This is a genomic window from Legionella massiliensis, assembly GCF_000756815.1.
Taxonomy (GTDB): domain Bacteria; phylum Pseudomonadota; class Gammaproteobacteria; order Legionellales; family Legionellaceae; genus Tatlockia; species Tatlockia massiliensis.
Genome location: NZ_CCVW01000001.1, coordinates 1 through 57,671 on the forward strand (window position 1 = coordinate 1; position 57,671 = coordinate 57,671).

The window sequence follows — 57,671 nt, forward strand, 5'->3', positions numbered from 1 at the left end:
TAAGCACTCCAATCTCTCAAAGCGCCCACACAGTTTGTCTTCTCTCTTCTTAATGAACCCGCCCCGAAGGCGTGATGCGTATTCTACTCATCCACGACTCCTTGTCAAACACTTTCTTCATTTTTTTTGAAATTATTTTTTGATCACTGTGTTTTTTGTAGGTGCACCTTGGCAATTCTGCGCTTCCCAACCTGGATTATATAAGTCTTATCAACCTGCAATGACTGAGCGACATTTTCAATTCGTTCACCATCAATTTTAACCCCACCTTGTTTCGCAAGTCTTATCGCTTCTGAAGTGCTTTTTGTCATATCGAGCTGTTTGAGCAGTTGGGCAATCTGTACTGGTTCATCAGCTGAAATGACCTGCTCAACTAAATCCTCAGGAATTGCCCCTTTTTGAAAGCGTTCTATAAATGCTTGATGGGCGGCCTCAGCTTGAGCCTGATCGTGGAAACGGGCGATTAGTTCTTTTGCCAAATCAATTTTAGCGTCACGCGGATTTGCTCCTTCATCAACTGCTTTCTTAATCGCAGCTATCTCACTACCTGATTTGAAACTTAGCAGATCAATATAACGCCACATTAGATCGTCCGAAATTGACATGACCTTACCGAACATTGACTCTGCAGATTCACTAATACCTATATAGTTATTAAGTGATTTTGACATTTTCTTGATCCCATCAAGCCCTTCAATCAATGGAGTCATCATTACAACCTGTGGTTCCTGACCAGAATGCTTTTGCAATTCCCGCCCCATCAGTAGATTGAATTTCTGATCAGTTCCGCCTAACTCTACATCTGCTTTTAACGCTACAGAGTCATAACCTTGCACAAGGGGATATAAAAACTCATGGATAGCAATGGGCTGGCCAGAACTATAACGCTTAGAGAAGTCATCTCTTTCCAACATTCTTGCTACGGTATGCGTTGCAGCTAGACGGATTAAATCGGCTGCCCCCATAGCCCCCATCCATTCGGAATTAAATGCTACCTTTGTTTTTTCTGGATCTAGGATCTTAAAAACCTGCTGTTGATAGGTCTTTGCATTTTCAACGACTTCTTCTCGGCTCAGCGGCATACGAGTCACATTTTTTCCTGTGGGATCGCCAATCATGGCAGTAAAGTCGCCAATTAAAAAAATGACCTTATGACCAAATTGCTGGAATTGTCGTAACTTATTAAGTAGTACTGTATGACCTAAGTGGAGATCAGGCGCAGTAGGATCAAAACCAGCCTTAATAATTAGTGGCTTCCCGTTGAGCAATTTTTTTTCTAATCCCTCTTCAGGAAGAATCTCTTCGCAACCTCGTTGCAACTCACCACAAACTGAATCTTCAATTATCATAACAACAAAACCTTACTTTTAATGATTGACCTAACTTCTTCCAGCGAGTATCTTAGCCCGGTTGTCTTGTTCTCGCTAGAGGATAGGCGATTTATTAGGATAGATTAGATTTCCTTATCCATAACTGACGTTACTAATAATGAGATCTATATAATAGAAGTGAATAACTTCTAAGTGGTAATGACTAGTCGTGGCTGTTTCATCAATCGATTGATTGGGTTGAAGTACCTTAACTTAGTGGTCAGAACCAGAAGATGATTGAAATTAATTGACTGTAATATTTTGAGGTTCGTTGTCGATTCGCTAGAATGTACGCCCAAACCTGAGTTTATGACGTTTTTGGGTAAGCAAATTGATAGCCTGCCAAGATAAACAGCATTCATCCAGGATGACAGCAGTAAAGGCGAAACATGGATCAACGACCCAATGTCTCATTAGAAAATTCATCTAAGCCATCCAAAGTAATGGCTCTAATCGCTTTGGTGATTGCTATCGCCCTGCCTTTTATTTTAGTCAAATCCTTTCCTAATAAGCAAAAGGCTAACTATGATGCCGAGCAGGCACAAGCAGCCGAGGAATTACAAGAAACTCTTCTACCAACACCAGAAGTTACTGAATCAGTTAAACAACGACCTGACACATCTATTAGTGAGCATTCGCTTGCTGCAGCTAAAACACGCCCTGCCGGGGAATCTAAAAAAGACAGAGTTGCAACCGCAACAACTGCATCCCCCAGAACTACAACGGCTAGTGCCGTCAAAGAAAAGATTCAAACAGAGTCTAAGCAAGCCAAAACCAAGGTAGTTGTAGAAAGAGATAGCGGGCCTAAAACTCTAGTAACCCGCAGAAGAGACTCTCTTGCAGCAGTCTTTAGTCGTATAGGCCTAAATCGCCAATTATTGCAGACAATTACTAAAGAAAACCCTCGTATCAAGTCATTAACCAGACTCAGGCCTAATGAGAAATTAGAATACCATATAAAGAATCGCACTCTTGAAAAAATGAACATCCCCTATTCCAATACACAATCTCTTGTGCTTTATCGGGATGGTCAACATTACAGAACCAAGATTAATCCCTATAAAATTACTAGCCAAAACCATCATGTGACAGCCACTGTCCGAGGCTCTTTATACACCACAGCCAAACGCTATAATATTTCATACAAATTAATCCAACAAATGACTGAAATTCTTGCCTGGGACATCAATTTTGCAAAAGATATCCGCGCCAATGATCAGTTTACTATTGTATATAGAACTACCATGGCTAATGACAGGGTAATAGGAACCGGCGAGATTGTTGCTGTTAGTTATCGCAATCGCGGTAAAACCTTTCAGGCCGTTTTGCATACTAGCCGTTCAGGACGCTCAGATTATTACAGCCCGAAGGGAAACAGTTTGAAAAATGCCTTCAATCGTTATCCTCTTCGCTTCACGCATATCAGTTCAACCTTCAGTGCGGCTCGAAATCACCCTATCTTGCGTTATAAAAGACCACATAAAGGAGTCGATCTGGCAGCACCCATAGGTACTCCAATCATGGCAACAGGTGATGGCCGGATTGAAATTATTGGGCGCCAAAGTGGCTATGGAAATATGATCAAAATAAAACATAATAATACTTACAATACTATTTATGGTCATATGCTGAGATTTCAGAAAGGCTTATCTAAAGGGACTTATGTGAAAAAGGGCCAAATCATCGGATACGTTGGTCAGAGCGGCTTGGCAACAGGACCTCATTGCCATTATGAGTTTCATATTAATCAGAACCCCAAGAACCCAACGACGGTTGATTTGCCCCGCGGAGACTCTGTCCCAGCGCGAGAAATGGCTAGTTTTAGAGCCAATTCCAACAAGTTACTCAGTCTGATTAAATCCCTTGAATCAGGGCATTTTGCCAAGGCAAACCGTAAAGGAACAAGAGTCGGTTAACCTTAGGCAAAAAGATAACGGCAGATCATGACACTGGCTATCACACCAGCAAAATCTGCGAGCAAACCAGCTGGTATTGCATGTCGGGTTCGTTTAATCCCAATCACACCAAAGTAAACAGCAATCACATAGAAGGTTGTTTCTGTGCTTCCCATCATGGTCGCTGCAGTCTTAGCGATTAGTGAATCACCACCATATTGATGAATTAACTCAGCCATAATCCCTGTTGAAGCACTTCCAGAAAAGGGTCGTATTAATGCTAAAGGCAATAATTCGGAGGGCATGCCTAGGGCGGAAAGTACTGGCGCCAAGACATCCTGTATCAACTCAAAAAAGCCAGAGGCTCGCAGCATCCCAATAGCTACCAGCATTGCAATTAAGTAGGGGACTATACTGATGCTGGTTTCAAAGCCCTGCTTGGCTCCACTAACAAAGGCATCAAAGACGTTGATTTTTTTCAAGGCACCATAAAAAGGGATTCCCACAATGAACGCAAGAAAAATTATATTTGAAAACTGATTGGCAAAACTACTCATTGACTCCTACCTCTCGAATTCGGTAAACAGGTAATTTGGCTAGTTGTTTCACAGCTACAATAGCTACTATCGATGATATAGAAGTCGCGACTAAAGAACTGAAAATTACTGAGCTTGGATGCAAACTGCCATTTGCTGCTAAAAAAGCAATTGCTGTCGCAGGTATTAGCTGCACACTGGAGGTATTGATTGCCAGAAAAGTACACATGTCATTACTTGCTTCCTGAGCATTGGTATTAAGGCGCTGAAGCTCTTTCATTGCCTGTAAACCAAAGGGCGTTGCTGCGTTTGCTAAACCTAACATATTAGCCGCAATATTCATTACCATCGCGCCCATAGCAGGATGATCGGCTGGAACCTCTGGAAATAACCAGCGCATTATCGGATGTAATACACGCGCGAGTCGCTTAATCAGGCCAGATTCGGAAGCAATCGCCATGATTCCTAGCCATAAAGCCATTACACCTGCCAGCCCTAAAGCGATTTCAAAACCGAATTTGGCAGAATCTGTCACTGCCTGCACAACTTGATCAAGGCGACCTTGGATTAGACCAACAACCAGGGAGGTAAAAATCATTCCTAGCCATATTGCATTAAGCATTCTATACCTCTGCAGGGAAATAGGTTAAAATATGTACTTGTTTTTAAAGACTGGAGAGTTTATGCGCCTAGTTTATCTTAGGAAAACAAGAAAGTGGATTGCTTTTACTACTTTTCTACTACTTTTATCACCCTCACTAGAGGCAGAAGTATCTCCCATACAGCAACAAACTGACGCAGTAATTACTAAGCTTTATCAAACCCTCGATAATAATCCCCCAACGAATATGCCAAACAGACTAGACGCTATTAGCAGCGAATTTATCGGTAAGGTATACCTGCTTGGCGCTTTAGGGGAGGGTCCTGATGCACTCTATGATCAAGAACCACGGTATCGTATGGATGCCTTTGACTGCGACACTTATGTCACCACAGTACTCGCTTTAGCTTTGGCTAAAAATCAGCAAGGTTTCAAACAATGTTTGTCTAAGGTGAGATATAAAGATGGCCAGGTTGATTTTATTAGCCGTAACCACTTTATGTCGTTAGATTGGAACCCTAATAATCAACAGCAGAATTTTATTCAGGATATTACAGAATCGATTAAAGATGGAAACCATCAAGCTGTCGCACAAATTGCTACAGCACTCATCGATAAGCCCTCCTGGTATGAGCATTTTTCAAACAAAAATATTCGACTAAACTCGGCTGATGAAAATGAGCATACTAAACGATTAGCTGAGTTAAAGGTGGCGGGATCAAAATTAGAGAAACAAAACGCATCAATTCCTTATTTACCGCTGACATCCCTTTTTGATTCACAGGGTCATCCCAATCTGTTTTTATTCGAGCAAATTCCTAATGGTGCAATTATCGAAATTGTTCGCCCCAACTGGAATTTACGCGAGCTTATTGGAACTAATCTAAATGTCTCACATTTAGGCTTCGCATTCTGGAAAAATGGCACACTTCTATTTAGGCAAGCCTCTTCACAGTATGGCAAGGTTGTTGAAGTTCCATTAATTGACTATCTACGTGAAACGATGAAAAGCCCGACGATCAAAGGGATCAATGTTGAAGTAGTCGTACCGCAATCGCCTTTGGATGAACAATGTATTAATCCTAAGATGATTTCAAAATCACCTTAGTTCTAAGAAGAATAGGTCAGCCCTATCACCCTAATGCAACGTCATCCAAAACGCAGCGAAGGATCTCCGGGATTAACACTGTGCCACATTCAGGAGATCCTTCGCTGCGCTCTGGATGACGTAGCGCTGAGACAAGGAGGGACTTGACCTATTACATGCAAGATTAACCAAATGTAGCTTTAAGATTCACATAAAAGCCATCAAGTGATGAAGAAAGATTTCTCACTACTGAATTGATATAGACCGGATTAGTTGCACCAGCTGGATCATTCGGTGCCATGGGGAACCTAGCTCCTGTGCAAAGATCAGTAAAGACATTATTATAGTTATCAGCTTGATAACCAAGTTCTAGTCCAACTGTTGATGTACTTTGGAATTGATACACATAATCGACGCCAATTTTTCCCCTTAGATTTACAACGCCATGATGGTCGATTCTATCGGCACCCTGAGGGAAGGGAAAAGGACTACTTGGCAAGGCATTGATATCCTGATAATCCATTTTACCCCTATAGTAAGCGACAGATCTTCCTGCAATAAAACCAAAGCCTCTGCCAAATTCATAGCGGGAATCGATACCTAACCTTGGGCTATATCCATTGTATTTACTGTGTTTCGTCAGGTTAAGGCCAGAAGACTGGTTACCCATAATGTTTGTGAACGTTGTTTTCGACCTTTATTTAAAATGCAGATAAAAGGCACCCGCCAAGAGACGGAGTGCGATATTAGTATTCACTTGCAGAATTTGGCTCAACATCAAATCGGCATTATCAAAATCAATATCAATCCTATTTTTTACATCCGTATTGCCAACAGGAAATGGAATATTGGATGGTGTAAGATCAACATCGCTATGCCTGCGGTTATGACTATCAGAAGCGCCCCAAAAGTGCAGGAGCAGGGCTAATTCGATCATTTCTGAGCGCTTTTAACGAAGAGTACTTTGATTTATCGAAGAGTTTAAACAACTCTTAGCCCGAAGTGACGTTAAATCAAACAATAAGTCCCAATAGCGATCGTTCTGTTATAAGGCAATTGATAAAACTCAATATTTAAATTGGCAGAGTAATTACGCATTAAAAAGGCAAATAGCTTTTCTTGCCAATGAAACATGAGTGTTTTTTTCTTTTTAGAAGCGATTACATTAGGAATTTCAACCAGATAAGTTGCTGATTCCCATTCCAATTTAAAGGGAAGCAGCTTTTTCTCACAAGCCCTTGCCAAAGCTTTAGGTACTGAAATGTTATCCATAAAGCCATAATGCAGAGTTATTTCACAAACCCTTTTATCGATTTGGTGAATTTCAAAACGCTTGTCGCGATGAATATAGGGTTTGTTTTCAACCACATAACTAACAATCAAGATGTTCTCTGGCACAGCATAACTTAGTTTTAAAAAGTGCAGAAAACTTCCACCACTGCGATCATAGGTATCTGTCAGGAAGATCGCATTAACCCCGGGCAATTGATTGAGTGATTTGTAATTCAACTGCTTGATAATTTTAGAAATATCATCTTTTTGCATATAGAAATTTTCTTTCAAATACTGCAAACCTAAATTCCAGGTGTACATGATGTAACTCACTATCAATGCAAAACAAACCGGCACCCAGCCTCCTGTTAAAAATTTGTGCGCATTCGCCCCTAAAAAGACAAAATCCACAAAGAGAAAGGGAGTAAATACAACAACGATACGTAAAATAGACCAGCCCCAAACCTGACGCGCCGCATAAGTTACCATGGTCGTCACCAGTAACATGACTAAATTTACAGCAATGCCATAGGCATGCGTCATATTACTTGAGCTTTTAAAGGTAAATATAAGTAACAGTGTTCCAATCAGCAAAACAAAATTCATTTGTGGAATATAAATTTGCCCAATGTGCTCTTTAGACGTTTGAATAATAGGAATACGAGGGCAAAGCCCTAACAATATGGCCTGTTTAGTTAAAGAAAAAGTGGCAGTAATAACTGCCTGTGAAGCAATAACTGTGGCAATTGTGGAAATAATAAGTAAGGGAATGGAAAACCAATCTGGCGCTATCATATAAAAAGGGTTAGCAATTGCCTCAGGATGACTGATTAGATGAGCACCCTGTCCAAAATAATTAAGGACAAGACAAGGCAATGCGACTAAAAACCAACTATAGCGAATAGGATTTTTACCAAAATGGCCAATATCAGCGTAAAGAGCTTCTCCCCCAGTTACAACCAGAAAAACGCCACCTAGCAGTAAATAACCTTTCATACCATTGTCATATAAATATTTAAAGGCATAATAAGGATTTAGCGCTGGAAGCACCTCTCGATGTCGATTGATCTCCACAATCCCCAAGACAGCAATAGTAATAAACCAAATTAGTAATAGGGGTCCAAAGGTTGCACCAATTTTCTCGGTGCCGTGGGATTGCATAAAAAATAATAGAATTAGGATTCCACCTGATAGAGGAATAATAAGATCATCAAATCTAGGTGATATCGTTTTTAATCCCTCAATAGCACTAGTCACCGAAATTGCCGGTGTTAACATACCATCACCAAGCAATAAGCCCGCGCTAAAAATAGCTAATAAATAAAACAGATGCTCATGTTTTGTCGCTTTTTGCTTCAACAAGGCCAATAAGGCTAAGCCGCCCCCTTCCCCTTCGTTATCTGCCCTAAAGACAATAACGAGATATTTAAGTGAAATAATAAAGATTAATGACCAAAAAATTAGGGATAACACCCCTAAAATATCGACACGAGTAAGCGGTAAATCACCAAGAGTCTCTCTCAAAGCATAAAGTGGACTAGTTCCGATGTCCCCAAATACCACCCCCAGAGCACCGAGTGATAAAGCTAGAGGAAATTTTTTATTGGTATTATTCAACTAAGCATCCTTTCTAATAATGAATCAACAAAGCAGATTGTGTAGAGAGTATAAAACTATTTCATTTGCGACAAGTAATCCCTTGAATTTGTTTACATTAATCACAACCTGGCCTAATTTAACTCTTTAATGCCTTTGTCTATGCCCTTCGTGTCACGACTAGATTGCGAAATCACAGTGGATGCTTAATAATGGAAAAATTAATGAGTTATAGGAGTGGGAATGTCACACAAGAGCTCCCTCGGGCACTTGGCCTTTGTTAGTCTTTTATCTTTAGCTATAAGTGGCTGTTTCCATGCTCCCTATAATAATTTTAAACCCTATCACCGTGTTTATGAGACGACCAGTCCTGGTGCAGCAGTTGGGGCCGCAGCCACGATTGCAGCAGGCGGAGCCCCGGTTATTGCAGGCGCAGCCCTTGGTGCGGCTGTAGGTGCTACAGTTGGGCTTTATAAAGACTCTAAGCCCTCTGTCATCAGGGAGCTGCAAAAATTAGATATCCAATATGTGGAGTATGGCGATACGATCACCCTAATCGTTCCTACCGATCGTTATTTTATCTTTAATAGCGCTCGTTTTAATGAACTATGCTTTCCTGGTTTATCAGACCTCGTTAAACTCATCAAAATGTATCCAGTAGCTTGTCCTATTTATGTTGCTGGCTTTACTGATAATGTTGGTTCTCGCTACAGTAAAAACATGATGTCACAAGCAAGAGCTGAAAGAATGGTTTCATTCCTGTGGGCGAATGGAATTCCCGCTAGACGTTTAATTGCCGAGGGATATGGAGATAAAAATCCTGTTGGCGATAATCATATTATTCACGGCAGCGCGTATAATCGTCGCCTTGAAATTCAGATATTCAAATATTGCGCAGCACAAAAATCTGAAGCGCCTCCCTATCTAGGTCCTACTAAATAAAGTGAGGTTCAAGAGGCGCATTTGAATCTTAGTGAGAACGGTTCAACTACCGTGCATTGCTTATATAGGTGTATTAAATGAAATCCAGATTTATTGGCGGTATTCTTCTTATTGTTGGCACATCGATTGGCGGTGGCATGCTTGCCCTGCCCGTAGCCAACGCAGCAACAGGTTTTTGGCAATCATCTCTTTTTTTATTGCTTTGCTGGGCTGTGATGACCCTTGGCGCATTATTTATCCTCGAAGCCAATCTGTATTTACCACCTGGGAAACATATGGTTTCTATGGCCGCGTCAACTTTGGGCACCCCAGGTCTGCTTGCAGCATGGCTAAGTTATATTTTTTTACTTTACACCCTGCTTTCAGCCTATATTTCCGGTGGTGCAGACGTCTTTGGTAACCTCTTCCAGCACATTGGTGTACCTATTAATGAATGGCAAGCGAGTACCCTTTTTACTATTTTTTTTGGCCTTATCGTCTATAGCGGCATTCGACGCGTCGATTTGCTAAACCGCGGCCTGATGTTCGGCAAGCTCGGAGTCTATTTTATCCTCATCTTGCTCATTGCTCCCCATGTGCAAATTAAGCTGCTTGATGGTGGCAATTATCGTTACATCACCAGCACGGTTATGATTTTAATCACCTCCTTCGGCTTCGCGATTATTGTCCCCAATTTACGTGATTATTTTAATGATGACATTAAGGCACTAAGAAAGGTGGTATTAATTGGTTCTCTTATCCCTTTAGTCTGTTATTTAGCCTGGGATGCAGTAATCATTGGTAGCCTGCCCTCTACTGGCTCCAATGGTTTGGCCGCCTTAATGCACGATGAGCATACAACCTCCGCATTGGCAACCACGCTTTCAAATACTGTAAAGAATCATGTCATTAGTTCCTTGTTTAATTTTTTCACATCCATTTGCATGTTGACTGCCTTTCTTGGTGTCTCTCTTTGTCTCATTAGCTTTTTAGCGGATGGTTTAAAAATGGAACAACGTGGACGACAAGGACTAGTTTTATTTTTACTAACCTTCCTCCCTCCTCTGCTCGTTGTTATTTATTATCCTGGAGCGTACATCCATGCGCTGAGTTATGCTGGGATTTTTTGTGTAATTTTGCTATTACTATTGCCAGCGTTAATGACCGTATTTGGCAGGAAAAAATTTTCATCGCCCTATACAGTCCCTGGTGGTAAATTATCACAATGGTTTGTTATTGGTAGTTCGATTCTCTTGCTTGTTAATTCAATTTGGGAGTTAATCCCCAGTAAAGGCTAGGCTCACCAAGCATTCTCATTGACATGCCAGATGGTTTTAATTTATCATATTGTATTAATTTTGCTCAAATGGAAGGGATCGTGCCTAACTCAAAAATTATCGGCGGTATTTTATTAATTGTTGGCACCTCAATTGGCGGAGGAATGCTAGCCTTACCTGTTTCAACCGCTGAGGCAGGCTTTACCAATTCTATTTTCTTCTTAATTATGTGCTGGCTGGTAATGACTATCGGTGCTTTGCTCATTCTGGAGGTTAATCTTCGCTTACCCCCTGGCAGCTCTATGATCTCTATGGCTAAATCCACTCTGGGACTACCGGGACAAGTCATTGCTTGGGTTACTTATCTATTACTGTTTTATACCTTATTGGCAGCATACATTTCCGGCGGTTCTGACGTCCTCAATGGGATCTTGCAAAGAGCAAATCTGGATTTTCCTAGCTGGTTAACCTCGCTGTTCTTTACAATCATTTTCAGCCTGGTCGTTTACGGTGGTATTCGCTCTGTAGATTACGTCAATCGCGGCCTTATGTTTGGTAAGTTGGGGGTATATATACTGCTGGTTATTCTAATTAGCCCACATATTAATGTTTCTACCTTAAATGGCGGCTCCATGAAAGCAATTGGTGGTAGCCTAATGGTTCTAATCACCTCCTTTGGCTTTGCCTCTATAGTCCCCAGTTTGCGGGAGTATTTTCATGATGATGTGCATAGCCTACGTAAGGTAATTCTTTTTGGTTCATTGATTCCTTTAAGCTGCTATATCCTTTGGGACGCAGTGATTATGGGTGTTATACACCGCGAAGGTAGTAATGGCCTGATAGCTCTGACTACTAATGCCCATGCTACTAGTGGCTTAACCAATGCCTTATCTGCTGCTGTTGACTCTAATTGGGTCACAGGCTTTTTTAGCTTTTTTACCTCTATCTGCATGGTAACGGCTTTTCTTGGCGTTTCGATTGGATTATTTGATTTTCTGGCTGATGGCCTGACACTTAAAAAAACCGGACTTCAAGGCAGATCCACACTAGCCCTTACTTTTATCCCACCCTTGGCAGTGGTGCTTATTAATCCTGGGATTTACTTGCATGCTCTAAGTTATGCAGGTATCTGCTGTGTTGTCTTGCTACTTCTTTTACCTGCTCTAATGGCATGGAAAGGCAGAAGATTAGGACCTGAAGAAGAGACTTGGATTGTTCCAGGTGGAAATTTAGCGCTTGTCTTTGTTGGATTAACGGCAATATTTTTACTTTGTCTTGCAATTAAGTAATACGATTCCTTGTCATTCTCACCCAGCATTGTTGCGTGAGAATGACAAAACCACTCTACTATATCGTTAATGCCTTTTTGACATAATAATTAGCAATATTCATCAGATCTTTTCTGTTCATACCTACGGAAAAAACTTGTTCTGAAGCAAAAAGATCATCAGACCACATTGTGCGAAGGAATGAGAGGAATTTGTACCCTAACTCCAGATTGTTTTCTAACATAAACTCTACTGAATTCTTAAAAATTCTCTCTTGTCCTAAAGACTCCCTTCCAATTGGCTTTAGCTCTTCATTTTGCATTTTCGCAAACACCCGCTCAAAGCCCTCGCTCATCACTTTGCGTATTTGCATACTCCCATCTATTGCACGATGATCTGCACTAATGGACATAGCAAGCATATCTTGAGGTTCAAATTGCTCTGTTTGATGATTCCATACTGGTTTACGCTCAACCTCTAGCATAGTTAATTTTGAAGACTCATTGGGTCGTAGTGGTGACTTCGCTTGAGAAAAACCAAAGGAACTTAGATCTGACAAGGATACAAATGGGCTAGCTGGGAAATGACAGCCATAAAAATCATCAGCCATATCGTCAAGTGGCTCATCGGCTAATTTAATCAATTCAGGATTCTCTTGTTCTAATTGCTCGCATCTTTTATAGCAATAGGTCATCTTCTTCCTGATAGATCTCACTTTACGTGCTAAGTCTTGCAAGCTTAACTCATGACAATTTTTCAACACAATTGTGCCAAGCTGATCACCACAGTTAGGCAATTTCAATATTAGACCAACATAGGCATCCTGGGTTGTAAATAGTTTGCTTCGGTCTATAAAAATACGGAGGTAATCATTCTCATACATCCCTAAACTTGTTGCTTGCAGGATTAAAAGCATTAAAGTCTCATGGGTATATTGACCACTGAAATAATTAAATGCAGTTATGTTTACATTAAACTGACCAACCATTGTTGGATCGACTGGTACTCTCCACTGACTCATTAATAGCTTGCGTAGTGGAGTTTGCTCAACTTGATTAACTGATTGGTCATAAAGGACAAACCCTGAGAATAGCTTGGAAGAAAACTTCACGAAATACTGCCAGTTATCACTTGGAGATAGGTTAATTTTACCTAGTTGTTTACGGTGCTTTATATCCAGATTTTGCAAATATTCAATAATTGCCTGGTAACCAACTAAGGTTGAGAATGAAACAATATATCTGAATTGCATAAAAATATTGGCTGATAATTGGTTCTCCATAGATTCAATTTTTTCAGCAATAACCTTTTTATCTGGCAAACCAATAGAGCTATAAAGCTCAGCCTCGCTAACATGGCGATGCTCATCAGCAATAATCGTGTCGAACACTTTTGGTGCAATACCATGCCTTTGGAAAGCATAGAAAAACTCTTCAATCCAACTCTCGCTAATTAAATTTAACAAGACTACAGCAATCTTAGGGTCGCTTTCCTCACGAACATAATTACATAATAATTCTACTTTTTCGCTATAGGCTGGCGGCAGGGCGTAAGGCGAACAAAGCATATAAACAATTTTTGTAAAAACTAAACCATGGAAAATTTCATCCAAGAGTTGATTTCTCATTAGTCGTTTATGGACAGGATCTGTCATCTTCGATTCAAACTTTAGAGGGATCTGAATAGCAAGAACTTCTAACTGTGCTAATAGGGAGAATGTTTGGATATAGCTTGTTCTATCATGTTTCAACTCAAAGGGTAAACCATCTTTAAACATCTCAGCCATGCGGGAGTTGATTAACTCCTTTTCTCCTGCGGTAAGCTGATTCCAACCCTCTAATATCCACTGCTCAGCACCCCAAGAAGGTTTCAGCAAGGCATTCAGTTCATCCATCGTAACTCCGGCTGTTCAATAATAAGTTTTGCATCATACCCAGAGCCTTAAACGAACGTCAACATTTCACACCAGCATTTGCTTTTGCTACTCTGGCTATTTACTTAAGATTGGGAGATACTTCCACACAAATAACTATCCTCTTCACTATGATCAAAATAAGACCCTTTCTAAAATGGGCAGGAAACAAATACCGCTGCATTGAAACCATACTAAATTCCTTTCCAATTGCTGCAAGACTTGTCGAACCTTTTACTGGCTCAGGTGCAATTTTTGTTAACTCCACTTTTCAAAGTTATCTCTTAGCTGAAGAGAATAAAGATTTGGTCGTTCTTTTCAAATGCCTGCAAGAAGGGGGTAATGACTTTATAACTTATTGTTCTCAATTGTTTTGCAAAGACAATAATTGTGCTGATAAATACTATCAATTAAGAGAGCAATTTAATAAAAGCACAGACTTACAATTAAGATCAGCGCTTTTCCTGTATTTAAACAGGCATGGCTATAATGGCTTATGCCGTTATAATCAAAGCGGCATTTACAATGTACCCTTTGGTCTTTATAGCAACCCATACTTCCCACGTAAGGAAATGGACTATTTCCATCATAAGGCCCAGTTTGCCCATTTTATCCATAGCGATTTCAGAGACACTTTCGCTCTAGCAAAACCTGGTGATCTGATCTATTGCGATCCCCCTTATGTCCCCTTATCAAATAGCGCAAATTTTGCTTCTTATACGAATAAAAAATTCGGAGAGAAGGATCAACTCGATTTAGCCGCTTTAGCTAGAGAATGTGCAAATAAGGGCATCACTGTAATTATTTCTAATCATGATACTGAGTTTACACGTTATCACTATCGTCATAGTGAAATCATTTCCTTCCCTGTAGAGCGTAGTATTAGTTGTAACGCAAACAAACGAATTCCAGCGCAAGAGTTGGTCGCTATTTTCAGATAAATAAAAGGTAATAGGTCACGTCCCCCCACCTCTTATCTAAGGAAAACCTTGATTACGCTTTGCTATAGACTCCACGCTCAAGCCGCAGGAATTAGGGATAGGGGTAACCTGTTACCCATTTTTGTCCCATCTCGAGAGAACTATTACAATAAAAGGTAGACTGGATGCAGCGAAGCGGAATCCAGGCTACGGGTTCCGCTCCACATCCTGAGCTTAGTTGCCTATGGAGCGAAAATCCTTCATGAAAAAGGCCAGGATTGTTACAAATAAAAGAGAAATCGGTAATATCGAAAGCGCAAGCTGGTAATCAACAACTGTATAAATATGCTCACCTGCGACAATACCACTATCACCAAAAGTATCTAACAGCTTTCCTACTAAAGGCTGGAATACTACACCGCCTAAAGTAACTATCATGTTTACTGCCGCAAATACCGTGCCCGATAGCTTAGCGCCACTATTCTCTTTAGCCATGATAAAGACAATGATTTCAGTTGCACTAAATACACCATAAAGAAATAACAGGATATTTAACCAGGTATAAGATAAGCCTGGATAGTAGAGAACTATGCTTATACAGATAAAAGCCAATACTGCACCAACAACTAAGGGCAAGACGCGCCGCCCGCTGCTATCAGAGTAAAAACCCGCTATCGGCGCTCCAACAGCCCAGCCTAAAAACATGGCAGATACCGTTTTTGCCGCCTCGACTTTGGTCAGATGATGAGCTTGTTCCAAATAACTCTTACCCCATAACTCGCCAAAAACTGAAAGAGAAGTATATAAGCAAGCACCGACAAAACCGATTAACCAAACCTGTGGTGAGCTCAAGACAGACCAAACATTGGCAAAAAACTCAGGCAGAGGATGACTATGGGGCGCATAACCCTCTGGACCATCACGAACAATAAGGAAGATTAGAACTGTTAGTACAGCACCGATTGTGATCATCATCGTTAGCACATGTTGCCATCCCATGGTTACAGCTACATCGGTGATTTTAACCTCACCATAGACTAAGCCCAACATACCTAAAGTGGTAATTAAACCTGCGACCAGGGAAAAGTAACGACGCGGTAACCAGTGCAGGGCAAGTGATAAAACACCCACAAAGGCAAAGGATGAACCAAACCCGACTAAGAAACGTCCACTGCCGGCAATTAACATAGAAGTGGTATCAGCGAACATCCATGAGCCAAGTGCACAACAGAGACAGGCAAAGGTAAGCAGACGCCTAGGTCCAAAACGGTCCATTAGCATACCAACTGGTAATTGCATTGGTGAATAAGCGAAATAATAGAATGCTGACAACTGGCCAAAAGTTGTTGCAGAGATATGGCCAAAAGCTGCGCTTAGTTCACTTTGTAAAGCACCCGGAATAATTCTGAGTACAAATTCATAACAATAAAAGAAAGCACCAACAGCACATACCAAGCTACCAAATAGGGCTTGCCTTCGACTTATAGTTGTTCTAGTTATCTGCATTAGCATAAGTTTCTTTCAAAAAGAAGGTTAAAATAGCGGCAATAACAATACCTATAGGGATTATTGATAATGCGAACTGATAATCATCTGCAGTATATAACTGTTGTAATTTATCAACAGGAATAGATTGCAGAGGAACATCTCCCATGTGCGATGCCAGACTTACGTCCAACAACTTTCCTACCATAGGCTGTAAGAACATAGCCCCTAGCATAACGATCATATTCGTTGTAGCCATTGCAGTACCCGCAGCCTCGTTAGGACTAAGCTCACGACCCACAGCAAAAACGATACACTGAGCACTATAGAGAAGTCCAAGTAAGAACATTAAGGCCTGAATGTGCGATTCAGTTAGTCCCGGCATATAAAGCACGATCATCATGATCACAGCCGCACCGGTAGCACCAAATAACATAGGGAGTTTACGACGCTTTAATCTATCTGAGATATAGCCCATCAGAGGTGCGCCAATAGTAAATCCTAAAAAGAGTAGCGAGTTGGCAAAGTCAGCAGCAGGCTGCGATAAATCATGGGCGTGTTTCAAATAGGGAATTCCCCAAAGCTCAGCAAAAACTGTAGTTGGTAAATAAACTAAACAGCCAAACAAACCGTTTATCCAGATCTGCCTGTTACGAACAATAATACTGAGGTCAATCATGCTCTTTCGAAAATTCTCGACAGTACCACTACGACGTTGATGGCTTTTTTTATCGCGAATACCAAACCAAAGAACAATAGCTAGGCCAAGTCCGACATAAGCAGTTAAATTCATTGTCTCACGCCAACCAACTCTTATTACCAGGTCCCCCAAAAGGTTATCACCTATCATCGCACCAACAGTACCCAAGGCAGCTGCCAAACCTGAAACCATCGCTAATTTATTCTCTGGCAGCCAGATGGTAGCCAGCTTTAAAACGCCAACAAAGGCAAAAGCGGAACCAAATCCCACGAGGAAACGTCCGATTGCTGCGATCCAAAACACCGTTGTTCCGGCAAATACAAAGGTACCAAAAACACAGATAAGGCAAGCGATAGTAATTAATAACCTTGGACCGTAGCGATCAAGAAGAACCCCAACAGGAATCTGGAGAGGAACATAGGCATAATAATAAAATGCAGACAACAACCCAAATCCGGTTGCAGATAGTTGAAAGTGTTCACGTAATGCACCTTCCATCACGCTTGGCGATATACGCAAAAAGTATTCATAGCTGTAATAAACAGCTCCCAATCCGCAGATAAGCCAAGCTATCAGCAAGTATTTTTTATTAGCAGCACTATGCAAAACGAACTCCTTCGCTTAATTTGGTTAAGGACAAGAATTGTCAAATTAATTTCCTAATATTCACTGCATTCATCAAAAAGCCATATTTGGCAGATCTTGCAAAAATATGGCTTTTCCTAAAGCATTCAAAATATGGTGAATCTTAGAAAACTTCTATTAATAGCCGTCCCGGCTAACACCACTTGCTCTTGCAGCTGTAGCAACAGCTTGCGATACCCGCTCTTTCAAGCGAGGATCAAAGGGCTTGGGAATAAAATACTCAGGTCCATAGTCCCAATTTGTCATACTTGGGCAATTGTCTTTTACCACTTGAGGAACGGGCTCTTTTGCCAATTGACGAATTGCTTCAACAGCAGCAATCTGCATTGCCTGATTAATGCAGGTTGCACGCACATCTAATGCCCCACGGAAAATATAGGGAAAACACAAGACATTATTGACCTGGTTAGGGTAGTCACTACGACCAGTTGCAATAATTAAGTCGCTACGAACATCGCGAGCAACCTCTGGCTTTATTTCAGGATCTGGGTTCGACAAAGCAAAGATAATCGGATTTGGCGCCATTGATTGTAAAAGGGCTGCATCAAGCAAATCAGGTTTAGCCACACCAATAAAGACATCTGCATCAACTAAAGCATCTGCTAGTGTCCGTCGGTCTGTTGCTCGCGCAAAAGCAAATTTATAGGGATTTAAATCTTCTCGCCCAGTGTGAATAACGCCACAACTATCTAAAAGAAGCATTTTTCCCTTATCAGCGCCCAAGGCAACTAATAAACGCATTGAAGCTATGCCTGCTGCACCAGCACCAATGCAAACTATATTTGCTTCAGAGAGTTTCTTACCTTGTAATTCGAGGGCATTCAATAACCCTGCGGCAACAACAATCGCTGTACCGTGTTGGTCATCATGGAAAACTGGAATATTAAGCTGTTCAATCAGAGCTTGTTCAATCTCGAAACACTCAGGCGCTTTGATATCTTCTAAGTTGATACCACCAAAAGTTGGCGATATCCGCTTCGCGGTGGCAATAAAAGCCTGGGGATCGTCTGCATCAATTTCGATATCGAAGACATCGATATCTGCAAAACGCTTAAATAATACAGCCTTGCCTTCCATTACTGGTTTGGAAGCCAACGCTCCCACATCACCCAGTCCTAACACTGCTGTCCCATTAGTCATGACAGCAACCAAATTAGCTTTGGCTGTATAGCGATAAACATCATCTGGCGTTTCAGCAATAGCAAGCACCGGCTCGGCTACACCCGGTGTGTAGGCAAGCGATAGATCATCTTGTGAATTGGTCGGCTTAGTTACATGTACAGCAAGCTTTCCTGGTGTTGGAAACTCATGATAATGTAGCGCGCGCAGCTTTAATACATCTTTATCCACAATGCTTACTCTCTAAAATTAAACAACTCGGCAAAAAATCATATAGAAAAACGTTAGAGATGAACAGTCATTTTGCAAAAAAAAGGCGCATCGATATTGCGCCTTGTAGCTTGTTCAAATTGACAAAAACAAATCTAACGACAATCGAATTGATTACTCACCACGCTTCTTATAACGGTCACGGAACTTCTGAACACGTCCACCAGTATCAACTAGTTTTTGCTTTCCTGTGTAGAAGGGATGGCATTGTGAACAAACTTCGATATTTAAATCACTAGTCAAAGTTGAACCTGTTTCGAATACACTGCCGCAACTACAGGTCACTTTTATAGTTTTATAATCTGGGTGAATTGATGCTTTCATGATACCACTCTCTCTTTACTAAAGGAGTATCGCCACCTGAACCCTTTTGCCAGGCACCATACTCATAACAAATGACGCGCAACATTATCAGAAATTTAAGTATAGATCAATTTTTTCCTTTTTGCGTTTGAGACGCCTCCGGCGCTGAAGGTAATAAACGGCCTTCTTCAAAAAACGTCACTTTTCCTGTTTTAATATCATGCACACCAGCAACAATACCAATTTGTCCTTTAGCTAATAAGTCGCTGATAATTGGGCTTTGTGCCTGGATTTGCCTCGCTACACTTAGAGCGTTATTTTTAGCAATTGCATCAATTAGTTCGTGTTTTGCGCAGTCTTTGATCCCAGTTTCCTTTTGAGTTGGTGCAACGACCGGTTTGATTTTATCTAGGACATGGTCCAAATGGCCTAAATTTACACCTTCACAAGCTCCTGCAACCGCACCACAAGAGGTATGTGCTAAAACAACAATCAACTTAGCCCCGACAACCTTGGTCGCAAATTCCATACTACCCAGGTTATCGTCATTAAGCACATTTCCCGCAACTCTTAGAGTAAAAAGGTCGGCCAGTCCTTGATCAAAAACCAGCTCAGGCACTGAACGTGAATCCATGCAATTGAGTATGACAGCCCAGGGGAATTGGCCGTAGGAGGATTGTTTGGCCTGACTAAGATAATCTCTGGTTTTCATTGTGTTTGTCAGAAAACGCTGATTCCCCATATTCAAGCGTAATAAGGCTTCTTTAGGGGTCATTGCTTGCTGAGTCACTGACGAAGTCGTCTTCGATAGGGTTAAAATTTCCTCAACTGTTTTTGCTTCTATTTTCTGGAAAAATAGAAATATTATGGCTGCTGTTAAAATGGTAATTGACTTCTTAAACATTTTCACTTCCTTATGAAAAATGGCTATCAATTCGAGTTTACCTCAAGATCGAGTTCAACCCAAGCAGGTGCATGATCTGAGGGACGCTCCCATTTACGGGGCTCTTTATCAATTTTTGATTGCCGACATAAAGCGCTTAATTCCCTATTCAACAACAGATGATCAATTCGTAGACCTCGATTGCGTCGGAAACCTGCAGCTCGGTAATCCCACCAGCTAAATATTTTCTCCTCTTGAGGGAAATTACGGAAACTATCCGCAAGCCCCAAGGCTAATAGCTCATTGAAAGCCCGACGCTCTGCAGGACTAACCAAGATAGAGCCCTCCCATTCCGCGGGATCATGCACATCTCGGTCTTCGGGCGCAATGTTAAAATCCCCCACAACAGCTACCTTGGGATATAAGATTAACTGCTGTTTGATGTAAGCATTTACTTTTTCTAACCACATTAGTTTGTAGTTATATTTGTCAGAACTTAAATCTGCGCCGTTAGGAACATAGAGATTAATAAAACGAATACCCGCGATCGTCGTTGCCAAAATACGGCGTTGGGGATCCTGTAAATCAGGAATATCAGTCACTACCTCGTTTATCGGAAAACGGCTCACCACAGCAACGCCGTTATAGGTCTTTTGTCCGGAAAAACTGACATGATATCCCCGCTCGATAAAGGCCTCGTGGGGGAAATTTTCATCCACTAGCTTAGTTTCCTGCATGCCTAAAATTGCAACGCCAGATGAATCAAGCCAATTGAGCACTTGCTCAAGACGAATTTTTAAAGAATTAACATTCCAACTCGCAAGCTTAATCACACCAATCCCCTTCATACTCAATGATTAACGGGGCATGGTCTGACCATCTTACTTCGCGAGAGACACTCACCGCTTTTACGCTATCAACCAAGCCAGGAGTAATAACTTGGTAATCAATTCTCCATCCAACATTATTATCCCAAGCACTGCGATTGCGGTACGACCACCACGTATACTGTTCCTCTTCCTGATTAACCACACGGAAGGCATCGACAAACCCCATAGGTCCGAATAATTTATCCATCCACGCTCGTTCTTCGGGTAAAAAACCTGAGTTTTTCTGGTTTCCTCGCCAGTTTTTCAAGTCAATTTTCTTATGGGCAATGTTATAGTCGCCACAGAGGATCAACTCTCGCCCCTCATCTTTCAAGCGTGTTAAATGCTCGGCGAAACGCTCCAAAAAATCATACTTAACCGCTTGGCGCTCTTCCCCGCTAGTTCCTGAAGGCAGATAAAGCGAGACAACGCTGAGTTTTGGATAATCAAATTGCAGATAACGCCCTTCTGTATCGCAATAATCAAAACCAAGGCCGGTTATAATGCGCGTCGGTTTCTTGCGCGCATAAATTGCAACCCCGCTATAACCCTTTTTATGTGCGTCAAAATAACTGCAGAAATAACCGCGGGGATAGAATGTTTCTTCAGGATCAGTAAGTTGTGACTCCTGGGCTTTGGTCTCCTGGATACAAACAAAATCAGCATCTTGTTTTGCCAGCCATTCATAAAAACCGTTGCGAGCTGCTGCTCGTACACCATTAGCATTAAAACTTATTATTTTCACAAAATCCCCATCAGCAAAAAATTGACTGTTCTAGCTTAACACATTGTTTGCTACCGCCAAGGCGATAGTCGCTAACCTAGTTCCTAAACGTTTTGACAAAGCAATCTCATCAGCACTTAGGGGCTGACTATTGTCAGCGCCGGCAACATGCGTCACACCATAAGGCGTACCACCACTTAGTGTCGTTGTAAGCAAGGGTTCCGTATAGGGCAAACCCAACAAAATCATTCCGTGGTGTAATAGGGGCAGCATCATTGAGGTTAGAGTCGTTTCTTGTCCGCCATGCATGGATGATGAGGATGAAAAAACACAGGCCGGTTTATTAACCAAATCACCGGCTAACCATAAGGGTGTTGTATTGTCTAAAAAGTATTTGAGTGGCGACGCCATATTGCCAAAACGTGTTGGGCTTCCAAGCGCCAACCCCTGGCAATTTCGTAAATCATCCAAACTGGCGTAAGGTGCTCCATGATCAGGAACCGGGTTATCCACTGCTTCACAGGTTGCTGAAACAGGAGGGACTGTTCGTATTCTGGCTTCAATACCATCAAGAGCTTCAATGCCACGAGCAATATATTGTGCTAATTGTGCTGTTGCCCCGGTCCGTGAATAATAAAGAACTAAGATATAAGGTTTATTCATTGATAAGCTCCAATACTTTCTCAGGCGGACGAGCAAGAAGCATTTTTCCACCAGAAACAACTATTGGCCTTTGTAGAAGTTGTGGATGTTCTGAGATAGCTCTGACTAGGGTCTCATCATCCGCATCGGCTAATTGCAGTTCTTTATAAATAACTTCCTGCTCACGGACGATTTCTTGAATACCCAAGTGCTTTGCAAATTGCTGGATCTGCTCATAGGTCAAGGGATTCGCCATATAATTAACAACTTCAACAGCAAGACCCCGTTGTTCTAACAACTGTAAACATGCCCGAGATTTTGAGCAGCGCGGATTATGATAGATGGTGATCATGTTGCAACCTTGGGTTAAAAGGCTTGAGTATAACACTGTCTTTATAGGGGGCAAGAAGTAAGAAATTACCTTGAATCCTAGAGAGTCAGATACAAGATACATAGATCCCGCGGTCAAGCCCATAGGTATCTACACAAGTGTCTGTAATAAGGTCACGTCCTTCCTTGTTTCAACACTACGTCATCCAGAGCGCAGCGAAGGATCTCCGGGATTAGCACCGTGCCACATTCAGGAGATCCTTCGCTGCGCTCTGGATGACGTGCCTTAGGGGGACACAGGGCTCATCTATTACAGACACTTGTTTAGGGGGCAAGAAGTAAGAAATTACCTTGAATCCTAGAGAGTCAGATACAAGATACATAGATCCCGCGGTCAAGCCCATAGGTATCTACACAAGTGTCTGTAATAAGGTCACGTCCTTCCTTGTTTCAACACTACGTCATCCAGAGCGCAGCGAAGGATCTCCGGGATTAGCACCGTGCCACATTCAGGAGATCCTTCGCTGCGCTCTGGATGACGTGCCTTAGGGGGACACAGGGCTCATCTATTACAGACACTTGTTTAGATGCCTATGGGTCAAGCCGCAAGAATTCGGGGTTACTAGGATATTCTAATCACGCCAGGATCTATAGCACTTTTTCAGCATATTGCTTGCAGACTAGTTCGGGGCTGCTTATGCTTTAATTAATCCTAGTTTTGAGATTTAATTAAGCCAAATGGACTGGACACAACGATTAATTAACAAATTTTATGAAGGATTCCGCTTTATTCGCTTTGTTGCAATCCATTTTATTAATGATGATTGCACCTACAGAGCCTCGGCACTCGCCTTCACCAGTTTGCTGGCCGTCATTCCATTAATGACTGTTGGCTTTGCTGTCCTATCCTCATTCCCTGTTTTCCATGGCTTGTCAGGCCCTGTACAAGATTTTATTTTTGATAATTTTGTCCCAGCCACAGGTAAAATTATACAAGGCTATTTACGGCAATTTGCGGCGCAAGTTTCCAATTTATCAATTTTAGGTGTTGCACTTTTATTCATCTCTGCTTTGCTAGTTATGGTCACTATTGAACGAGCAATGAATAAAATTTGGCGGGCACCCTCTTCACGGCATGGTGTTGCGGCTTTTTTACTCTATTGGGCTATTTTGTCGCTAGGGCCTGTTTTACTAGGACTTAGCCTGGCAGCTAGCTCCTACCTTTTCTCTTTACCCTTTATTCAAGATTCTACGCCATCCATTGTGGTGAGTACTATTCCCTTCCTTCTATCATTAACTGGTTTTACCTTTTTATATGTTGTTGTGCCTAATTGCCCGGTTAAGCTTACACATGGCTTATGGGGCGGTTGTATTGCTGCCATTCTGTTTGAATCAGCCAAGCATGCATTTGTCTATTTTTTAACCCGTTACAACAGTTATCAATTACTCTATGGCGCCTTTGCAATCGTACCTATTTTTTTCCTCTGGGTTTACTGGCTTTGGGTCATTGCACTTTTGGGCGCTGAAATCAGCTACGCCTTTTCCGTACATCATAAGCGCCGCATCGGGAAGCCCTTAGACGGTTTTTCCCATGCCCTGCTTTGGTTGCACCAACTTTGGATAAAACAAAAAGAAGGTAAGGGTGTATCCCTTGATGAGTTAGTCAATTCAACCAAGCATCCGTTTACAATTGATATTAATGATATGGCCAGCACCCTAAGCCAATTGGGTTTTATTCATACCACCAGCGAGGGACTTTTTATGTTAAGCCGGGATTTAAAAGAAGTAACCCTCTATGATTTAAGTCAAGAACTGCCCTTTCATCTGCCAACGCACATGGATCTGGAAGACCTCGATGCCTCGCCCACTGATTATTGGCGTACCATTTTTAAGAAAAATGATCAGGAATTGCAAAAAACGCTGACTATCAACCTGAATCAACTGTTCACCGTGGAGCATTCTTGTGTAAAGCAATTGTAGACTGGGTTGATAAGCCCAGCCTACGACACAGTAATCAAGGAGAAAACAGTTAGGCAATATTTTCCTCACCTACCAATTGGATAATACCTGCTTTTTCCAGCCTTGCTCTCACTCGCTGATTTGCCCCTATCAGAACAACTCTGACCTGCTGTTTATGACAGCTTAGAATTATCTCTTCTAGCGAATGCAAGCCAGTTATATCAATAAAAGGCACCCAACCCAGTTTAATAATCAACAAGCGGGCATTCAGCTGGGTATTAGCAAAGGCTTGCTCAAAATGATCTACTGCGCCAAAAAAGAAGGGGCCATCTACCCTAAACATTTGTACTGCTGTTGTCGCAGTATCAACGCCAAGTTGCGTAAGTTCATTATGCAAGTCTTGGCTATTCGCCTGCCGGACCTCGACACTTGCTGCCATACGGCGTAAAAAATGAAGGGTTGCTAAAACAACACCAACGCTTACAGCAACAACAAGGTCAACAAAAACCGTTAAGCTAAAGGTTGTCAGCAAAATAACAACATCAGAACGTGGAGCACGTTTAAGCATTTTAACAAAATGCCGGATTTCACTCATATTCCAGGCAACAACAAACAAAATTGCCGCCAAAGCGGCCAAGGGCACGTAGACTGCTAAGGGGGCTAGAACCATAATTATTGCCACTAAGGTAAGGGAATGCACAATACCAGCTAGGGGACTCGTGCCGCCATTACGTATATTAGTCGCTGTCCGTGCAATTGCTCCCGTAGCAGCAAAGCCGCCAAATAGAGGTGCGGCTATATTCGCAAGACCTTGGCCAATCAACTCCTGGTTTGAATCATGGCGAGTGCCTGCCATTCCATCTGCGACCACCGCAGACAGCAATGATTCAATAGCACCTAACATAGCAATGGTAAAGGCTGGTCCCAATAACTCGATTAATCGTTCAAAGCTAAGTTCAGGCCACTGGAAAGAGGGTAAACCTTGAGGAATCCCACCAAAGGTACTGCCAATTGTGGCAACCCCGTCAAATTGAAAAACAGCTTGCAGACCGGTAGCAACCAACAAAGCTACTAGAGGACCGGGAACACGCCGCATGCCAGGGAGTTTGCATGAAAAAATAACCAAGAGCAGTGATAGGCTTGCTAAAGTAGTCGTTGCTAGACTCCATTGAGGAAATACTTGTAGTAAATGCCAAAATTTTTGATGGAAATGTTCGCCTGAGACAGCAGGTAATCCAAAAAAATCCTTCCATTGACCAACCCAAATGATGACAGCAATTCCAGCCGTAAAACCAATAATTACCGGGGCTGGAATAAAGCGGATAACGGCTCCAAAGCGCATCACCCCCATAAGAAAGAGGATAAATCCAGCCATCAGGGTAGCAATCTGTAAACCATCTATACCATATTTAGCAGTAATTCCTGAAAGCAAAACGATGAAAGCCCCGGTCGGTCCTGCAATTTGTAATCGGCTTCCACCAAATACAGAAACCAAAAAACCCGCCACAATTGCAGTATAAATACCTTGCTCTGGCTTCGCTCCAGACGCAATTGCAAAGGCCATTGCCAGAGGTAAGGCAACCACACCAACAATTACACCCGAAACCACATTCGCTAACCAATTTTGCCGTGTTAATAAACCGGCTCGATAAGCTTCCAGATAGGCAATCATTCTAATTATCCGCTTTTTTCAAGAAAATGCAGACATTATATCCAAATTGACGCAAGTTCGACAAATATATATCAGTGAATGTTTTTTAAGGACATATTGCACAAATTTAGGATTTATGAGTTGGGGCATAGAACAACAATATCAGGAAGGAACCTCAAACCAATAACCCCGCCTCCGCCCTTCGGGCACCTTCTCCCCAGACATAGGAGAAGGTGCCCGAAGGGCGGATGAGGGGATTTTTTGGATATTCAAAGCACCCAGCTCTTATAAGATATAACGAGCCAGATCCTCATCCTCGACTAATTTACCTAAGTGCGTATTAACGTAAGCTTTATCAACATGCACCGTTTCCCCAGCTTTATCTGTCGCCTCGAAGGATACAACCTCTAATAAACGCTCCATCACAGTATATAAGCGACGGGCACCGATATTTTCCGTGCGCTCATTAACTTTCCAGGCTACTTCGGCAATACGGCGAATACCAGTCTCATCGAAGGTTAGGGTCAGCCCTTCTGTTGCCATTAAGGCAATGTATTGCTCAGTCAAAGAACTACTGGGCTCGGTTAAAATACGAACAAAGTCTTCCACGCTGAGGGCACCTAATTCAACACGAATCGGTAAGCGACCTTGTAGCTCAGCTATCAAGTCAGAAGGCTTAGCAACATGGAAAGCGCCTGAAGCGATAAACAAGATATGATCGGACTTAATCATGCCATATTTTGTCGACACGGTTGTCCCTTCAACCAAGGGTAGTAAATCGCGCTGCACGCCTTCGCGGGATACATCGCCGCCGCTGCCACTCTCTGCCCGTTTAGCAACCTTGTCTAATTCATCAATAAAGACAATGCCATTTTGTTCTACATTTTCAATTGCTCGAGTTTTGATATCATCTTCATTGACTAATTTGGCAGCCTCTTCCTCACGTAGGATTTTCATTGCCTTGGCAATCGTTAGTTTTCTCGTTTTTGTTCGCCCGGATCCAACCTGTTGAAACATCGATTGCAGCTGACTGGTCATTTCTTCCATGCCGGGTGGCGCCATAATTTCAACACCAACTGTATTCGCAGCAACCTCAATTTCTATTTCATTATTATCGAGACTTCCTTCGCGCAATTGCTTGCGAAAAACTTGTCGAGTAGACGTTTCTTTTTCGCTAGGCACTAAACTACCGCGCGCAGGTGGCAATAAAGCATCAAGAACACGATTTTCGGCCGCTTCTTCGGCTAAATTTTCGACCTTCTTTATTGCCCACTCGCGCTCTTGTTTTACTGCGATATCAGCAAGATCACGCAGAATAGAGTCAACATCACGCCCTACATAACCTACTTCGGTGAATTTTGTCGCTTCGACTTTAATAAAAGGCGCTTGGGCTAACTTGGCAAGCCGTCTGGCAATTTCGGTTTTACCCACGCCAGTTGGACCAATCATTAAAATATTTTTGGGCATTATTTCATTGCGCAGGATTGGATCTTTGATTTGCATACGCCGCCAGCGATTACGCAAAGCGATAGCTACTGCGCGTTTTGCATCATCCTGGCCAATAATGTGCTTATCCAATTCCTGCACAATCTCTCGAGGAGTCATTATCATTAGGTTTGTATTATTCACTGTCACTATCCAATTCTTCTATGGTTAAATTGTGGTTGGTATAAATGCAGATATCCGCTGCAATATTCAAACTTTTCTTAACTATATCAACCGCAGATAATTTAGTATTTTCTAACAAGGCACGCGCAGCAGACTGGGCAAAAGGACCGCCGGAACCAATAGCAATCAACCCCTCCTCGGGCTCAATCACATCACCATTCCCAGTAATAATCAAAGAGGCTTTGCTGTCAGCTACCGCTAAGAGTGCTTCTAAACGGCGTAAGATCTTATCTGTCCGCCAATCTTTTGCTAATTCAACGGCTGCCCGCACTAAATGGCCTTGATGCATCTCCAACTTGCGCTCAAACCGTTCAAATAAAGTAAAGGCATCCGCAGTACCACCAGCAAAACCGGCAATTACCTTCTCTTTATATAAGCGCCTAACTTTTCGGGCATTACCTTTCATTATGGTATTTCCCATACTCACCTGGCCGTCACCACCAATTACCACCTTGTTTCCTCGTCTTACGGACAGGATCGTTGTACCGCGATATTGTTCCAAAATAGGTCCCCTTTACAGACTGTAAGTCTCCTAAGGTGGGGATATAGAAAAAAAATTCAATGGCGCTGGTTAATTATTTTCAGATCTATGCACGGTGCAGCATTTATCACAGACGCCCTTCAATTCAACCGCTCCCTGCCCTAGATGAAAGTGATGCTCTTGCGATATTTTTTGGACTAATGTGTGCAAACCGCCATCATAGAGCTCATTGACTTGATGACATTCATTACAAACCATAAGGATTTCAAAGGAATATTGCTTTTCTGGCTCGCGGCAGAGGGTATAGGATTGGATTGACTCAACCTTATGAACCACTCCAAACTCAACGAAATAATCAAGGACGCGATAAACCGTAGGCGGTTTCGCATTTTGCTTTATCTGCAATAGCCTATCCAGAAGCTCATAGGCTTTTAATGGCTTCTCAGCACTCCATAGGATAAAGAGAACGCTCTTCCGAAGAGAGGTTAATTTCAGCTCCATCGTCGCGCAATAATTAAGAAATGAGGCAGGATATATCATCTTTTTCTAAAGAGGTCTCTTGTACAAAGATTGACAGTATATACCCAATTAACTGCAAAATGCATGGTTTGCAGTTAATTGGGTATATGTCATATATCCATAAAAGACACGCCATGCGTCAAAGGAGACAATTCCAGATGCTTAGCCAAACTTTGACCGATATCAGCAAAGCTGTCACGGCGACCAATAAATCGGCTAGTTAGCTTAGGTCCGTAAACTAAGACAGGTATATGCTCACGTGTATGATCAGAGCCCGGGAAGGTTGGGTCACAACCATGATCTGCTGCAATCACCACCAAATCATCCGGTTGTAGGCTATTCAATAACTCAGGAAGACGCAGGTCAAAGAGCTCAAGTGCGTTGGCATAGCCGACAACATCTCTACGGTGACCATAGGACGAATCAAAATCGACAAAATTGGTAAACACTAAGCTTCCGGCGGGTGCAGTTTGCATTGCTTCCAGGGTTGCATCAAACAAGGCTTTGTTACCATCCGCCTTAATGACCTTCGTTGGTCCCTGATGGGCATAAATATCGGCAATTTTACCAATAGCAATGACTTCACGCCCGGCTTGTTGCAAAAAATCCAGTAAGGTTGGCGCAGGCGGTAAAGTGGAATAATCACGACGATTCCCTGTACGTGAAAAAGACCCTACCTTGCCGATAAAGGGTCTGGCAATTACGCGGCCAATTTGGTATTCATCGACCAATTCGCGGGCGATTTCACAGATTTCATAGAGGCGATCCAAACCAAAATGCTCTTCATGTGCTGCAATTTGAAACACGCTGTCGGCAGAGGTATAAACGATGGGCTTACCCGACAAAAGATGCTTCTCACCAAGTTCATCAATAATTGTGGTGCCAGAAGCATGCTTTTCACCCAAAACACCCGGTAATTTCGCGCGCTTAATGAACTCGTCGATAAGTTTTGCTGGAAAACAAGAGGGCTTATCAGGGAAGTATCCCCATTCAAACAGGACAGGAACCCCCGCTAACTCCCAATGACCACTCGGCGTATCTTTTCCAAGACTTTGCTCAACGGCATAGCCATAATAGCCTATTGGCTCAGCAAGCGTTGCTAAGTCTTCTAAACGCAGGCCAGAACTCGCAACCGTTGCATGGTATAAACCAAGGCTTGCAAGATTTGGAATCTTTAAAGTGCCTTTACGGACCCCCTCTTTATTAGCCTTTCCCTCTTTACAAGCCTGGTAGATATGAGCAAAGGTATTTGCTCCTTCATCACCATAGCGAACCGCATCAAGGCTCGCGCCAATTCCCAAAGAGTCCATTAGTAAGATACAAACGCGTCCTGGCATTTCTTAATCCTCAATATGACGGCAGCGGCTTTCTTTTAAACCAAATAAGCCGAACAAGGCTAAAATTAACCCCAGAGGAAGAATGAGTGCGGCATACTGATAATCTGCCAAGGAATAAACGGGGACTCCATGCTGAAGCTGCATCTCACCATGCTTAATTAATAAAATACTAAAGAGATTTTGGTAAACAACATAACCGCCTTGAGTCAAAATAGAAACCACACTTACTGCTGTTGCAGTTACCATTAGCGGGCTGGTTTCAGCAACTAAGGCATAGCTAATAACCTGTGCGGCCGTAAAAAAGCCTAAAAGAAAAAATAAAACCTTCATCACAGGCAAGGAAACAGGAACGTAGAGTACTGCCAACATGGTTGCCAAAGAAGCTAAAACCCCTAACTTCATAGGCATGACACGTAAACACAATTTATCAGAGCACCAGCCAATTAATGGGCCACCAATAATCGCGCCCAGAAATAACATAGAATTAACTACCGCAGCATCTTCTTTGTTAATCCCCATTTTTTGTACTAAATAGAGAGAACCCATCATGGCGCCAAAAACGGCAATTGCCATATTCATCAAGCTGGTATAGAAAGCAGCTCGCAATATTTGGGGATTAAAATAAGTCTTTTTTGCTGTGGCCAAGAAACTAATTTTCTGCACGACACGCTGACTAAGGTTCTGCACTCTATCAATGATGCCAAAACACATGAAAACCAGCATCGCTGTTCCTAACCAGCCAACCTGCATCAGAGCATCACGCCAACCAACCTGCGCAACTAGCTTGGTAAGCGGGTATTGCGCCAGCATTCCACCAGTCATTGCCATGGTAACAATTGCTCCTGTAACCATTGCCATTTGTTTTGCGGGAAACCAACGGGAGGCAAGGCGAATAGGCCCAACAAAACAAAAAGCACTACCAATACCGGTAATAAAACGACAAAACAAGGCTAAATAGAAAGACTGTGCCTGCGCTAAAACAAAGGTGCTGGCGACACAAAGCAACATAGCAATCAGAATCGTTTTTTTGGTTGAGTAACGATCAAGTACGATACCTGCGATAAAAAGGAATATCACATTGGATACATAATAGATGCTTGATAAATAAGCCATTTTATCGGCTTGCACCTGAAAATCACGCATAATATCATCAGCAATTGATGCAAACATATTGCCTTGAATAAACTCATAAAAGAAAAACAATGATGCGCTAAAACATACCAGCCATGGTAAAAAGACAGTTCCTACTTTTTCATTATCATTGTATTCACTTACCATCTGCATAAATACTCTCCTCAGCGCTCACGTTTGCAGTAAGTCTCACGGGTTAACAGAACCGCTAGCAGAGCAGCTAAAGCGGTAAGAGGAAAAATCCACATTGCATATTGAAAATCAGCCAAAGTGTAATTCTGAGTTGTACTAGAGGCATGTTGTTGCATCAACCAACCAAAGAGCACTTGGCCAACGCCACCGCCACCCATGATTAATACAGAAGCAATGCCCGTTGCAGCCCCGGTATTCTCAGAAGAGTTAGATTCAGCAATCAGCGGATAACTAATAACCTGTGTTGAGCTAAAAAAACCAAGCGCGAAGAATAGCATACTAAGTTCAAACTGTGACAGGTTTAGATCCAGAAACAAGGGAATAACCGTCAAAAGAGTTGCAACAGCACCAATAATCATCAGGGGCTTACGTTTTCCTTGGCTATCTGACAACCAACCGACTATTGGACAACCAATGATACTTCCAATAAAAATCAGGCTGACTATATTGGACGCGGCGATCTCTGACAGATGATGGACGACTTGCAGATAACTAGCGCCCCAAAGCGCACAAAGCACCATGATTGGTAAATTTAAAAAGGAGGTATATAAACCCGCCAGCCAATTTTGTCGATTAACCAATGATTGTAGAAAGCTAGGAATAATTGCTGACTTCTGTGTTTGGCTTTTTTTGACTTGTGGGTTAGGACTATCTTCAACAATTCGATAGATCCAAAGTAATAAAAATGCCCCTACTGCGCCATCAATTAACAAAGAACGCCGCCAGCCACAATACTCACTCAGACGAGCAAAGGGTGTATGCGCCATCATCCCGCCCAAGAAAGCCATAGTTACCAGTGAGCCAATCACTAAGGCCTGGCGCCGTGGCGGAAACCAATGCGACACCAAAACAACGCAGGACAAAAAACAAAACGCATTACCAATACCTGAAAGAAAATGAAAAAAACAGGCAAAGGCAAAAGAGGAGGTTAGCGCAAAGCCCACCGTTCCAATAACACAAATTAACATTGCACTAAGAATCACTTTTCGTGTTGAAAAGCGGTCAAGAATAATGCCCGCAGGCAGCAGAAAAAGGATATCAGCCCACAAGTAGGTGCTCGACATCCAGCTCAGTTGAGTTGCATCCAGGTGAAAATCATCTCGTAGCGGTTGATTGATCACATCAAAGATATTTAATTGAAAAAATTCATAGAAGAAAAATAATCCGGCAGATAAACATACCAACCATGCCATCAAGTTCTCACGAGGCAATGCGGTCCCCGAGTCCACTGCGATAGAATCAGACAAAATTTCTCCAAAGCAAAGGTCGTAAAATTTGCGCCGAAGTTTACCAAAAATCACATCAAATTGGTATGTTTATTGAACAATAATTTTTAAATTGAGCATAATTTCCAGGATCTTGGCAGTTGAGGCCTAATTAACAGCTGACAGAGGCAGGATTTACGGCCATGATAATAATTCTTAGACAATCCTAAAAAATCTGAAAAGGTACCCCATGAAAATTGCTATCCGCTTATTTATTACTCTTTTTATTTTTTCCTCGGGCACCCTTTCTTACGCCTATAACATAAGAAATACTTATCCAGCGAAATTAATTTGCATTCAAACTATCAAGCCGCATAGCCGTTACGAAATTCCAGCCAACCTTTCCCCTAATTATGACAAAGTGCCGTTTCTTGCGATAAAGAAGGCTGGTGAATACCAATGCAATACTGCTGATAAGGCCTATTCTTCTGTTTGCACAGTATCGGATATACAAGAAGCAGCAACCTTTGATACCAATGATGGTTCAGCAAGCTGCACAACGCCGGTAAAAATTATGCATTGATTTTTTGTGCTATGCAGAAGCAAAAGCTCTTTGCACAGGACAAAATAAAAATCTTCTTACCCCTTTCGAATCCCCGCGGCTTGCCCCATAGGTATCTACACAAATGTCTGTAATAGGTCATGTCCCTCCTAGTCTCGACACTACATCATCCTGAGCGCAGCGAAGGATCTCCTGAATGTGACACCGTGCTAATCCCGGAGATCCTTCGCTGCGCTCTGGATGACGTGGCGTTGGGGGGACAGGGCGTTCAATTACAGACATTTGTGTAGATACCTATGGGCTTGACCGCGGGGCCCATGTAGCTTGCACCACAGCCAGATCCCGCGGTCAAGCCGCGGGAATTCGAGTTTTTCCTGGGATTACATATTCTTGTCCTGTGCAAAGACAAAAGTGCTCAATACATGACCCATTTTAATGTTTTGTTAACTTTTTGCTATTATAATTAGCTTTCATTTCAATATTTGATCGAACCCCCGTGATTGGAAAAATTAAAAGAACGAGAATTCAAGAAATTATTGCCCTTGGCAATAGCGGTGAGGCATTGCAATCAACTAGTCAGCAGATAGTCAATAAGGCTGTTCATATCCAAATTACTGCAGAAAACGGTAATGATGATCGAGTACAACGGATATCCAAGCACTTAGAAAAACTTGCCCAGGCAGCACAAGAGGCTCATCTTGAAGAAGTAGACGCAACTGAAGATCTCTTAGTTACCCGTCTGATTATGGATGAGTTTAGTCTTTATACCAAAAACAGCCCTTTAAGCATCGATGAGTATAAACAAATTATCTTTGCTATAGAGCGAATCGCAAGCAAGTTGTCTCCTGACATTCATCTTGTTATAGCAAGCGCGCCCGTTCTCTGGCCTGATAATACTATCCATAACTGTGCGCTATATATTCAATCGCCCTCCACCCCCGACTCAATCCCGGTTATCCATCATTTCGAAAAAACGAATTATGCCGATGTTGATTTTCGTTATATCAATACAACGGGGCAAGCGATTCCTTTGAAAGAGGGTTCTACAGAACCTACTTACCAGCCCAAAAATATTTTGCAGGACACGCCAGTAAAAATTCAGGACATTAACCAATATAAAAGTGCATTAAAAATAATCACTAGTGAAGGTTCCACCTTTCTCACTGCTATAGATATTTGCTTGGATCATCGTTATAGGGTTGCTGAAACGAATTTGAAACAACTCATCAAGCAATTAAATCGTCATAAACAGGAAATCCCCCTGTATATCAGTCAGGTGATTAGCTCCCATACCATTGCTCCTATTCGCAAGAATGTTTTTACAGCGCTAACTCAGGCGGACTCAAAAAATAAAAGTGCAGATGGCATGCCAGAAAGAGCAACTAAGATTTTGCAAAGTGAATTTGGCAACTCTATTCAATTAACAACCTATTCGTCTATGCGCTTGGAAATGCCGTTCAGAAAGCGGATATTGCGCGCGCTGCAAACAGAGCCTCAGACGATTTTGGCCGAAGCCTTAGAAAATCCTGGTGCCAGGCTATATTTAACTAGACGCCTCAAAGCACTGATAAAAATCGGAGCAATTTTAGATTCGCAAATCAAGGAAGAATTTGCAGAATTTATTGGTGACCTCTCCTCTGATTTTGATGAGCCTTTTGATCAAGACATCTGGGGGCTAGATGAAAGCCCCCTCGATAACGTTGGTCTAAAAACTGCTTTTTCACACAGCCACGGTCTCTTTTTCACAACAAGTCCCTTAAACAGCTCGGACACAGAAAGAATGGAACTAAATGAAACAGACTGCGATTTAACCTGGATTGAAAAAATCATTGATGATGAGAATCCTAGCATAGACCCATCTCAAGATCTCACGCATTCTGCCTCTCCACAGGAACAACTTAGCACTGAAAGTGACTTCAGTTGGGTTGATAAGCTCGTAGATGATTCAATTTCTTCTGATGATCAGGATGAGATGGCGCATCAATCGAATTATGCTTGGATTGATGATTTGCTTGCAGAAAGCGATGGAAATCCTGCAGATGAGGTTGCCGCCGTTGACAAACAGACTCTCTATACTGCCAAAAATCTTGCTTTTTTTCCCTCTATCTGGGTAGAAACTGAAAGGCTAAATTCAGAAAACAAGAAAAGACCCTCTGAAACCATCATAGCCCTTAGATAATTTCTGATAATAGGTCACGTCCCTCCTTGTCTCAGCGCTACGTCATCCAGAGCGCAGCGAAGGATCTCCTGAATGTGGCACCGTGTTAATCCCGGAGATCCTTCGCTGCGCTCTGGATGACGTTGCATTAGGGTGATAGGGCTGACCTATTACAATTTTTGTTATAAAAAAAGCCCGCTAGTTCAATAACTAGCGGGCTTTTTAATTCAAACAGTTTCTAATTAATACGGAGAAGAAACATGTTCATAGCGTACTGTTTCTTCTTCATCATCAGGTAAACAACCAAATGCGTTAGCAATAGTAGCACCTGATCTTGTGACAAGAGATGCTATAGCAAGAGGTTCAGCTATCACTGTTAGGAATGCCAATAAAGCAGTTGCAACTGTAGCAAACAGGGTTACCGCACCAGCAGCAAAAGCTAAGCCTAACGCAGCGCCAGCAAAGTCTTCATTAAACGGTAAAGCGCAAAGTCCAACTAGCAAACTACCGATAGCAACAGTTGCAGCAGCAGCAACTACAAAACCAGCAATTGCAGTTAAACCACCCAAAATTATTGGTCCAACAATAGGTGATATAAGAGCCAAACCAAGATCATAGGGATTCTTGAGAGGATTTTGGAATGGAGTAAAAAACCCTGGAGCTTTTTTAAAGACCATGCCACCCACTTGTGCGCCAGCTGAAAAAAGACCTCCTACAGATACACCCTCATTTGAACCGCTAATTGTTTCTCGATCAATTCTATGTTGCATTGTTGCCTCCGAAGTGTTTAATTTCGGCGGATAGTATAGAAAAAAACCAATTTCGTCAATAAAAAAATTTGCTTTTTTTAAAAAAAATAAATCGAAAAGTTAAGCTAAATCTAACAATGAAGAGCAGTATTTCTTGCTCTTCAAATTAGATATCTTACTGATTAAATTAAAGTTTATTTTATATGACCTTTAAATTTTTAGTGTTTAATCATCGTCATGACAATCTTTAAATTTAGCCGCCATTTTTTCTTCAAAATCCTTCATTTTTGCTTGAAGAGTTGCCTTTTGTTGGTCATTTAAAAGGTTATAAATTTGATTTTTTGCTGCAATTTTGGCCTTAATCATATCGCCAATCAGCTTGGTTTTTTGATCAACCAAAGCATTAACAGCATTTTGATCCATCGTAGCAGAAGTTACCTGCTGACTAATTTGCGTTTCTAGCCCCTTCATTTGTGTCCAACTAGCTTTCATCGTTGTTTTCAGTTGCTCTAAGATAGGTTTTACTTTTTCTTTTTGCGTATCATCAAGTTTTAGAGATTCAATCATCGATTTAAAGCCGCCATGACAGTGTGAACCTGCAAAAGCACTTTGGCTTAGAATGAAAGAGAAGGTGAGTGCGAACATCCACATCAGCTTTTTATACATGATACTTTCCTTAGTTATGTTTGAGACTCGTAAACTAGTATAGACGCTTAAACTAGAGTTAGCTGATTTAGAGATTAGAAATTTTCTCTTTGCTGTGGGCTGACAAGCCCAGCCTACGATTCATTTATAATCCGCATAAAAAATAGATCCCGCGGTCAAGCCCCTAGGTATCTACACAAATGTCTGTAATGGGTGAGCCCTGTCACCCTAAAGCACGTCATCCAGAACGCAGCGAAGGATCTCCTGAATGTGGCACCGTGCTAATCCCGGAGATCCTTCGCTGCGCTCTGGATGACGTAATGTTGAGACAAGGACATAACATTACAAATGTCTAAAAGTCCGTCAGGTAAATAATTTCATACTACTTTCTTCCGTTTCTGTATGTATTGATTTAAAACACTCAGTAGCACTCTTAATGGAGTTAATTTGAAACTTTTTCTGCGGAAAGAACAGCCCCGCTGTATATCGCTCATGTATTGCGTTCACGGTTGATTGCAACTGTTGTGTGCTGATTTCTAACTGCTTGCAACTGTCCCAATAGCGTCTCACTTCCTCAGAAAATTGCTGACAATCCTTATCTATAGTATCAAGCCGCTCAATCTCCTCAGTCAGCGATGAACCGTTTAATCGTGTGGTTAACATTTTCTTCGCCAATTTTTTCAATTCCAAAAGGATAAAATTTTGCATGTTCCTTTCATGATCTTCAAAGCTGCCAAAGTTATCAGCCTCATCTGGTTCTGGTTTAAAAACATCTTCCAGCATTTTTTGTATCTGCCAGCCTGATATTCTTGGGGTTACAATATCAGCGGTAACCTTGGATTTTTCCTCTCTAATTTTTTGCTGATAATTCGATTTTGTAAGAATCTCTGCAATAATTACTGCGGCGGAAAAAATATCTGCGTAAATATCGAAGGGCACAGGATCAATCAGGCTTGAAACCCTATCGTCAAGATAACCATCAGTACCACAGAGCTCTACAGCTTTAGAATCAACTGGGATAGCATCGCCAAGATCAATAATACGAACTTTTATTTTTCCATTCGCGAAATAAACCTTAATGTTTGCCGGTTTTAGATCTCTATGTAGCAGTTTATATTTATCATGCAATTTTGCTAGCTGTTTCATTAGGCTGGCTATTATTTTGAATTGCAGTTCAAAACTAAGCTTTTTTTTCTCCGGGCAATAATTTGCATAGATATGATCTTTAGAAACCTTGGGATCAATTACATAGAGTGTTTCCAGTAAAGTATCACCAGGAATTAGCTTCATAACCAAGGCGTATTGGTCTACTTGTGTTAATCGATAGCAACCATAAAACCACTTCCTCTTTTTTAGATTCTCAATTTCTTTTTCACGCGAAGTTGCAGTAACAATAGGACTAAGCAATTTCACCGCAAGATACTGTCTATTGATTAGATCAAACCCCCTGATTACTTGGTTATAGGCGCCCTCACCCTCCAACTGATTTCTATCTATCAAAATCACTGTCTTTTGGGGATGCTCCGTATTTGTCTTCATATCTCGATGGGGCGTTACTATAAGTTCAATGTTTGGCCTATCAAGATCAGGCAATACATCGATATTACCGTCGGCTTTTTCTAAATAAGGCTTTGCATATTTTAAATACTCAACCAAAATCTCTTGGCTTATTGGCAGGGTATCAAAAAAACCCGGGGTGACCGAGGAGTCTTTTTTCCCGTTTAATGAACTCTTAAGTGATTGTTTTCTGCGTTTTGGAAAGTCGGTTGTTTCTTCTTCAGTAATAAACATTCGTGGGCTAGACGATGAAATTTTACGTTTAGGACTATCCTGAGATTTAGAGAACTCAGCGGCTTCTATGTTTTTTGTAGCAGGTGGGTCTTTATCTTTTGAGCAATCACTGCTTTTCAGAGCATCCGATCCTTTAAGTGAATCTTTTCTTTTTGGCGATTCCATACTTTTAGGAGAATGCCTGTTTCTCGGAGATTCCTTCTCTTTGCGATGCGCTTTGCTAGTATCGAGGGTAAGCGAATGTTTTTGTCTTGTCGGAAAAAAGCTAACATGAACTAAATCATCAATAGTCACTGTTTTAGTCTCAGCATTCGGCTGAGGTTTTGCTGGTGCACTCTCAGAACCAAGGCGCTTTTCGACTGTCCCTTTAGGCTCAACATCAGACTTTAGCGCTGCTTCATTGTCGAGATAAGCATACAAACCCAATTTATCTATCTGAAACCCGATGATGGTTTTAATTTCTGGTGAAAGAAAGGGGTCGGCTTTTATTTCTTCCCGCCACTCGCGAAGGAGTTCTTCCTTAGCTGCCGTCCTCATCTTAACCTGCTCTTTCTCAAGACTCGTTGTAATCGATGTTGTATTTTGCATATAAAATTTCCATTTAAAACTATGAAAAACAGCCTGTTAACGATACAGCTTATCAACTACTTTTGCTAGGTGAGAGGGCTTTTGTACTTTTATTGCTAATTACCAAATTTAATTTACTTTGAAAAAATATTATACTTTCCGCCGACAAAAGTCATAGTTTCTTATTATTCATGAGGTCAGAAATGATTAAAAATATTTTAACGCTCGCAATACTCAGTACTTGTATTAGCTCCAATGTATTCGCTTTTAATTTTTTTCCTGGGACAAAAACAGCCCTTAAAAAACCGTCTATCAAGACAACCGTCAACCTAGCCAAACAAAAAGCAGATACTGATTACACCAACTTTTCAGGAACATGGACAGGTATCTGCACATCAGAGCACGATTCAGAGCCTTCAACTGTCGTTATTCATAATGATGAAGTCTTTCTCGACATTGATGGGCAAGATTTTAATCTTGGCTCAATAAAAACAGAATCGTCCTCAGATAAATGGTCTACTGAGCATTCACACATGATTATTAATTGGAACAAGGAGCGGACTGCATTGATACTGGAAGGTTCTATCACTGAATATACTCACTCAGATTATCCCTATAATGATTACCACTCTTTGTTCAATATGCTGGCGAAAGGAACCATCAGTCTCGACAATGATAAATTAAATTTTAAAGTCGAAACGCTTACATTTAATGGTATTACCCAGGGTGAAAAGCTCGACATGGAATGTAATTTTGATAGGGCGAAGTAAGCTACCATTAAAAATTGTGGGCAGGGCTCACTGCCATTAAGTTAAGGACTCTACCTCAGCGCGAACGGTTTAAAATCCCTTAACTTAACGGCACTGAGGGCAGGGCTGAGCAGAACAAATCAACGCGTCTCCTGCCCTAACCAAGTTTCAATTTGTTTTCGCAATATTGGTAAACTGACAACGCCATTTTTCAACACCTGATTATGGAATTGACGGATATCAAAACGCTCGCCTAATTGCACTTGGGCTTGCCGACGTAACCTTGTTATTTCATTTTTTCCTAACAGATAAGCAGTGGCTTGACCAGGCATCATAATGTAGCGATCGACCTCGCCTTCGATAATATTGTCGCTGAGTGCAGTATGTTGCTTTAAATAATCGACCGCTTTCTCTCGACTCCAATGAAAGGCATGTATCCCAGTATCCACAACCAGACGGGCAGCTCTTAACGATTCATTAGATAACATCCCCAAACGTGAAATTTCATCTTGATATAATCCCATTTCATCGGCAAGACGTTCAACGTACAAGGCCCAGCCTTCGCCAAAGCCAGCATTAAAGAGATAGCGATTTAAAGAGGGAAGCGCTTTGTTTTCATAAACCAAGGCAATTTGAAAATGATGACCGGGGATTAATTCATGAAACAGTGTTGCTTCTTGATCGATACGACTCTTTTTTTCCGGCTCAAGGGTATTAATATAAAAAACACCTGGTTGAGTGCCCTCTTCATTCGGTGGGCGATATTCGCCAGAGGCTCCTGTTTTTGCCCGATGTGCAGGATAGGCTTTTATGGTTCCTTCTGCTTTGGGCATCAGGTCAAACCAATCATGAACCTTCGCCTTAACGCGTTCTAAAGCGGCAAAGTTATAATTTAAAATATCTTGCTCAGTGGCAAAATAATGTTGTGATTCTGCTTTTGCAAGTTCAAAGATATGAGCCATCTCTTGAGTACCATATTTTTTCAGACCAATGTCAGCGACCTCTTTTGATAGCTGCTCAATCGCTTGTAAACCCAAGCTATGAATCTCCGTTGCTGTTAAATCCAAGGTGTTTTCTTGCTTTAATTTAGCCTGATAACATTCCGCACCTGCTGGTATTGCCGCTACACCTATTTCATTTCGCGCCTGAAGAAGATATTCATTCTCAAGATAGTCACTATACTTTTTTAGCGCGGGATTAATGGCTGTTTTGATTAGATTCGCAACCTGAGTTTTAAAGTCTTCTGTACCGTCTCGGCCTGCGAAATCAAAATAGGGAGACTCTTCAATAGGACTATCGAGAATGATATGAAGCTGCGCTAATACCCTAGTAACCGCAGGTTTGGGGGCACTATAGCCAAGCTGCAAACCCAATTTTAAATTAGCGATTTGATTATCAACTACCTTGTCAAAGGTTCGCCACCGTTTTAGCGCGAACTGACGGTACTCCTCCGTACCAACAGGTTGTTTTTCAGCAACAATCGCCATCTTGTTATGCCAGCCAAAGGTCGGATTAATATCCCATAATTCCTCTCTACAAATACGGCTTGCTCTTTTAGCTTCAAGTGTTTCTTTTAAAAGTAGGTAGGTAACATACTCAGGTGTACCCTCTAACTCTTTTTCATTTAATTCATTTAAGCGCGATAAAAAATTATCTTCTTGTTTGAACCAAGCGCTATACCCTTCTATGGATGTATCCATAAAGCGGTCAAGAGCGATATTCGACTTACCCCAAAAAAGCCCTAATTCCGGTGAATAGTCAAATAAACTATTTTCATAATCATTAGCCAGCTCAGAAAATTGTGACATATTTTTTTCCTTAATCGTGTTGTCCTGGGGAAAGCTAAATACTTTTAAATTAAAAAGCGAAAAAGTGACGAATGAAAAAACTATAAATTTTCTTCTCAAATACATCTAAAAAGAACTCCTGTTCTGCTGTCTACAAGCCCTAATTTGTTTTTTACTGGTAACTACTAATGAATTTGTCAAACCGATGAAAGACAAGAGCTTAATGAGCCACTTGGATGGGTCAAAATCAAAAAAGCGAACACCATTTCTATAATCATTGGGGAATTTATGATGGAAATTATGGTAGCCCTCTCCCAAGGTTAGCAGCGCCGAAAAAAAGTTATCTGTCGCACTGGAGTCTTCCAGGTAATTTTTTTTCCCAAACTTATGACAAGCCGAATTAACCCAAAAAGCGAGATGTTGATTCAGTGTTATTCTTAAGGAGCCTGCAATAAATAGCCCTCCTAGCGGATCAAACCAAAAAGATGCGGCTATCACTGGCACAAAATAACCAGTGATTATGGCTATTGGGATATAGTTTCTATGTTGCCAGAGAAACAGAGGATCTTTCTTTAAATCTGCAATATTGTCAAAATTCCTCTGGGCTTTGTTCTTATCGAATAACCAGCCTATATGAGAATAGATAAATCCACGTTTCGAATTATAGGGATCCAGATCTGTGTCTGTGTGCTGATGATGATTTCTGTGATCGGATACCCATTCAAAAACACTCCCTTCAAAAGCTGCTGAGCCCAAAAGAAGAAAAATAATTTTAACAGGGCGTTTAGCTTTATAGGACTTATGTGCGAAAAGTCGATGATAGCCACAGGTAATACCTAGACCGACCATAAACGCGTATATTAAAAAAAGAATCAGGGTATAGGTATTAATCTTATGCAAACTAAGCAATAAGACTGTTGCTATTATTCCGACCAAAGGATTAATTATTAAAAAGACTCTTTTGTTACCTATTAGCGCTGCCATAAGTTGATTCCTTCAATATAGGTCCTAATCTTTTTAATCGCTTCATCAGGAGAATACTCAGCAGTATCAATACGTAGTGATACTGAATCCCATTGTTCATAATCTCGAGTTTTAACCTCATCCCAGGTAGGCAATCTATGGCCTACTATATCTGAACTCCTGGTTTCTACTCGTCTCTTATGCTCTATTGAATCCGAGCAAACTATCTCAATCTCCACAAATTTAACAGCCATCGATCGAGCTACCTCTTGCCAATCTTTGCGGGTTAGCTCGATAGGATTGACTGAATCAGCAACAACACTCAAACCTAAGCGCAAATTTTCTTGAGCTAGGGCATAGCTAATTAAATAGCCTTCTGGGCCAATCAAGATATTGCTAACATTTATTAACGCTTGCTCGATAGTATCAACACGTAAATAGACTGCTTTTAGTTGCTTGGCCAGCTCTTTGGAAAGGGTTGTTTTCCCAGTTCCTGGAAGACCACCAAAAATGATTAATATTGGTTCGTTCATTGCGTTTTCCATTCAACTTTTTTGGCAAAAGACTCTCAGAGAATCAGGTGCTGTTGCGTCATAACTCTCTTTGGTAATTTTTTTATAATCGGCAGTCGGCATCTTCACTCCTGTTCTGAGGTTGAGAGCCTTTGTCGTTCCCGCGAATCCGACGACAAAACTTTCCTAACGTGATGATAGCACCCCATGTAACTACTCAGAAGCAAAAGCAATTTCAACAACACCATTTACCGCAAACATCCCCTTAAAATGGTGTAACATTTCTAGCCTGGACTGCTCAGTTTGTTTCTCTGCAAGAATATCCTGACCATAGATAGCGACATCCTCGACAATTCGTTCATGTCTGTAGTAACTCAGAATTGTTTTGTTGATGCTTAGATTGCCATAGCCCTCATAAAACCAACTAACTTCATGGGATCGATTCCATACATTCCCCACACCCCCACCGATGAACATCAAATCACGTTCTTTGGGTGCCAGCATTGGCTCATCCCAATCAATAATGTGAATAGAATCATTATCATCGACCAAGATATTGCCGGCATGAATATCAGTGTGACAGAGCACATTGAGCTGAGGGTCAAAGTGAATTTTTTTAGATAGTTCTTCTGCAGAATCAACTAGTTGATGGATCTGGTCGATCTTTTCTTTAAAATAAAGCTTAAAGTCAGCTGTAATTTTATTATCTGAAATATCGGGCTCCATGCGGCTATAAAGCGATCTGACAAGATCTCTCCATTGTGCCGAATACATCTCTTTTCTTAATTGTTGTTGAATTAAATCAGGGACAGAGGCTTCATGAATTTTTTTGACTGTTCTCCCAAGATTTAGCCACTGCTCCTTGGTTAACTCTTTAGTGAAACCATTTAGTGCATGAATAAAGGGATATACGATTATTTTCGAATGCTCCAACTGCTGCATGAATTTATTTTCAACGGTGGGAATAGGCAAAATAATTTCTTTTATTCCAGAATGATATAAGTGATGAACCAGAGATAAGTTAATTTCGTTATAGTAGCCGTATTTTAACTTTACAAAATAGGAATTGGTTTGCGAATCTGCTTTATAGGCAAGCGCCTCAGTATCAGCACCCTCTGACATAAGTTGAACTGTGTGAACCTCAACTCCATAATGAGTTTGCAAAAGTTCGATAATATGTTGATCTTCGATGGACGATTTTAACAAGAGGAATCCTTATAAGGTTACTTTGGGTTAAGTGTACCCGAATATTGTTTAATGAGGACTACTGACGTTAAGAGCGCTAGAACTACTAGTTGTTAATCCTTGTCGTGCATTATGTTCATTAACTGCCTCCCCGTAGCTCTTGCTCAATCCCTTAGTTGTTTTTGTTGCTATCGATTTAAGATCGGGGCTATGTATAGGTTGAGAATTAGACTGATTAGCGCTGTTCTCATTACTTGCACTTGTTCTTTTTTTCATTGGCTGAAAATCAGGGCGTGGATGGGTTATTTTGTAAAGCTGATAAAGGGAAGAAAGAAAACCATTATTTAAGGCAGCCTGATGGGGTTTAAGATCGACTTTAGGACCATTGAGTGAATCAATAAGTGCTTTAGCGGCTGCTATTTTGTGGTCTTTATGAACACCCAGGCGCAGATAATTTTTATAGTCTGGGTCATTTTGACGATTATCAATATAACGTTGTAGGGCTTTTTTAAGAAATTCGTTCTGAGCCTCGATGCTACAACCTCTGACCTTCCCTGCCAAAGCAGAGTTAGGATGCAGCTCCTTATCTGATAATTTTGTGCTAGCTAATAAATGAGGGACTAAGGCAGAGCGTTTGTATTTACAGGCTAAGTCTAAAGCGGTTTCCCCAGTCTTTGACCGTATATTACAGTCCGCATTATTTGCGATTAATTGCTTTACTGCCCCTTCTTTTCCTGATTCAGCAGCAAAATGTAAAGGCGATTCATTATTTAAATTAACCTGGTTACAATCTAATCCCTTATTAGCCACGAGCCATTGTATTAAGTCAGGGTTGCCACCTTGTGCTGCAAAATGTAAAGGCGTTTCATTACTTGAATTAACCTTATTACAATCTGCACCCTTCTCCACGAGCAATTGTACTAAGCCAAGGTTGCCACCTTGTGCTGCAAAATGTAAAGGCGTTTCATTACTTGAATTAACCTTATTACAATCTGCACCCTTCTCCACGAGCAATTGTACTAAGTCAAGGTTGCCACTTAGTGCCGCCATATGAAGAGCTGTTATATTATTTGGCCCTAAGCTATCTAATTCGGCATTTTTATTCAAAAATAACTGAGCTAATCCCATGTTGCCATTTGAACAAGCAAGCATAAGTGGCGTAAGCCCAGATTGATCTTTTTGATTAAGATCAAAACCCTTCTCTATTAAATTTTGAGCCAGAACCTGTGAATTTTCAGCCTGTCCTTTTGATTTAGGGGATTCATTTTTTTCTGCAAGTAGATGCAGAGGATTAGGATTCATCTTACTTCGGTCAAAACTTTCATGGTTCAAAATGTTTGTTGCAAGTTCGTAGTTTGTAGACAGTATTGCCCACATAAGAGGGGGAGTGTGAGCTGGTTGATTTACATCTAGCCCTCTACCTTTTTCTAATAAATAGCTGGCAACGTCTTTTGCGTTATGCACGGCTGCTAAGGATAGTGCTGTTTGGCCCAAAGGGCCCTCCTTTTGATTTATATCTATTGTTCCAAAGTTAATGCGCTTTAAAGTTGCGACATCATTGGATGATGCCGCAGTACCCAATACCGTATAATCTGCTTTGTCTCTCGCTAAAGGATAAGAAATCTCTCCTGCTGTTAAATGGTCAAGTGACAAGGGATTTTTGCCGTTAGTAAAAACTGTAGTTGTGAGAACAAGCGGTTTGGGATCAGCAAACCAGTCTCTCCACGAAGTATTAGAAAATGATTTATTCAATTCTTGTGCGAGTTCTTTACTATTGTAATTACGACTCATTTTATTTAGATGATTAGTATCAACTAGTTGAAATTGATTATCCCCTAAAACTCGAACAACGACTGAATGATTGTTTGAGATAAATTCAATTGCCGCATTAGCTCTCATGTTTCTATTGCTACTGAGGGTTTTTAGATGTTCAGCTAATTGCATTGGATTATATTGATTGGTTGTACGTAAAGCCTGTTTCAGGCCACCGAACCCTTTTAATCCTTCTGATTGAAGAAAAGGGGCTATTGCCGTTTCATGATATTGAGAAAAATGCTCGCCTCCAAACAGCTCTTGTCCTACTGGCGATAAATATAGGGCTATGCCATCGAAAAATGCCGGTATTTCTAACAAAGCCTTTTCTTTTAGACTAAGGGTCTTACCCTCTTTGACTGCCTTTCTCGCGCTCTCAATATCAGCTTTGAGGTACCCCGAAGGTGCATAGGCATAATCCTCAAGAAGTTGTAAGCGTTGGTTAAAAGTATCTAAGCCATCACAACAAACTGCTTGCACCCACATGCCAGAAAACCCCTTACATAGCCCTTTAGACGAAATTGAACTATAGCCAAGTTGTTGAGCCATAACTATTAATTGAGAATGTAACAAGTTGGAACCGTTCATATCTACTCCAAATACTATCAGCTAGCAGATTGCGATTGTTTTTTGGACATAGTTAAACTTTAAGCCAATCTGATTAACGGCCTCTTAATGACCCATGAATATTTTTCATACCCATATTCCATTTATGAATAAGAACAACAGTCCAGCCTTTGGCAGAAGCGTTTTGCGGAACCCAACGATTAACGCAAGTCTTTAGGAAATTGAGCTAAAAAGTCTGGCTCAAAAGAAGTTCCTAAACTCAATACCTGCCAGTTGCCCTTCTCTTGTTGGAGATACACTGTTGCATCATCAGTTTGAGATTTTTTAGGGTGAAGAATGACTCTAGCATATCCTTTAGCGCAATCTTGAGATAAAAGAGTCACATCGTTGTAGGTCAAAACACTATTTTTATCACTATTCAAATAGTCTTTTATAGAACTTTCTATTCCCTTTTTATCTGTTTCAGAACAGCTGGTTTCTGCTGCATTAGCTTGATTAAAAACACTGAGAATCAATGCAAAATATATAAGTCGAGTCCTCATTTATAATCTCCCTTTAAAATTGTAACCCTGGTACACCTCCGAACAATCATGATGATGCTGTTAATTAATGATTGCTACTACAAAGATTACACCACTTTTGTTTATATAAAAGGAGTCAGTAGGGATAAGTTCGATTGACTGGTAATTGATGTTATGGAGACTTGATGTTAAACGAATTAAATTCAATACAAATTCCTGTTAGGAATAGCGTTGTAGAAAAATCCGGATAATTAGTTTTTGATATGGCGAGGTATGAAAGGGTATTACTTATGAATTAAACGGAGTGATATCTATGGTGGCGCAATAATTATTGATAAAAAGACTATATATAAAAATGCCAATAAACTTATTGAGCTTATAAACGAAAGAAGACAAGAGCTAGAAGAAATATTGAGTTTAGGTATCTCAAAAAGCTTAGATTGTAAGTAATAAATAGGGTCAGATTCGATTGATTTTCATCCTCTCTTGGTATTGTTGTAATAATAAAATCTTTCAAGTCTGACCTCATTGATGCTTAGTCATCTTCACTAAAGAGCCTACACTGCCACTCTGCAACTATAGCAGTTTCTGTGTTCTCAACTAACTCTTTAAAACCATTGACTACATAATCAGAATTACAGTGAATATCAAATGCGTTTATATCAACGTACTCTTGCAGAAGAATAATTGTATACTTTGACTTACTTGGTGAGCCTGGATGTGATATTTGCTTAGTAGCATGTGCTCTTATACACCCTTTTTCTTTTTCCAAAGTCAAAGCCATAAGTTTTTTAAAGTATTGCCATAACCTCTGTTCACAACCTTCTTTAGGAAGCCATTCTGAAACAACAAAAACGTGGCCTGACATATGAATTCTCCTAGAGGATTCGAGCCGAACAACTACACTTTAAAGGCACGGTAACACGCGAAAGTACACCTGATTTTTAAGTGGTGCAATAATAGAAAGACATTTTACTGATGCATATATTCGATATCTAAACCCCGTTCTGTTCGCTATGAAGAGTTCAGAAAAGTATTTACGAGTCTGGTGAATTAGACAAAATTTCAACTGTTGCAAAATTTGCAACAGTTGAAATGAAGGCAATAGCAATTATTTTGATGAGTTACTCACCCGAATCCGTGATATCCGTTCACCGGATATGCCAAATCTGGTTCTCGTTAGAGACTAATCTTTATCACTACTAAAACCCTTTATAGGCAATGTCACTGCATTCTTGATCGCCGAGCACCTCATTCGCACCTGTGACTGTAAATGTGGCAATCTTAACAAGGTTCTCAATTGGTAATAATGAGAAAAAGCTATTTGGATTAAGAGAAAGCTGAGACAGGATTCCCGCGTTATTCTCTAGTTCAGAGCTACTGTAAGCATAAACTCTAGCGGCATTTACTAAGTCAGATGTAAATTTCTCTGCTGTCGGTTTCATACCCTCAGCCGCAAGATTCTGGTTGATAATGGCGTTTAACTGCGGGAACGTAATTTTGCCCAACGTGTTACAAATGTACTTGTTTAAATTCTCCATGAGATAATGTCGCAAAGTTAAATCCATTGTTTCGATAACTGCCATTTTGAGGTTGAATACCTGGCTAATCGTCATCCATGCCATTGGATCCATAAATAACCAAAATTGAACTACAGGATCTTTTGTAGTAAAAAGGCACTTAAAGTAGTCAAAATTTATTGCATGCTTCTTCATCATCTCTAGCCACGGATGCTGGCGCATCGAGCAATATACCTTCATCATGTCTTCGGTAGTCGCGTTTGGTAGCGGGTGGTTTACAAAATACTCTTCAAAAGCCTTGGTTTTTATAGCAACATCTTGATTTAAAAAATTAGAGAAAGCTTGAGCGTTATCTATTAGATTGCTTAACAAAATAGGATCGGATTCCAATAGCTCATCAATAGGGAGTTGACATTCATTGACTAAAATGAAAATTGATTCCTGGCGGAACAGCAATTGATCCTTAAGAGCCCAATCTAATTCTTTGTCCCAGATGATTGTTTCTATTTCCGCTAAAGATAGTTCTACCCGTTTCTGCATAGAAGCACTCCATACTGTCAAATATACGCTCAATTGTAACGCAAATAGTTAAGAATTGATACAGAAGTATAAATTTTTTATATATCTAATTGATCCATATTGCATTTATTTGATAAGACAAATTGTTTTATAACTCAAAGACAACAAAAATTGGGTTAAGCTTCTCCAAATTTGTCCTCCAACGGGTAAGGCCAATCAGCATAGTGGCTTCAGGATGCTAGCTTAATACGCTCCACTGCTGGCTTGGCTTCTGACATATTTGGTAAATTGGCCGCCGCTATGTGATGTGGTCAACCAAAATGTTACAGGCAAATTCAACCGCTCATTGCAACACCTAATTTGTTATAGTTAACTTTTAGGAGAAGTGATGATATATAAGTTATCAAAAAGAAGTTTTACAGCGCATCAACAAACAACAATATGGTCAATGTGATCTCAAGGCAAATCACTCAGTGAAATTGGAAGAGAAATTAGCAAACATGCTGGCTCAATTTTTTGTTTTCTCCAAAGATATGGTGGCATAAAACCAGTTAACTCCATCCGCTCAAAAAAAGCCTTAACCTTATTTGAGCGTGAAGAGATCTCTCGAGGTTTATCTGCAAATTTATCTATCCGACTAATCGCAAAAAATCTAAGCCGCCCCCCATCTACGATATCTCGAGAGATCAGCCGTAATGGAGGCATCAACAAATATCGAGCCGTAGAGGCAGATAAGCAAACCTGGATAAGAGCTAAGCGTCCTAAAAATGGAGCTGGCAAAGCATAAAAAATTTACTATCGATACCCAAATAAAAGTCTATTTTTGCGATCCTAAGTCGCCTTGGCAACGAGGAACAAACGAAAATACTAATCGTCTCTTAAGACAATACATGCCAAAAAAAACAGATTTAAATATTTATAATCAATCAGATCTGGATCAAATGGCCCAGGAGTTAAATGAAAGGCCGAGAAAAACGTTGAGCTTTCTATCTCCAGCAGATAAATTAAACGAGGTGTTGCAATGATCGGTTGAATTTGCCTAAATTATTTGCTGCTTCCGTGACACCATAGCCCTGTTCTAATACCAGGCTTATGGCATCCAATTTAAATTCTTTGGGGTATTTCTCTCTTTGCGTCATTACTTTCTCCAGTTAAGTACATTATCTCTTAACTGGGGTGTACAGATCTATTAAACCACTTCATATTATACTTTGAAAGTATGTAAAGAATTTGTTATTCGTAAGCGTTTAGACACTGGCGAGCAACACAAACAGCGCGGGGACGAATCCCTGATGAGTTATGGGAGCAAGTTAAAGAACTATTGCTAGATTACACACCTTCAAAAATCGGCATTCATTTAGATATTAGCTCCATCCAAATTAAGAAAAAACTACAACGTCAAGAGAACAGAGGCTTGCAGTTTGTCGAGGTAAAGCAAATGGGCTCGAGGCCTGATTTAGGCGTTCTATCCAATAATGATAGTCTCTGTAGTGTTGAACTTCATCGCTTGATAGCTGACTGACCGATATGTATCATAAATTTGGATATGATATATCAACAAATATAATTAGATACTTTCGAACCCCTATAGCTAAAATACCTTCGCTAAAGCAATAACAGCCTAATCTCGGTGTAATTTTCTAATACTGTGACAGAAAATAGCCACATCGCTTTTAGCTTTAACCCGGTATATACAGGAGATTAGTTATGAGAACCAAGAAAGTAACAAATTTAGCTTTAGAGAATAAAGATATCTCTGGAATTCACTATAATTTTAAAACTGAATCCTACGGAGTCAGCCTCAGATATTCAAGCGATCGATGGTCTAAAACTAACGAGAACGAGTTAACTGTTTTTTATGAGATTGCTGAATCGGAAACATTATTAGACTCTAAAGATGAGTTCGCGATATTTCATTCTGGGTCGAAATGGAATTTCATTGATGATGAGCTAGCAACTTTAAAAATTAAGCCTGAGGAAACTATAATTATCAAATTTAAAATAGTTGCTACTGAAACTCCCGATATCCCATTATTTATGCAAATAATGACCTATCCAAAAATTGAAGCGATTGGAGCACTCCTACTCATCACTGGATTTATGGCCTTAACTGCCGCAGTAATTGCTCTCATAGTCGCTGCTACAGCATCAATGACTATTATGAATCCTTTTGGTTTAGCAATTATTGGCGCTATTGTTTTTACAATTGGACTAACGATGGTACTTGCCACACGCCATTGCCAAAATCAATTAGATGAAGCTCCATGGAAACTAGACGCTGAAGTAACAATGGAGCAAGACGGGGTGCCTGAATCAAGAAAATCTGTTAGCGCACAAACTCAAAAAAGAGTATTCCATCACTTCTTCTCCAAAATGGATGCAAAAGTGCATTTTGAAGAAACGGATAGTATAGGGCTTAGCGCTCCGGAACTTGCGTGAAGTTTCTGCAAGCTTGCAGAAACTTCGCGTTATACCTCTGTTTTCCGCATATTGCATAAAAACCATTATATCTGCGTCACGGCAGTTTATATGCAGTGACGCAGAACCTCTTCCAAAAAATAAAAATTTAAAATCAATAAATTACATAAATAAATTCAATCCCGCACCACAGCATTGAACAAAATATTCCTGCTAAACCCATTGCCCCAAAATCTCAACTTTGCAAAATTTTTCATAAGCGTAACTGATGAGCCTGTGCAACTCAGGCGAAACCTTTAGGTCTCATGCTATGCCACTCTCATTCCCTAATCTGTGGCTGAACGTTAAGTCGGGAATCAATAGTTCTAAGATAGCTACCATTAGGTAGATAAGTTAATAATCACTTCTTTATTAACCATGGATCAATAGCAATGGCTGTTGCATTGTCGTGTATTTTTTATTTAAAAATAAGGAGATTAACCACTCAAAAATCGCTGTAAGGCAAAAATATTATAACCCTTGATTTGCCCCACCTTTCGAGCCTTGCAGCTTATGCTGGATATCATCTTTGAGTGAATCGCTCGACTAACACTAAACCAAAGACAGGGCAAATACTTTTTTGAACTTTATTATGCGCAAACAATCCTTAAGACAAACAGCTAATTTATATCTAGTCAATGACAGCAAAGGAAGTCCTCGTGATAAACAATATCGAAGATTTGTGATTGATCGAGTGATTGAGGACTTATTTGTTCTTGGAAATGCACCATCAAAAGATGGTTTTAATATAGATCTCATAGCTATCTCCATTAATTTTAGCGACCGATTATGGCAACAAACAGAAATAGTATGGATATTATGTACAATAAATTTTGGCTAATTCAATCTAAAAATTGAGGTTTATTTGAACCACTGCATATCACGTTTTACTGAGACATTGTCTCATCACTTTAATTCAAAAATTATAGTATTTGCTATAATCAAAATATTATTCCTAATAGTCAACAACATAACCAAACATGAAATTTAATAGCGAAGAAGAAAAAAAACTTGCTACTGTTATGTTTCAGCTTCTTGATAAATTATTGAGTCCTAACTTGGTCTGCAATGAGAACGGAGTAATAGTATTTGCAAACAAATCCTATACAGAATTAGCAGTTGAAAATCCAGAGAATAAACCTTTTTGGAAAGTGTACCCATTACAAAATACAGTACCAGATTATTTTAACCAAGCTGTTGAACAAAGAGTTGAAACTCGTTCAGAAATAACAGTTAAAGATAGAACATCCATTGTTCGCGTTATTCCGGTAAATAATATCTTGGCTAATGAGTTAATTTACATGGTATATTTTGAAGATATCACGTGGCAAATTGAGCTTAATAAACAATTAAAAATCGATAAAAAGTTACTACAACAATCTTTTTTAGATACAATTTTATCTTTTTCTGACTTTGTAGAGTCTAGAGACTCTTATACATCTGGGCATCAAAAACGAGTGGCTTTGCTTTCACTCAACATTGCTACTAAAGCCAATATTACTAATCCAAAATGTTTAAGCACGATATATTATGGAGCTCTCATACATGATATTGGAAAGATCGCGATTCCTATGGAATATCTAGTCACACCAAGGAAATTGACTGTGAATGAATATGAAATAATGAAAACTCATGTCGCAATTGGTAATAAAATAATTGAACATATGGATTTTCCTTGGAATATTAAATCTGTAGTGTATCAACATCACGAGCGCATGGATGGTTCTGGCTATCCCAATGGTCTAAAAGGTGATGAAATCACCAAACCAGCACGCATCGTGGCTATTGCTGATGTATATGAAGCAATGTCAACTAATAGACCTTATCGAAATTCGATATCACAAAAAACTATATTAGAATATTTTGAAGAAAGGAAAGGAACACTGTTTGACGCTAATTATCTTGATTGTTTGTTCCAATGTCTTACTGAACTAGAAGATGTTTATGAAATGAATCCCAATTTTAGACCTTTTGATCCTTTTATTGGTTAGTATTATTTTTCATGTGATTATTTACTCAATTAAGGTCATTTTTTGGCTATAAAAGTCTATTGTCATAAGATGGTTTGGAATATTATGTTCCGTAATTTCTGACCAACTTAATGGAAAGATTAATAATTATTTGTCTACTGCACATAAGAACTAACTAACCACAATAAATTTTATGCTCTGCAACACATAAAACATATCTAGGATAGTTTTAAAGTAATAATAGTGTGATGAGGCTTGATGTAAGTTGACATTGGGATTTAATTGATTTTAAAGGGTATTTTATGGTCGGGACAGAAGGATTTGAACCTTCGACCACTAGCACCCCATTCTTAAAAAGACCGTTTTCAAACGATATCATTCAGTATCAAAAAGTATCATTAAGTTATTGTATTTTATTAATTTTTATCATCTGCTATACTTCAAAAAATATCAAACGATTTCATGTGAGATCTCACGAAAGTACACCTAGAAGTACACCTAATTTTTAAAAGGTGCAATGATGGAAAGACACTTTACAGATGCATATATTCGCTCCCTAAAACCTCGGTCTACCCGTTATGAAGAATTCAGAGATGGAGGCTTTGGCATCCGTGTCACCCCCAAAGGGCTAAAAACATGGTTATACCGTTATAAAATTAATGGCCAAAGGCATTTCATAACCATAGGTCACTACCCTGCTATGAGTTTATCGGAAGCGAAGAAACGTTTTATCGATTTAAGCGACATACGCCATGGCGAGGTAAATCCCAAAGAACAGATCGCAGAACAAAAACAGAAAGACCAAAGTACAGTAAAAAATCTGATACTCCACTGGTACACCAACTACATTGAAAAACACCGCGCTCAACCGTTGCAAATCTGGCAGCATATCAAGGTGGATATTATTCCGCTGTTGGGCAATAAAAAACTCGAACATTTAAAAACTCGTGAGATTACTCAAGCTCTTGATAAAATTGTAGGTCGTGGCTCTCCTGTTCATGCAAACAAAGTATTAAGCACACTAAAGCAAGCCTTCAATTACGCAGTAAGCCGAGGCGAAATGCTGCTAAACCCTGCAATGACCATACGAGCCAGAGATATAGGCGGTATAGAAAAACCCAGAGAGCGCTATTTAACCCTCGAAGAAATAAAAACCTTATGGCAATTCCTAGACAGTGAAGAACATGGTACTTCTTTCCAGATCAGAGCAGCCCTGAAAATCATCCTACTAACAGGCGTAAGAACAGGAGAAATCCGAGTAGCCAAATGGTCAGAATTCGATTTTGAAAACTCCTTGTGGACAATCCCAGCCGAAAATACAAAAACCAATATCGTCATGAGAATTCACCTCACAGAAATGACTAAAAAGGTATTACGAGAACTCAAAGCCCACAGCAATTCAGAATACGTCATCACAGGCGCAGACGACCAAAGTATTTTATCCGACCGAGCTATGCCACGAGCCGTAATCAGAATACAATCACGAGTAGGTATCCCCCACTGGACAGCCCACGATTTAAGACGCACCTTTGCAACTCAGCTTGGTGAGGCTTTGCGTGTTGATCCGGTGGTGATTGAGAAATGTTTAGGGCATAAGATGCCTAAGATCATGGCGACTTACAATAAAAATGAAATGCTGCCCCAAAGAAAAGATGCATTAGAACGATGGAGCCAACAACTTGAATCCTTATCTCGCGACAATTCAGACGTAGCCTGGATGAAACAACGTGAAATCCAGGAACCCATGAGCGCAGCGAATTCATTTATTAATAAATTTTAAAATAACATTTGTAAACCCAGTTTACAAAAACCATAATATAGTAATGATTATAAAACCTTCTAATACTGATGATCTAATGCCCATTATTACAGTGATCAATTTAAGCGAGGAGGAAACACCATGAAAACTAAAATTGAACCCACATTCCTGTATGAAGGGCTTGGTTTTCCTATTGAATTAGAAAATGTAGAAATGATTAACATCAATGACGAGTGGCATCCCAAAATTGATGTCCGCTACGTTGCTGATGAAATTATAAAAAAATTGGCTATCCAAGAAGAAAGATTAACGGGCAATCAAGTGAAATTCATTCGTTCCTATTTTTCCATGCCCCTGCGTGAATTTGGTGAAACCGTAGTTCATGAATCGCACACAGCTGTCAGCAAATGGGAAAAATGTGAAGATGAAATAACTAATATGAATGAAAACACCGAACAAGTATTACGACTCTATATTATCGAACAAACACAGACTAAGACTAAAGCTGATCAAAAGAATTTTTATTCGAACTTTAAAAGAAGCAGAGCGTTTGTAAAGGCAAAAGGTAAAAAACCCAAATCACTTCATTTAAATCTCTGTGCATAAATTGTCTGGACTAAATACCAGTCGGTGACATTTTGTCACCGACTGAAATTAACAATTGATAATAAAGTTCGGTTAAGAGTAGTGGCAAATTGCCACCTCCCTTTCAATTGAATAATGAAGATAACTAATATGACTAAAAAAGATTTATCTACTTTTGAACGAGAAATGCAAGATCCTCTTGTTCGTGAACAATTTGAAAAAGAATATACTAAGTTTCTGTTATCTGAGATCATCAAGGCAATTTATCTATTTGCACAAATAAAATAAATCAGACATAATCTTACCATATATAAACAAATGGCAAGGATTTGTCTGATAATGGCAAACAAAAATCCTGAGGAAATATTCCGTCAATATGGCGGACAGCTAAGAATGAGTGAGGCTATAAAGCATGGCATCACCCGTTATATGCTCTATTCGCTTAAAGATAATGGAATTATTGAGCAAATTAGTAGAGGAGTATATCGACTCACTAGTCTCCCTCCACTTAGCAATCAAGATCTGGTAACAGTTAGTCTTCGTATTCCTAATGCAGTTATTTGTCTTATTTCCGCACTGTCATATCATGAACTAACAACCCAAATACCTCATTCTGTATCTATAGCCATACCAAGAGAAACTCACACACCTTCTCTCGTTTATCCACCGATTCAAGTCCATCGCTTTTCAGGGCAAGCATATCTGGCTGGTATAGAAGAGCATCTTATAGATGAGGCCAACATAAAAATTTATTCTGCTGAAAAGACAATCGCTGATTGTTTTAAATATAGGAATAAAATCGGTATGGATATAGTGCTGGAAGCAATAAAATTTTATCGAGCTAGAAAACAATTTAATATGAATGAAATCCTCAAATTCGCTAGAATTTGTAGAGTTGATAAAGTCATAGCCCCCTACCTGGAAGTAATGATATGAAATCGCCAAAAAATAGTGCTGCATCAATCCGACAGCGTTTATTAAATCATTCGAAAACCAACCAAAAACCATTTAATGAAATCCTCCAATATTATGCAATGGAGCGATTTCTTTATCGTCTATCACTATCCCAGCACAAAAATAAGTTCATCTTAAAAGGTGCATTGATGCTAAGGGTATGGAACGCTCCGGAGTCCAGGCCGACTATGGATATTGATATGCTGGGAAAAACAAGTAACGATGAAATAAATATTGTTCAACAGATGAAAGAAATACTATCAGTTAATGTTCCAGAAGACGGCCTCGTTTTTGACGCAACCACATTGCAGGCAGAACGGATTAAAGAAGATGCTGATTATCATGGGATAAGAATACTCTTTAAAGGCAATCTCGATACAGCAAAAATTCATATGCAAATCGATATTGGTTTTGGTGATGTTGTTTATCCTGTTCCTGAACAATCAGTTATGCCAACAATCCTGGATCTTCCAGCACCAGAATTGTTTACTTACAGCAGAGAAACTGCCATTGCAGAAAAATTTGAGGCAATAATTAAACTAGGTAGCCTCAATAGTAGAATGAAAGACTT

At 40.4% G+C, this 57,671-nt stretch carries 53 protein-coding genes and 2 pseudogenes (1 of these 55 running past the window's edge); 20 read left to right on the top strand and 35 right to left on the bottom strand.

Annotated elements, in window-relative coordinates:
* Positions 1-143 precede the first annotated feature (143 nt).
* Entirely contained in the window at positions 144-1,349 is a 1,206-nt protein-coding gene (gene tyrS, locus BN1094_RS00005; RefSeq protein WP_043872404.1) for a tyrosine--tRNA ligase, read from the bottom strand.
* Between the two features lie 410 nt (positions 1,350-1,759).
* Here tyrS and BN1094_RS00010 point away from each other — a divergent pair, with 410 nt between their 5' ends.
* Entirely contained in the window at positions 1,760-3,286 is a 1,527-nt protein-coding gene (locus BN1094_RS00010) for a M23 family metallopeptidase (protein WP_043872405.1), read from the top strand.
* 2 nt (positions 3,287-3,288) lie between these two features.
* Here the strand turns inward: BN1094_RS00010 and BN1094_RS00015 are convergent, their stop codons facing one another.
* Together BN1094_RS00015 and BN1094_RS00020 are read right to left on the bottom strand one after the other, a co-directional pair.
* Positions 3,289-3,822: a spore maturation protein gene (locus BN1094_RS00015; RefSeq protein WP_043872406.1), complete on the bottom strand. Its 534-nt coding sequence runs from the start codon at positions 3,820-3,822 to the stop codon at positions 3,289-3,291.
* Positions 3,815-4,423: a nucleoside recognition domain-containing protein gene (locus BN1094_RS00020; RefSeq protein ID WP_043872407.1), complete on the bottom strand. Its 609-nt coding sequence runs from the start codon at positions 4,421-4,423 to the stop codon at positions 3,815-3,817. Before BN1094_RS00020 ends, BN1094_RS00015 begins: the two co-directional genes overlap by 8 nt.
* A 61-nt stretch (positions 4,424-4,484) precedes the next feature.
* Between BN1094_RS00020 and BN1094_RS00025 the strand changes: the two genes are divergently transcribed.
* Positions 4,485-5,510 carry an N-acetylmuramoyl-L-alanine amidase-like domain-containing protein gene (locus tag BN1094_RS00025; RefSeq protein WP_052403049.1) on the top strand — a complete coding sequence of 342 codons (1,026 nt, stop codon included), beginning with the start codon at positions 4,485-4,487 and terminating at the stop codon, positions 5,508-5,510.
* 163 nt (positions 5,511-5,673) lie between these two features.
* Here BN1094_RS00025 and BN1094_RS00030 read toward each other — a convergent pair whose 3' ends face one another.
* The 3 genes from BN1094_RS00030 to BN1094_RS00040 form a co-directional block, all read right to left on the bottom strand.
* Entirely contained in the window at positions 5,674-6,159 is a 486-nt protein-coding gene (locus tag BN1094_RS00030; protein ID WP_043872408.1) for an Lpg1974 family pore-forming outer membrane protein, read from the bottom strand.
* A 27-nt stretch (positions 6,160-6,186) separates the two neighbouring features.
* Positions 6,187-6,426 (bottom strand): hypothetical protein, encoded by a 240-nt coding sequence (locus BN1094_RS00035; RefSeq protein ID WP_043872409.1) that lies wholly within the window; start codon positions 6,424-6,426, stop codon positions 6,187-6,189.
* Between the two features lie 71 nt (positions 6,427-6,497).
* Positions 6,498-8,378 (bottom strand): potassium transporter Kup, encoded by a 1,881-nt coding sequence (locus BN1094_RS00040; RefSeq protein WP_043872410.1) that lies wholly within the window; start codon positions 8,376-8,378, stop codon positions 6,498-6,500.
* Between the two features lie 222 nt (positions 8,379-8,600).
* Between BN1094_RS00040 and cmpA the strand changes: the two genes are divergently transcribed.
* From cmpA to BN1094_RS00055, 3 genes are all read left to right on the top strand, one after another.
* The gene (gene cmpA, locus BN1094_RS00045) at positions 8,601-9,299 is read left to right on the top strand and encodes a C-OmpA-like family protein CmpA (protein ID WP_043872411.1); all 699 of its coding nucleotides are present in this window, start codon (positions 8,601-8,603) and stop codon (positions 9,297-9,299) included.
* A gap of 77 nt (positions 9,300-9,376) precedes the next feature.
* Entirely contained in the window at positions 9,377-10,576 is a 1,200-nt protein-coding gene (locus BN1094_RS00050) for an amino acid permease (protein WP_043872412.1), read from the top strand.
* An 80-nt stretch (positions 10,577-10,656) separates the two neighbouring features.
* Complete coding sequence (locus BN1094_RS00055) at positions 10,657-11,844, top strand: amino acid permease (RefSeq protein ID WP_043873601.1); 1,188 nt, start codon at positions 10,657-10,659, stop codon at positions 11,842-11,844.
* 58 nt (positions 11,845-11,902) lie between these two features.
* On the opposite strand, the gene BN1094_RS00060 is transcribed toward BN1094_RS00055, so the two are convergent.
* A complete protein-coding gene (locus tag BN1094_RS00060) occupies positions 11,903-13,717 on the bottom strand; it encodes a 2-oxo acid dehydrogenase subunit E2 (RefSeq protein ID WP_052403050.1) in 1,815 nt (604 codons plus the stop codon).
* Between the two features lie 149 nt (positions 13,718-13,866).
* Between BN1094_RS00060 and BN1094_RS00065 the strand changes: the two genes are divergently transcribed.
* Positions 13,867-14,676: a Dam family site-specific DNA-(adenine-N6)-methyltransferase gene (locus tag BN1094_RS00065; RefSeq protein ID WP_043872413.1), complete on the top strand. Its 810-nt coding sequence runs from the start codon at positions 13,867-13,869 to the stop codon at positions 14,674-14,676.
* Between the two features lie 213 nt (positions 14,677-14,889).
* Here the strand turns inward: BN1094_RS00065 and BN1094_RS00070 are convergent, their stop codons facing one another.
* The 9 genes from BN1094_RS00070 to arsC form a co-directional block, all read right to left on the bottom strand.
* Positions 14,890-16,161: an MFS transporter gene (locus BN1094_RS00070; RefSeq protein WP_043873603.1), complete on the bottom strand. Its 1,272-nt coding sequence runs from the start codon at positions 16,159-16,161 to the stop codon at positions 14,890-14,892.
* Entirely contained in the window at positions 16,148-17,446 is a 1,299-nt protein-coding gene (locus BN1094_RS00075) for an MFS transporter (RefSeq protein ID WP_043872414.1), read from the bottom strand. The genes BN1094_RS00070 and BN1094_RS00075 overlap by 14 nt, the downstream gene beginning before the upstream one ends.
* Before the next feature lie 156 nt (positions 17,447-17,602).
* Positions 17,603-18,835 carry a malic enzyme-like NAD(P)-binding protein gene (locus BN1094_RS00080; protein ID WP_043872415.1) on the bottom strand — a complete coding sequence of 411 codons (1,233 nt, stop codon included), beginning with the start codon at positions 18,833-18,835 and terminating at the stop codon, positions 17,603-17,605.
* 153 nt (positions 18,836-18,988) lie between these two features.
* Entirely contained in the window at positions 18,989-19,198 is a 210-nt protein-coding gene (rpmE, locus tag BN1094_RS00085) for a 50S ribosomal protein L31 (RefSeq protein ID WP_043872416.1), read from the bottom strand.
* A 106-nt stretch (positions 19,199-19,304) separates the two neighbouring features.
* Positions 19,305-20,081, bottom strand: a complete 777-nt coding sequence (locus BN1094_RS00090; protein ID WP_081934917.1) for a carbonic anhydrase — start codon at positions 20,079-20,081, stop codon at positions 19,305-19,307.
* 26 nt (positions 20,082-20,107) lie between these two features.
* A complete protein-coding gene (gene xth / locus BN1094_RS00095; protein WP_043872417.1) occupies positions 20,108-20,893 on the bottom strand; it encodes an exodeoxyribonuclease III in 786 nt (261 codons plus the stop codon).
* Positions 20,886-21,674: an exodeoxyribonuclease III gene (locus BN1094_RS00100; protein WP_043872418.1), complete on the bottom strand. Its 789-nt coding sequence runs from the start codon at positions 21,672-21,674 to the stop codon at positions 20,886-20,888. The genes xth and BN1094_RS00100 overlap by 8 nt, the downstream gene beginning before the upstream one ends.
* A gap of 30 nt (positions 21,675-21,704) precedes the next feature.
* A complete protein-coding gene (wrbA, locus tag BN1094_RS00105) occupies positions 21,705-22,316 on the bottom strand; it encodes an NAD(P)H:quinone oxidoreductase (protein ID WP_043872419.1) in 612 nt (203 codons plus the stop codon).
* Entirely contained in the window at positions 22,309-22,647 is a 339-nt protein-coding gene (arsC, locus tag BN1094_RS00110; protein ID WP_043872420.1) for an arsenate reductase (glutaredoxin), read from the bottom strand. The genes wrbA and arsC overlap by 8 nt, the downstream gene beginning before the upstream one ends.
* 716 nt (positions 22,648-23,363) lie before the next feature.
* On the opposite strand from arsC, the gene BN1094_RS00115 reads away from it, so the two are divergent.
* Positions 23,364-24,605, top strand: a complete 1,242-nt coding sequence (locus tag BN1094_RS00115; protein WP_043872421.1) for a YihY family inner membrane protein — start codon at positions 23,364-23,366, stop codon at positions 24,603-24,605.
* Between the two features lie 49 nt (positions 24,606-24,654).
* Here BN1094_RS00115 and BN1094_RS00120 read toward each other — a convergent pair whose 3' ends face one another.
* The 7 genes from BN1094_RS00120 to BN1094_RS00150 form a co-directional block, all read right to left on the bottom strand.
* Entirely contained in the window at positions 24,655-26,256 is a 1,602-nt protein-coding gene (locus BN1094_RS00120) for a SulP family inorganic anion transporter (RefSeq protein ID WP_043872422.1), read from the bottom strand.
* Between the two features lie 264 nt (positions 26,257-26,520).
* Entirely contained in the window at positions 26,521-27,846 is a 1,326-nt protein-coding gene (hslU, locus tag BN1094_RS00125) for an ATP-dependent protease ATPase subunit HslU (RefSeq protein WP_176695266.1), read from the bottom strand.
* A 10-nt stretch (positions 27,847-27,856) separates the two neighbouring features.
* Positions 27,857-28,405 (bottom strand): ATP-dependent protease subunit HslV, encoded by a 549-nt coding sequence (hslV, locus tag BN1094_RS00130; protein WP_043872423.1) that lies wholly within the window; start codon positions 28,403-28,405, stop codon positions 27,857-27,859.
* 69 nt (positions 28,406-28,474) lie between these two features.
* Positions 28,475-28,885, bottom strand: a complete 411-nt coding sequence (locus tag BN1094_RS00135; RefSeq protein ID WP_052403051.1) for a Fur family transcriptional regulator — start codon at positions 28,883-28,885, stop codon at positions 28,475-28,477.
* Positions 28,886-29,013: 128 nt separating this feature from the next.
* Complete coding sequence (locus tag BN1094_RS00140; protein WP_043872425.1) at positions 29,014-30,240, bottom strand: phosphopentomutase; 1,227 nt, start codon at positions 30,238-30,240, stop codon at positions 29,014-29,016.
* Between the two features lie 3 nt (positions 30,241-30,243).
* A complete protein-coding gene (locus BN1094_RS00145; protein WP_043872426.1) occupies positions 30,244-31,524 on the bottom strand; it encodes an MFS transporter in 1,281 nt (426 codons plus the stop codon).
* An 11-nt stretch (positions 31,525-31,535) separates the two neighbouring features.
* Positions 31,536-32,810: an MFS transporter gene (locus tag BN1094_RS00150; RefSeq protein ID WP_043872427.1), complete on the bottom strand. Its 1,275-nt coding sequence runs from the start codon at positions 32,808-32,810 to the stop codon at positions 31,536-31,538.
* A gap of 208 nt (positions 32,811-33,018) precedes the next feature.
* Between BN1094_RS00150 and BN1094_RS00155 the strand changes: the two genes are divergently transcribed.
* On the top strand, positions 33,019-33,351 hold the full coding sequence (locus BN1094_RS00155; RefSeq protein WP_043872428.1) for a hypothetical protein: 333 nt from the start codon (positions 33,019-33,021) through the stop codon (positions 33,349-33,351).
* Between the two features lie 475 nt (positions 33,352-33,826).
* Complete coding sequence (locus BN1094_RS00160) at positions 33,827-35,509, top strand: hypothetical protein (protein WP_043872429.1); 1,683 nt, start codon at positions 33,827-33,829, stop codon at positions 35,507-35,509.
* A gap of 221 nt (positions 35,510-35,730) precedes the next feature.
* On the opposite strand, the gene BN1094_RS00165 is transcribed toward BN1094_RS00160, so the two are convergent.
* From BN1094_RS00165 to BN1094_RS00175, 3 genes are all read right to left on the bottom strand, one after another.
* Positions 35,731-36,258, bottom strand: a complete 528-nt coding sequence (locus tag BN1094_RS00165) for a hypothetical protein (protein WP_052403052.1) — start codon at positions 36,256-36,258, stop codon at positions 35,731-35,733.
* 204 nt (positions 36,259-36,462) lie between these two features.
* Positions 36,463-36,903 (bottom strand): Spy/CpxP family protein refolding chaperone, encoded by a 441-nt coding sequence (locus BN1094_RS00170; RefSeq protein ID WP_043872430.1) that lies wholly within the window; start codon positions 36,901-36,903, stop codon positions 36,463-36,465.
* Positions 36,904-37,245: 342 nt separating this feature from the next.
* On the bottom strand, positions 37,246-39,261 hold the full coding sequence (locus BN1094_RS00175; protein ID WP_052403053.1) for a protein kinase domain-containing protein: 2,016 nt from the start codon (positions 39,259-39,261) through the stop codon (positions 37,246-37,248).
* Positions 39,262-39,443: 182 nt separating this feature from the next.
* Here BN1094_RS00175 and BN1094_RS00180 point away from each other — a divergent pair, with 182 nt between their 5' ends.
* Entirely contained in the window at positions 39,444-40,010 is a 567-nt protein-coding gene (locus tag BN1094_RS00180; RefSeq protein WP_043872431.1) for a hypothetical protein, read from the top strand.
* Positions 40,011-40,129: 119 nt separating this feature from the next.
* Here BN1094_RS00180 and BN1094_RS00185 read toward each other — a convergent pair whose 3' ends face one another.
* The 8 genes from BN1094_RS00185 to BN1094_RS00220 form a co-directional block, all read right to left on the bottom strand.
* The gene (locus BN1094_RS00185) at positions 40,130-41,797 is read right to left on the bottom strand and encodes a DUF885 domain-containing protein (RefSeq protein ID WP_043873608.1); all 1,668 of its coding nucleotides are present in this window, start codon (positions 41,795-41,797) and stop codon (positions 40,130-40,132) included.
* Between the two features lie 105 nt (positions 41,798-41,902).
* Positions 41,903-42,760 (bottom strand): acyl-CoA desaturase, encoded by an 858-nt coding sequence (locus BN1094_RS00190; protein WP_052403054.1) that lies wholly within the window; start codon positions 42,758-42,760, stop codon positions 41,903-41,905.
* Positions 42,748-43,272, bottom strand: coding sequence for a P-loop nucleotide/nucleoside kinase family protein (locus BN1094_RS00195; RefSeq protein ID WP_245614113.1), 525 nt, complete (start codon positions 43,270-43,272; stop codon positions 42,748-42,750). Before BN1094_RS00195 ends, BN1094_RS00190 begins: the two co-directional genes overlap by 13 nt.
* A 192-nt stretch (positions 43,273-43,464) precedes the next feature.
* On the bottom strand, positions 43,465-44,457 hold the full coding sequence (locus tag BN1094_RS00200) for a phosphotransferase (protein WP_043872433.1): 993 nt from the start codon (positions 44,455-44,457) through the stop codon (positions 43,465-43,467).
* 48 nt (positions 44,458-44,505) lie between these two features.
* Positions 44,506-46,836, bottom strand: coding sequence for an ankyrin repeat domain-containing protein (locus BN1094_RS00205; RefSeq protein WP_043872434.1), 2,331 nt, complete (start codon positions 46,834-46,836; stop codon positions 44,506-44,508).
* 179 nt (positions 46,837-47,015) lie between these two features.
* Positions 47,016-47,357: a hypothetical protein gene (locus BN1094_RS00210; RefSeq protein WP_043872435.1), complete on the bottom strand. Its 342-nt coding sequence runs from the start codon at positions 47,355-47,357 to the stop codon at positions 47,016-47,018.
* Between the two features lie 514 nt (positions 47,358-47,871).
* The gene (locus BN1094_RS00215) at positions 47,872-48,204 is read right to left on the bottom strand and encodes a putative quinol monooxygenase (protein WP_043872436.1); all 333 of its coding nucleotides are present in this window, start codon (positions 48,202-48,204) and stop codon (positions 47,872-47,874) included.
* Positions 48,205-48,538: 334 nt separating this feature from the next.
* Entirely contained in the window at positions 48,539-49,396 is an 858-nt protein-coding gene (locus BN1094_RS00220) for a hypothetical protein (protein ID WP_043872437.1), read from the bottom strand.
* A 367-nt stretch (positions 49,397-49,763) separates the two neighbouring features.
* Between BN1094_RS00220 and BN1094_RS20225 the strand changes: the two are divergent.
* Positions 49,764-50,400, top strand: a pseudogene (locus BN1094_RS20225) (IS30 family transposase).
* A gap of 12 nt (positions 50,401-50,412) precedes the next feature.
* Here BN1094_RS20225 and BN1094_RS19575 read toward each other — a convergent pair.
* Positions 50,413-50,514, bottom strand: a pseudogene (locus tag BN1094_RS19575) (transposase); the annotation flags it as partial.
* A 182-nt stretch (positions 50,515-50,696) separates the two neighbouring features.
* Here BN1094_RS19575 and BN1094_RS19065 point away from each other — a divergent pair.
* The 9 genes from BN1094_RS19065 to BN1094_RS00270 form a co-directional block, all read left to right on the top strand.
* On the top strand, positions 50,697-50,897 hold the full coding sequence (locus BN1094_RS19065) for a hypothetical protein (RefSeq protein ID WP_081934919.1): 201 nt from the start codon (positions 50,697-50,699) through the stop codon (positions 50,895-50,897).
* 185 nt (positions 50,898-51,082) lie between these two features.
* A complete protein-coding gene (locus BN1094_RS00240) occupies positions 51,083-51,814 on the top strand; it encodes a hypothetical protein (RefSeq protein WP_043872439.1) in 732 nt (243 codons plus the stop codon).
* 610 nt (positions 51,815-52,424) lie between these two features.
* The gene (locus BN1094_RS00245) at positions 52,425-52,673 is read left to right on the top strand and encodes a hypothetical protein (RefSeq protein ID WP_043872440.1); all 249 of its coding nucleotides are present in this window, start codon (positions 52,425-52,427) and stop codon (positions 52,671-52,673) included.
* A gap of 139 nt (positions 52,674-52,812) precedes the next feature.
* Positions 52,813-53,823: an HD domain-containing phosphohydrolase gene (locus BN1094_RS00250; RefSeq protein WP_052403055.1), complete on the top strand. Its 1,011-nt coding sequence runs from the start codon at positions 52,813-52,815 to the stop codon at positions 53,821-53,823.
* A 496-nt stretch (positions 53,824-54,319) separates the two neighbouring features.
* Positions 54,320-55,582: a tyrosine-type recombinase/integrase gene (locus BN1094_RS00255; RefSeq protein ID WP_081934920.1), complete on the top strand. Its 1,263-nt coding sequence runs from the start codon at positions 54,320-54,322 to the stop codon at positions 55,580-55,582.
* Between the two features lie 120 nt (positions 55,583-55,702).
* Positions 55,703-56,167 (top strand): hypothetical protein, encoded by a 465-nt coding sequence (locus BN1094_RS00260; RefSeq protein ID WP_099908946.1) that lies wholly within the window; start codon positions 55,703-55,705, stop codon positions 56,165-56,167.
* 129 nt (positions 56,168-56,296) lie between these two features.
* The gene (locus BN1094_RS19725) at positions 56,297-56,434 is read left to right on the top strand and encodes a hypothetical protein (protein WP_155833967.1); all 138 of its coding nucleotides are present in this window, start codon (positions 56,297-56,299) and stop codon (positions 56,432-56,434) included.
* Between the two features lie 51 nt (positions 56,435-56,485).
* Positions 56,486-57,082, top strand: coding sequence for a type IV toxin-antitoxin system AbiEi family antitoxin domain-containing protein (locus BN1094_RS00265; protein ID WP_043872442.1), 597 nt, complete (start codon positions 56,486-56,488; stop codon positions 57,080-57,082).
* Positions 57,079-57,671: the 5' portion of a nucleotidyl transferase AbiEii/AbiGii toxin family protein gene (locus BN1094_RS00270; RefSeq protein ID WP_043872443.1), read on the top strand. Its footprint extends 313 nt past the window's final position; only the first 593 of its 906 coding nucleotides appear in the window; its start codon is at positions 57,079-57,081; its stop codon lies off the right edge, out of view. The genes BN1094_RS00265 and BN1094_RS00270 overlap by 4 nt, the downstream gene beginning before the upstream one ends.

Excerpts from the sequence above, each read along its gene's own strand:
- BN1094_RS00240 (WP_043872439.1), top strand. The coding sequence starts at position 51,083 with ATGAGAACCAAGAAAGTAACAAATTTAGCTTTAGAGAATAAAGATATC.
- BN1094_RS00195 (WP_245614113.1), bottom strand. The coding sequence starts at position 43,272 with ATGAACGAACCAATATTAATCATTTTTGGTGGTCTTCCAGGAACTGGG.
- BN1094_RS00185 (WP_043873608.1), bottom strand. The coding sequence starts at position 41,797 with ATGTCACAATTTTCTGAGCTGGCTAATGATTATGAAAATAGTTTATTT.
- BN1094_RS00025 (WP_052403049.1), top strand. The coding sequence starts at position 4,485 with ATGCGCCTAGTTTATCTTAGGAAAACAAGAAAGTGGATTGCTTTTACT.
- BN1094_RS00135 (WP_052403051.1), bottom strand. The coding sequence starts at position 28,885 with ATGGAGCTGAAATTAACCTCTCTTCGGAAGAGCGTTCTCTTTATCCTA.
- BN1094_RS00170 (WP_043872430.1), bottom strand. The coding sequence starts at position 36,903 with ATGTATAAAAAGCTGATGTGGATGTTCGCACTCACCTTCTCTTTCATT.
- BN1094_RS00115 (WP_043872421.1), top strand. The coding sequence starts at position 23,364 with ATGGACTGGACACAACGATTAATTAACAAATTTTATGAAGGATTCCGC.
- BN1094_RS00060 (WP_052403050.1), bottom strand. The coding sequence starts at position 13,717 with ATGGATGAACTGAATGCCTTGCTGAAACCTTCTTGGGGTGCTGAGCAG.
- BN1094_RS00035 (WP_043872409.1), bottom strand. The coding sequence starts at position 6,426 with ATGATCGAATTAGCCCTGCTCCTGCACTTTTGGGGCGCTTCTGATAGT.
- BN1094_RS00070 (WP_043873603.1), bottom strand. The coding sequence starts at position 16,161 with ATGCAGATAACTAGAACAACTATAAGTCGAAGGCAAGCCCTATTTGGT.
- BN1094_RS00165 (WP_052403052.1), bottom strand. The coding sequence starts at position 36,258 with ATGCAACATAGAATTGATCGAGAAACAATTAGCGGTTCAAATGAGGGT.
- BN1094_RS00140 (WP_043872425.1), bottom strand. The coding sequence starts at position 30,240 with ATGCCAGGACGCGTTTGTATCTTACTAATGGACTCTTTGGGAATTGGC.
- BN1094_RS00015 (WP_043872406.1), bottom strand. The coding sequence starts at position 3,822 with ATGAGTAGTTTTGCCAATCAGTTTTCAAATATAATTTTTCTTGCGTTC.
- BN1094_RS00050 (WP_043872412.1), top strand. The coding sequence starts at position 9,377 with ATGAAATCCAGATTTATTGGCGGTATTCTTCTTATTGTTGGCACATCG.
- BN1094_RS00145 (WP_043872426.1), bottom strand. The coding sequence starts at position 31,524 with ATGCAGATGGTAAGTGAATACAATGATAATGAAAAAGTAGGAACTGTC.
- BN1094_RS00220 (WP_043872437.1), bottom strand. The coding sequence starts at position 49,396 with ATGCAGAAACGGGTAGAACTATCTTTAGCGGAAATAGAAACAATCATC.
- wrbA (WP_043872419.1), bottom strand. The coding sequence starts at position 22,316 with ATGAATAAACCTTATATCTTAGTTCTTTATTATTCACGGACCGGGGCA.
- BN1094_RS00250 (WP_052403055.1), top strand. The coding sequence starts at position 52,813 with ATGAAATTTAATAGCGAAGAAGAAAAAAAACTTGCTACTGTTATGTTT.
- cmpA (WP_043872411.1), top strand. The coding sequence starts at position 8,601 with ATGTCACACAAGAGCTCCCTCGGGCACTTGGCCTTTGTTAGTCTTTTA.
- BN1094_RS00155 (WP_043872428.1), top strand. The coding sequence starts at position 33,019 with ATGAAAATTGCTATCCGCTTATTTATTACTCTTTTTATTTTTTCCTCG.
- rpmE (WP_043872416.1), bottom strand. The coding sequence starts at position 19,198 with ATGAAAGCATCAATTCACCCAGATTATAAAACTATAAAAGTGACCTGT.
- hslU (WP_176695266.1), bottom strand. The coding sequence starts at position 27,846 with ATGATAATGACTCCTCGAGAGATTGTGCAGGAATTGGATAAGCACATT.
- tyrS (WP_043872404.1), bottom strand. The coding sequence starts at position 1,349 with ATGATAATTGAAGATTCAGTTTGTGGTGAGTTGCAACGAGGTTGCGAA.
- BN1094_RS00215 (WP_043872436.1), bottom strand. The coding sequence starts at position 48,204 with ATGTCAGGCCACGTTTTTGTTGTTTCAGAATGGCTTCCTAAAGAAGGT.
- BN1094_RS00175 (WP_052403053.1), bottom strand. The coding sequence starts at position 39,261 with ATGCAAAATACAACATCGATTACAACGAGTCTTGAGAAAGAGCAGGTT.
- BN1094_RS00210 (WP_043872435.1), bottom strand. The coding sequence starts at position 47,357 with ATGAGGACTCGACTTATATATTTTGCATTGATTCTCAGTGTTTTTAAT.
- BN1094_RS00030 (WP_043872408.1), bottom strand. The coding sequence starts at position 6,159 with ATGGGTAACCAGTCTTCTGGCCTTAACCTGACGAAACACAGTAAATAC.
- BN1094_RS00205 (WP_043872434.1), bottom strand. The coding sequence starts at position 46,836 with ATGAACGGTTCCAACTTGTTACATTCTCAATTAATAGTTATGGCTCAA.
- BN1094_RS00090 (WP_081934917.1), bottom strand. The coding sequence starts at position 20,081 with ATGTTTAAGAAGTCAATTACCATTTTAACAGCAGCCATAATATTTCTA.
- BN1094_RS00180 (WP_043872431.1), top strand. The coding sequence starts at position 39,444 with ATGATTAAAAATATTTTAACGCTCGCAATACTCAGTACTTGTATTAGC.
- BN1094_RS00255 (WP_081934920.1), top strand. The coding sequence starts at position 54,320 with ATGATGGAAAGACACTTTACAGATGCATATATTCGCTCCCTAAAACCT.
- BN1094_RS00010 (WP_043872405.1), top strand. The coding sequence starts at position 1,760 with ATGGATCAACGACCCAATGTCTCATTAGAAAATTCATCTAAGCCATCC.
- arsC (WP_043872420.1), bottom strand. The coding sequence starts at position 22,647 with ATGATCACCATCTATCATAATCCGCGCTGCTCAAAATCTCGGGCATGT.
- BN1094_RS00190 (WP_052403054.1), bottom strand. The coding sequence starts at position 42,760 with ATGGCAGCGCTAATAGGTAACAAAAGAGTCTTTTTAATAATTAATCCT.
- BN1094_RS00245 (WP_043872440.1), top strand. The coding sequence starts at position 52,425 with ATGCGCAAACAATCCTTAAGACAAACAGCTAATTTATATCTAGTCAAT.
- BN1094_RS00260 (WP_099908946.1), top strand. The coding sequence starts at position 55,703 with ATGAAAACTAAAATTGAACCCACATTCCTGTATGAAGGGCTTGGTTTT.
- BN1094_RS19725 (WP_155833967.1), top strand. The coding sequence starts at position 56,297 with ATGACTAAAAAAGATTTATCTACTTTTGAACGAGAAATGCAAGATCCT.
- BN1094_RS00120 (WP_043872422.1), bottom strand. The coding sequence starts at position 26,256 with ATGATTGCCTATCTGGAAGCTTATCGAGCCGGTTTATTAACACGGCAA.
- BN1094_RS00020 (WP_043872407.1), bottom strand. The coding sequence starts at position 4,423 with ATGCTTAATGCAATATGGCTAGGAATGATTTTTACCTCCCTGGTTGTT.
- BN1094_RS00065 (WP_043872413.1), top strand. The coding sequence starts at position 13,867 with ATGATCAAAATAAGACCCTTTCTAAAATGGGCAGGAAACAAATACCGC.
- BN1094_RS00265 (WP_043872442.1), top strand. The coding sequence starts at position 56,486 with ATGGCAAACAAAAATCCTGAGGAAATATTCCGTCAATATGGCGGACAG.